Source organism: Conexibacter stalactiti (genome assembly GCF_033542075.1).
Taxonomy (GTDB): domain Bacteria; phylum Actinomycetota; class Thermoleophilia; order Solirubrobacterales; family Solirubrobacteraceae; genus Conexibacter; species Conexibacter stalactiti.
This window is the reverse complement of the sequence record NZ_JAWSTH010000024.1, coordinates 1-56,646: the sequence shown is the minus strand read 5'-3', so window position 1 is coordinate 56,646 and position 56,646 is coordinate 1. Positions and strand designations below refer to the sequence as shown.

The following is a 56,646-nucleotide window of genomic DNA, read 5'->3' as shown; positions in this document are numbered from 1 at the left end:
CCCGCGCGGGCGGCGTCGCCGAGACGGGCGATCCCCTCCGGCACCAGCTCGACGATCCGCTCCGCCGGCACGACGCAGAGGTGGTAGTCGGGCAGCAGCGTCAGCGCCCGGCGCCCCTGCGCGACGCCGCCGTCGAGCACGATCGTGCCGTTGAGCGCGATCGCGACCGCGCAGCCGGTCACGACGCCGTCGACGGCGCTCAGCTCGTCGTGTGACAGCGAACGGTCCTCGACCCACTCGACGCCGTCGACGCGCCACGCGGCCGGCAGGTCGGCGGGGATCGCGAGCCGTCTGTGGCCGCGCTCGGCGAGCCACGCCGCGATCGCGCCGGGCAGCTCCGCTTCACTGACCTGGCGCACGTTGGCGCGGTAGTCGGCGCAGTTCTCGGCGAACAGCTCGACGACCTCGGCGGCCGGCAGCTCGCCGACGCGGCGGTAGTCGCGCACGACCGCGACGTCGCCGGCCGTCTCGCCGGCCGGAACGTCGTTCAACGCGGCGCGCACGCGCGCGAGGATCTCGGACTTCGCGTCGCTCATCTGGAGGCCTCCCGCTCCATCCACCACTCGCGGAAGGTCTGGTCGGGGATCGGCATCAGGTCGCGCGCCTTCGTCCAGCCGCCCAGCTCGCCCGGCAGCCTCGTGATCTTGCCCCCGCGCGCCAGCGGCCACTGGCCGCGGCGGCCGAGCTTCTGCAGCCGCTCGTAGCGGCCGCGTGTCGCGAAGCCCTTCGCGACCGCCTTCAGCGCGAGCCGCTCGGGGTCGAGCTTGCCCCTCAGCGACGCCGCCGCTCTCTCCTTGTTGGAGCGGTTGCGCAGGTGGACGAGCACGGTCGGTATGTCGATCTTGACCGGGCAGACCTCGTAGCAGGCGCCGCAGAGGGAGGAGGCGAACGGCAGCGAGCCGGCCGCTCTCATGCCCGCCAGCTGCGGCGTCAGGATCGCGCCGATCGGCCCCGGGTAGACCGAGCCGTAGGCGTGGCCGCCGGTGCGCTCGTAGACGGGGCAGACGTTGAGGCAGGCGGAGCAGCGGATGCACGCCAGTGTCTGGCGGTCCAGCTCGTCGGAGAGCGACGTGGTGCGGCCGTTGTCGAGCAGCACGAGGTGGAACTCTCTTGGCCCGTCGTCGTCGCGCGCCCCAGTCCACAGCGTCGTGTACGGGTTCATCCGCTCGGCGGTCGAGGAGCGCGGCAGCAGCTGCAGGAAGACCTCCAGGTCCTCCCATCTCGGCACGAGCTTCTCGATCCCGCAGACGGTGATCAGCGTCTCCGGCAGCGTCGTGCACATGCGGCCGTTGCCCTCGGATTCGAGCACCGCGATCGTGCCGGTCTCGGCGACGGCGAAGTTGGCGCCGCTGATCCCGACCCGCGCGCGCAGGAATCTCTCGCGGAGGAAGCGGCGCGCCGCCTCGGCCAGCTCGGCCGGCTCGTCGGTCAGCGTCGCGGGGCCGATCGTGCGGCGGAAGAGGTCGCGGATCTCGGTGCGGTTGCGGTGGATCGCCGGCACGAGGATGTGCGACGGGCGGTCTCTGCCGAGCTGCACGATCAGCTCCGCGAGGTCGGTCTCCAGCGCCGTGATGCCGGCCGCCTCGAGCGCCTCGTTGAGCTCGATCTCGACGGTCGCCATCGACTTGACCTTGACGACGTGGTCGACGCCCTTCGCCTGCACCAGCCGGGTGACGATCGCGTTCGCCTCGTCGCCGTCGCGCGCCCAGTGGACCTGGCCGCCGGCCGCCTGCACCGACGCCTCCAGCTCCAGCAGGTGTCTGTCGAGGTGGCGCAGCGTGCGGTCCTTCAACGCCCGGCCGGCCTCGCGCAGCGGCTCCCAGTCGGGCATCTCCTCGACGACGCCGATCCGCTTCTCGCGGATCGTCGAGGTCGCCTTGCCGAGGTTGCGGCGCAGCTGGGTGTCGGCGAGCGCGGCCTTCGCGGCGAGCGGGAAGGCGGGGACGTCCGCCCAGGAGGCGCTCGTCGTCATGCGCGCACCACAGCGATCGAAGCCGACGCGCCGCCGCTCTGCGGAACACCGAACGGTCGATCTTCGGTCGAGGCGAGGATCTCCGCCAGGTGCAGGGCAGAGGCGTTCGCGCGCTGGCGCGAGAGGCCGCCGCCGATGTGCATCAGGCAGGAGTTGTCGGCGGCGGTGCAGATCTCGGCGCCGGTCTGCGCGACCGCTCTGAGCTTGTCGTCGAGCATCGCGATCGAGGTGTCGGCGTTCTTGATCGCGAAGGTGCCGCCGAAGCCGCAGCACTGCTCGGCCTGCGGCAGCTCGACGAGGTCGATCCCGCGCACCGCTCTCAGCAGCCGCAGCGGCTTGTCGTCGATGTGCAGCATCCGCAGCGCGTGGCAGCTGGGGTGGTAGGTGACGCGGTGCGGGTAGTAGGCGCCGACGTCCTCGACGCCGAGCTTGTCGACCAGCAGCTCGGTCAGCTCGAACGTGCGCTCGCCGAGCGTGCGAACAGCTTCGATCAACTCCGGATCACCCGACTCCCGCGCGACGTGCGGGTAGTGGTCGCGCACCATCGCGACGCACGAGCCGGAGGGGGAGACGATCAGCTGCTCGTCGGCGAAGACGCGGGCGAAGCGGCGCACCAGCGGCAGCGCTTCGTCGTGGTACCCCGAGTTGAAGTGCATCTGACCGCAACAGGTCTGCTCGAGTGGGAATACCACCTCGTGTCCGAGCCGTTCGAGCAACGTCACGACGGCCTGTCCGGTGCGAGGAAAGAGCGTGTCGTTGAAACAGGTGATGAAGAGCGCGATACGCACAGGAGAAGCTCCTCCGGAGAATTGGTCGGACCATATCGCCTCGCAGTGGGGCGTGTCCTGACCGCGTCGCGGCGCCATCTGTCGGGTCGCCAACTGTGACCAACCTTACTCGACTTGACGTGCGGATATGTTCTGTGCTCTGATTGCTTTTGTCCATTTGGACAGAGAGATGGCAGCAAACGAACAAACAAGCACAGCCGGCCGTCCGGTCATGGCGGCCTCGCGCCGCCGGTCGATCGTCGACCTCCTGCACCGCGACGGCGAGGTCACCGTCGCCGCGCTCGAGGAGCAGTTCGGCGTCTCGTCGATGACGGCGCGCCGCGACCTGGCCGAGCTCGAGCGCCAGGGCCTCGCCCGCCGCACGCACGGCGGCGCCGTGCTGCCGGGGGTCGCCGCGCACGAGGACTCCTTTCAGCACCGGCTCGGGATCGACACCGGCGCCAAGCGCCGTCTCGGCGAGGCCGCGGCCGCGATGGTCGCCCCGCACGAGACCGTCTACGTCGACTCCTCCTCGACCTGCTGGCACGCCGCGCAGGCGATCGTCGCCGCGCGCACCCCGGTCACGATCGTCACCAACTCCGTCCCGGTGATGGAGCTGGTCGGCGCCGCCGACCAGGCGAACGTCGAGCTGATCGGCGTCGGCGGCTCGATGCGCAGACTGACGCGCTCGTTCGTCGGCCCGCACGCCGTCCGCACGGTCCTGGAGCACTTCGCCGACAAGGTCTTCCTGTCCGTCAAGGGACTCTCCCGCGACGGCACCCTGACCGACGCCGACCCGCTGGAGGCGGAGGTCAAGCGCGCGATGATCAGCCACGCCGAGGAGCCCGTGCTGCTGATCGACGGAAGCAAGCTGCACACGCGCGGCCTGGCCGCGATCACGAGCGTCGACCAGCTCGCCTGCGTCCTGGTCGACGAGGCTTCGAACGAAGACGTCGCGTCGCTGCGCGCGACCGGCATCGACGTGCGCCGGGTCCCCACGGACCGCGCGCGCCATGGGAGCGAGGTATGAGCAACACATCGAACAGTGCGCCGCCGCGGCTCGCGCTGAGCGGCGCGAGCAAGAGCTTCGGCGCCGTCCACGCATTGCGCGACGCGACGCTCGAGCTGTACGGCGGCCACGTGCGCGCCCTGCTCGGCGAGAACGGCGCCGGCAAGTCGACGCTCGTGAAGACGCTCGCCGGCGTCTACCGGCCCGACCAGGGCACGGTGCTCGTCGACGGCGAGCCGGTCGACTTCCACGGACCGCTCGACGCGCGCGACAAGGGCATCGCGATCATCTACCAGGAGCCGACGCTCTTCCCCGACCTGACGGTCGCCGAGAACGTCTTCATGGGCCGCCAGCCGCTGTCGGCCGGCAAGCGGATCGACAAGGGCGAGCTGCACAGACGCACCGCGGAGCTGTTCACGCAGCTCGGCGTCGCGATCGCACCGGAGCGCCCCGTCCGCGGCCTCTCGATCGCCGACCAGCAGCTCGTCGAGATCGCCAAGGCGCTCTCCTTCGACGCGCGCGTCCTGATCATGGACGAGCCGACCGCCGCCCTCTCGGGCAACGAGGTCGAGCGCCTCTTCCGCGTCACGCGAACGCTCAGAGAGCAGGGCGCGGCGATCATGTTCATCTCGCATCGCCTCGAGGAGATCTTCGCGATCTGCGACCACGTCACCGTCATGCGTGACGGCGCGGTCACCTACAACGGCGACCTCGAGGGCAAGACGACCGACGACCTCGTGCGCTGGATGGTCGGCCGCGACATCGACCAGCTCTTCCCGAAGGTCGCGTCGGAGATCGGCAAGCCGGTCCTCACGGTCGAGCGGCTGACGCGCGAAGGCGTCTTCTTCGACGTCTCCTTCGAGGTCAAGGCCGGCGAGATCGTCGCCCTCTCGGGCCTCGTCGGCGCCGGCCGCTCGGAGGTCGCGCGCGCGATCTTCGGGATCGACAGAGCCGACGGCGGCCACGTCGAGGTGCTCGGCAGAAGGCTGCCGAACGCCAAGCCGACCGCCGCGATGCGCGCCGGGATCGGCTTCGTGCCGGAGGACCGCCGTCAGCAGGGCCTCGTGATGGACCTTTCGATCGCGCGCAACGCGACGATGACGCGGATGCGCTCGCTGGCGCCCGGCGGCATCATCCGCGCCGCCAGAGAGCGCGCGCTCGCGAGCGAGTGGGCGACCCGCCTGCAGCTGAAGTACCACCGCCTCGACGACACCGTCGGGACGCTCTCCGGCGGCAACCAGCAGAAGGTCGTGCTGGCGAAGTGGCTGGCGACCGAGCCGAAGGTGCTGATCATCGACGAGCCGACCCGCGGCATCGACGTCGGCACCAAGGCCGAGGTCCACCGCCTCATCTCCGAGCTGGCGTCGAGAGGTCTCGCGGTGCTGATGATCTCCTCGGAGCTGCCCGAGGTGCTGGGGATGGCCGACCGCGTGCTCGTGATGCACGAGGGCCGCCTGACCGGCGAGTTCAGCCGCGCGGAGGCAAACGAGGAGAACGTCATCCGGGCCGCGACGGGCCAGAAGGAGGAGGTCGCGGCATGAGCACCGCAGACGTCGCAGTAGACAGAAGGGAAGCGGGAGAGCGCGCACGCCGCCTCTCCGAGATGGTCTTCCGCATGCGCGAGCTGGGCATCGTCATCGCCCTGCTCGCGCTGATCGCCGTCACGGCGATCCTCGAGCCGCGCTTCATCGAGCTCGACTCGCTGAAGGACCTCGCCCGCAACGCCTCGATCATCGCGATCATCGCCGCGGGTCAGACGCTCGTCATCCTGACCAGAAACATCGACCTGTCGGTCGGCTCCGTGCTCGGCCTCGCCGCCTTCTTCTGCGGCGACATGCTGAGCAACCACGGCATGCCGATCATCGTCGCGATCCTGCTGTGCATCGGTCTCGGCGCCACCTGCGGAATCATCAACGGCGTCCTGACGACGTACGGCAGAGTGCCGGCGCTCGTCGTCACGCTCGGCACGATGTACGTCTTCCGCGGGATCGCGTTCGTCTACACCGACGGCCGCCAGATCAACGCCGAGACGCTGCCGGACTCGTTCCTCAACATCGGCACGGGCACCATCCTCGGCATCCCGACGATCGCGTTGATCGCCTTCGTCGTCGTCGTGATCGTCGGCCTCTACCTGAGCAACTACCGCAGCGGGCGCGAGCTGTACGCGATCGGCTCCAACGACGCCGCCGCGAAGCTCGCCGGCATCCGCGTCGACCGCCGCGTCGTCGGCGCCTTCGTCGCCTCCGGCGCGCTCGCCGGCCTCGGCGGCGCGCTCTACGCGGCCCGCTTCGGCACCGTCGACGCGACCGCCGGCACCGGCTACGAGCTGACCGTCATCTCGGCCGCCGTCGTCGGCGGCGTCGCGATCAACGGCGGCGTCGGCTCGGTCTACGGCGCCGCGATCGGCGCGATCCTGCTCGGCTGCATCACCTCGTCCCTGATCGTGCTCCGGATCGACTCGTTCTGGCAGCAGGCCGCCGTCGGCGCCCTGCTGATCGCCGCGATCGCCTTCGACCGCCTCGTCGGGCTCCGACTCGACGCGGCCCTGCGACAGCGGAGCGCACGCCGTGCCTGAGCTCGCCACCACCACCCCCAGCGCCGGCGGCACGCCGCCGGCCGCGCCGAGCAAGAGCGGCGTCAGATTCGACCCCAGCAACCTGGTGCGCTGGGAGACGCTGATCGTCGGCCTGATCATCGTCGTGCTGTTCGTCGGCTCGGGCCTGTCCGAGCAGTTCTTCACGGCGGCGTCGTTCACGACGGGCTCGTTCGACATGATCGAGGTCGCGCTGATCGCGCTGCCGATGACGCTGATCGTCATCACGGGCGAGATCGACCTCTCCGTCGCCTCGATCCTCGGCCTCTCCAGCGCCTTGATGGGCGAGCTGTGGAACGCCGGCCTGCCGCTCGAGCTGATCATGCCGATCTGCATCGCGATGGGCGCGGTCTGCGGCGTCGTCAACGGCTTCCTCGTGACGCAGCTCGGCCTGCCGTCGCTGGCCGTCACGATCGGCACGCTCGGCCTCTATCGCGGTCTCGCGCTCGTGATCCTCGGCGACGAGTCGATCACCTCGTTCCCGAGCGCGTGGACCGAGAGAGCGTTCGGCACGATCAACGACGGCTGGTTCCCGAACGTGATGGTCATATTCGTGATCCTCGCCGTGCTGTTCGCGATAGCGCTGCACGCGACCCCGTTCGGCCGCTCGATCTACGCGATCGGCGCCAACAAGGAGGCCGCGCGCTTCAGCGGCATCCGCACCAAGCGCATCACGATGAGCCTCTACGTGCTGGCCGGCGCCGTCGCCGCGCTCGCGGGCATCGTGATGACGCTGCGCAACTCGACCGCCGCCGCCAACGTCGGCGTCGGCCTCGAGCTGACGGTCGTCGCCGCGGTGCTGCTCGGCGGCGTCTCGATCTTCGGCGGTAAGGGATCGCTCTTCGGAGTCATCCTCGCCGTCTTCCTCTTGGGCGCGATCCAGAAGGCGCTGCTGCTTGCAGACGGCGTCTCGTCGTACTGGATCCAGATCGTCACCGGAACCCTGCTCGTGGTCTCGGTGCTCGGCCCCAACCTCGTCGTGCGGGCGCGGGAGGCCCGTACACGAGCAACACGCTCACGCGCCCCCGGGGCGGCGCCACCAGCGACCACCACGACCAAGCCCCGCAAGGAGGAGGATCGATGAGTCTTTTCCATCGGTCGCGCGCGCTGTGGGTCGCCGTTCTGGCGATCGTGCTCGCGATGGTCGTCGCCGCATGCGGCGACACCAAGGACGACACCGAGACGTCGGCGAGCAGCGCGCCTGCCACGACGGCTGACGGTGGTGCCGCGGCGAACGCCGACGGTGAGTACAGAAGAGGCCTCAAGGCCATCGTCATGCCGAAGCAGCTCGGGAACCCGTACGAGGAGCTCGAGGACAGCGGCACGGTCGAGGCATTCGAGGAGCTCGGCGGCGAGGCCAGCATCGAGGGCCCGACCGACGCCGGCGCGTCGTCGCAGGTGCCGATCCTGCAGTCGGCGATTCAGAAGCAGCCGGACGCCATCATCCTGGCGGCCAACGACCCGAACGCGGTCGCGCCAGTCCTGAAGCAGGCGATCGCCAGAGACATCAGAGTCGTCACGCAGGACTCGGATGCCGCTCCGGACGCCCGTCAGATCTTCATCAACCAGGCGACGACCGAGGGCATCGGCGAGTCGCTCGCGAGAATGGCCTCGCAGGTGACCGGTGGCAGAGGCGAGATAGCGGTCCTGTCCGCGACCGCCAACGCGACCAACCAGAACGCCTGGATCAGAGTCCTCAGAGAGAGACTGGAGACGCCTGAGTACTCCGGCCTGAGACTCGTCAAGGTCGCCTACGGTGACGACGACGACCAGAAGTCGTTCCAGGAGACGCAGGGCCTGCTGTCGGCCTACCCGAACCTGAGAGCGATCGTCGCGCCGACCACCGTCGGCATCGCGGCCGCCGCGCGCTACCTGTCGACCTCCCCGAAGAAGGGCAGAGTGCAGGTCACCGGTCTCGGCACGCCGGACCAGATGCGCAAGTTCGTCAAGGACGGGACCTCCGAGGTCTTCGCCCTGTGGAACCCGAAGGACGTCGGCTACCTCGGCGGCTACGCGGCCGCCGCTCTGGCCTCCGGCATCATCACCGGTGCCGAGGGCGAGAGATTCGAGGCCGGTCGCCTCGGCGAGAGAGAGATCCTCGCCAACGGCGAGATCGTCCTCGGCCCGCCGACGGAGTTCACCAGAGAGAACATCGACGACTTCAGATTCTGATGTCGTCCACGACCGTCCCCAGCAGCACCACGGTCGTGGCGAAGGCGACCCGACCCGCGCAGCGCGCGCGGGTCGGGGTCTTCGGCATCGGCCTCGAGGCATATTGGCCCCAGTTCGCGGGTCTGAAGGAGCGTTGCGAGGGCTACCAGGCGCGCGTTGAAGAGCGTGTGCGCGAGCTTGGCGCGGATGTTGTCAGCGCGGGCCTGGTCGACACCGCGCAGGGCGGCCGCGCCGCGGGCGACCTGTTCGCCCAGCAGCAGGTCGACCTGGTGCTCTGCCATGCCGTCACGTATGCGACCTCCAGCGTCGTGATCCCGGCGTTGCAGGAGGCGGGCGTGCCCGTCGTCCTGCTCGGCCTGCAGCCGACGAGAACGCTCGACTACGAGCAGACCGACACGGGCGAGTGGCTGGCCAACTGCGCCGCCTGCTGCGTCCCGGAGATCGCCGGCGCCTGCGTGCGCTCCGGCATCCAGTACGACACCGTCGCCGGCACGATCGACGACGACGAGCGCGCCTGGGACAAGATCGCCGCATGGGTGCGCGCCGCCGGCGCCGCGCGTGCGCTGCGCCGCTCGCGCATCGGCTTCATGGGCCACGCCTATGCCGGCATGCTCGACATGTACACCGACTTCACGATGGTGCACGGCCAGCTCGGCGCGCACGTCGAGGTGCTTGAGATCGACGACCTCGGCGCGCGTGTCGCGCAGGTCACCGACGCGGAGCGCACGGCGAAGGAGACGGAGATCCGCGAGATGTTCGCGTTCGCCGACGCGTCGACCGATCCGATCGCCGCGCCGATCGAGCAGGAGCAGCTCGACTGGTCCGCGCGCGTCGCCGTCGGCCTCGACAAGCTCGCCGAGGACTTCGAGCTGGACGCGCTGACGTACTTCTACCGCGGCGTCGACGGCAACGAGTCCGAGCGGCTCGGCGCCGGCGTGATCGTCGGCAACTCGCTGCTCACCGCGCGCGGGATCCCGACGGCCGGCGAGGCCGACATCAAGACGAACATCGCGCAGCTGCTGCTCGACCGCCTCGGCGCGGGCGGCTCCTACACCGAGTTCTACGGCCTCGACTTCGACGAGGACTTCATCCTGATGGGCCACGACGGCCCCGGGCACCTCGCGATCGCGCAGGAGCAGCCGACGCTGCGCAACCTGAAGGTCTTCCACGGCAAGCGCGGCGCCGGCCTGTCGGTCGAGCAGAAGGTGCGCTTCGGCCCGATCACGATCGTCGGCTGCACGCAGACCGCGGACGGCAGGCTGAAGCTGATCGTCGGCGAGGGCGAGTCGGTTCCCGGCGCGACCTTCAAGATCGGCAACACGAACTCGCGGCTCGTCTTTCCGAGCAAGCCGGCGGACTTCTTCGAGCGCTGGTGCGAGGAGGGCCCGACCCACCACGTCGCGCTCGGCGTCGGCCACGTCGCCGCCGAGGTCCGCAACGTCGCGAAGCTGCTCGGCCTGCAGTACGCAGAGGTTCGTTGAGCATGCAGCGGATCTGCTTCACGCTGACGGTGCCGGTCGAGCATCACGCCGCCTACAAGGAGGCGCATGCTGCCGTCTGGCCGGAGATGCGCGAAGCGCTGAGCGAGGCCGGCTGGCACAACTACTCGCTCTTCCTGCGGCCCGACGGGCTGTTGATCGGCTACCTCGAGACGGACGACTTCGAGGCGGCGCAGAAGAAGATGTCGGTCACCGAGGTGAACACCCGCTGGCAGACGGAGATGTCAAAGCTGTTCGGCAACCGTCCCGACGAGGCGATGGTTCCGATCGAGGAGGTGTTTCACCTTGAGTAGTGCGCAGGCACTTGCTCGCTACATCGCGGTCGACCTTGGTGCGGAGTCCGGTCGCGTCCAGCTCGGAACGGTCGCCGGCGGCCGCGTGAAGCTGGAGGAGATCCACCGCTTCGCCAACGGCCCGGTGCGGCTCCCGAACGGACTGCACTGGGACGTGCTCGGCATCCACCGCGAGATCCTCACCGGGATCAAGGCGGCGGCGCGTCGCGCCGACGGCCCGATCGACGGCATCGCCGTCGACGCCTGGGGCTGCGACTACGGGCTGCTCGACCGCGACGGCGACCTGCTCGGCAACCCCTTCCACTACCGCGACCATCGCACCGACGGCGTGATGGAGCAGGTGCTGGAGCAGATCCCCGCCGAGGAGATCTACGGCGCGACCGGCATCCAGTTCATGCCGTTCAACACGATCTTCCAGCTCGCCGCGCACAAGGGCAGCGCGCAGCTCGATGCCGCCAGAGCGCTCGCGACGATCCCCGACCTGCTCGCCTACTGGCTCTGCGGACGCCTCGCCGGCGAGCGCACGGCCGCCTCGACGACGCAGCTGCTCGACGTCCACACCGGCGACTGGGCGCGCGAGCTGGCCGTCCGCATCGGCATCCCGGCGCAGATCCTGCCGCCGCTGGTCGACGCCGGTACGGTGCTGGCGCCGCTGCGGCCCGAGATCGCCGCCGAGTCGGGGCTCGATCCCGTCCCCGACGTGATCGCGATCGGCGCCCACGACACCGCCTCGGCGGTCGTCTCGGTGCCGGCCAGAGGCAAGGACTTCGCCTACCTCTCCAGCGGCACCTGGTCGCTGCTGGGGATGGAGCTGGACGAGCCGGTCACGAGTGAGGAGGCGCGCGCCTACAACCTCACCAACGAGGGCGGCGTCGACGGCACGATCCGCCTGCTGCGCAACGTGATGGGCCTCTGGCTCGTGCAGGAGTGCCGCCGTCAGTGGGCGCGCGAGGGCGTCGACCACGACTACGACGCGCTCCACCGGATGGCGCAGGCGACCCCGCTCGGCGGTCCGCTGATCGACCCCGACGCACCCGAGCTGCTGCACCCCGGCGACATGCCGGCGCGGATCGCGGAGCTGTGCATCCGCTCCGGGCAGGAGCCGCCGAAGGACGCCGGCGCGACGATCCGCACGGCGCTGGAGTCGCTCGCCTGCAAGTACCGCCTCGTGCTGGAGCGGATCGAGCGCGTCGCCGGCCGCCGCGCCGAGGTCGTCCACGTCGTCGGCGGCGGCTCGCGCAACGCGACGCTCTGCCAGCTCGCCGCGGACATCCTCGACCGCCCGGTCCACGCCGGACCGATCGAGGCGACCGCGCTCGGCAACGTGATGACGCAGGCGCTGGCGCAGGGGAAGGTCGACTCGCTCGCGGAGATCCGCGAGATCGTCGGCGCCTCGTTCTCCTCCGACGTCTACGAGCCCTCGACCGACCGCGCCGCCTACGAAGAGCTGTACGCGCGCTTCCTCTCCGTGACTGGTCTTGCACCCGTCGCCGACTTCGCACCCACCCAAGGAACCAACCCCTGATGTCTGACACCAGCCGTACCGACTACGACCGTTTGGTCGAGCGCCTGTCGGCGCGCGGCCTGGACGTGGCGGCGATCGAGCAGCGCCTCGCCGACCATCGCATCGAGACCCCGTCGTGGGGCTATGCGAACGCCGGCACGCGCTTCGGCTCCTACCCGCCCGCGGGTCTGCCGAGCACCCCGTTCGAGAAGTTCGACGACGCCGCCGAGGTCCACCGCCTCACCGGCATCACGCCGTCGGTCGCGATCCACATCCCGTGGGACCAGCTCGAGAACTACGGCGAGCTGAAGGCGCACGCCGAGTCGCTCGGGCTCGAGGTCGGCACCGTCAACCCGAACCTGTTCGGCGACCAGCGCTACAAGCTCGGCTCGCTCGCCAACCCCGACGCCGCCGTGCGCCGGCTCGCGACCGATCACATGCTCGAGTGCATCGAGATCGCGCGCGAGGTCGGCTCGACCGGCCTCTCGCTGTGGCTGCCCGACGGCACCAACTACGCCGGCCAGGACTCGTTCGTCGCGCGCCGCCGCCGGCTGCACGAGTCGCTCTCCGAGGTCTACGCCGCGCTCGACGCCGACATGGAGCTGCTGGTCGAGTACAAGCTCTACGAGCCGGCCTTCTACGCCTCCGAGCTGGCCGACTGGGGCGCGTCGCTGCTGACCTGCCAGAAGCTCGGCCCGAAGGCGAAGGTGCTGGTCGACCTCGGTCACCACGCGCAGGGCGTCAACATCGAGCAGATCGTCGCCTTCCTGGACGACGAGGACCGCCTCGGCGGCTTCCACTTCAACAACCGCAAGTACGGCGACGACGACCTGATCGTCGGTTCGGTCAACCCGTTCGAGCTGTTCTTGATCTACACGGAGCTGGCGGCGATGCCGACGCTCCCGCGGCTCACGATCGACCAGGCGTTCATCGTCGAGCACAAGATCGAGGGGATGGTCCTCTCGGTCGTCAATCTGCAGGAGGCCTTCGCGAAGGCGCTGCTCGTCGACCGTGTCGCGCTCGCTGAGCGCCAGGCGGCCGGCGACGTCCTCGGGGCGCACGAGCTGCTGCTCGACGCGTTCCGCACGGACGTGCGGCCGCTGACCGCGAAGGTCCGTGAGGAGAAGGGCGCGGCGGCCGATCCCGTCGCCGCGTTCCGCGACGGCGACTGGTGGGAGCGTGTCGGCTCGCGCCGCACCGCCGCCGCGACTACGGGAGGACTTGGCGCATGAGCCAGACGACTGACACGACCTCGACGGCGGCGCCGGTGGCGCCGCGCGCCGACAGCCTCTACGACGCCGCGAAGGCGCCGAAGGGCGGGCTCGACGAGCTCGTCTACCGCAGCAACCTGCTCGGTGCCAACCGCGCCGTGTCGAACTACGGCGGCGGCAACACCTCGTCGAAGAGCAAGGAGACCGACCACACCGGCCGCGAGGTCGACGTGCTGTGGGTCAAGGGCTCGGGCTCGGACCTCGCGACGATGGGCGCGAAGAACTTCACCGGTCTGCGGCTCGACGAGATCCTGCCGCTGATCGAGCGCGACGAGATGGTCGACGAGGAGATGGTCGCCTACCTCTCCCGCTCGCAGGTCGCGCCCGAGATGCCGCGCTCCTCGATCGAGACGCTGCTGCACGCGTTCGTGCCGGCCCCCGAGGTCGACCACACGCACCCCGACGCGATCAACATGCTCGCGGGTGCCGAGAACGGCGAGCAGTTCGTGAAGGAGGTCTTCGGCGACGAGGCCGTCTGGGTCCCGTACATCCGCCCGGGCTTCACGCTCGCCAAGCAGGTCGGTCTCGCCGCGCGCGGCGAGGGCGTCCGCTTCGTGATCCTCGCCAAGCACGGCCTCGTCACCTGGGGTCAGACCGGCGAGGAGTCGTACGCGAACACGATCGAGGCGATCAACCGCGCCGCCGACTACGTCTCCGGCAAGGCGAAGGCCCGCTTCGGCGGCGCCGCGCGCGAGCCGCTCTCGGGCGAGCAGCGCGACGAGCTGCTGGCCGACCTGCTGCCCGCGATCCGCGGCGCGGTCTCCAGCGAGCGCGCGAAGATCCTCCAGGTCGACGCCTCGCCCTCGACGCTGGAGTTCGTCTCCTCCGTCGACGCGCCGACGCTGTCGCAGGTCGGCGCCGCCTGCCCCGACCACCTCGTCCACACGAAGCGGATCCCGCTTTGGATCTCGTACGACCCGGCGTCGGACGACGTCGAGACGCTGTCGGCGCGCGTGCGCGAGGCGGCCGCGACGTACCGCAAGGAGTACGTCGAGGACTACTTCACGCCGAACGCGCAGTCGGGCGAGACGCTCGGCGATCCCGATCCGCGTGTCGTCCTGATCCAGGGCGTCGGCATGGTCTCGGTCGGCACGACGCTGAAGAACGCGCGCCTGGCGCGTGACCTCTACCACCGCGCGATCGAGGTGATGGGCGGCGCCTCGGCGATCGACTCGTTCACCTCGCTGACGGCGCCGGAGTCGTTCGCGGTCGAGTACTGGCCGCTGGAGCTGTACAAGCTGGCGCAGGCCCCGCCGCCGCGCGAGCTGCAGGGCAAGATCGCTCTGGTCACGGGTGCCGCCGGCGGCATCGGCGGCTCGATCCTCGACGCGCTCGCGTCACAGGACGCGGTCGTGATCGCCGCTGACATCGACGCCGCGGGCGCCGAGCGCGTCGCCGGCGAGTACGGCGACGAGGGCCTCGGCGTGGCGATGGACGTGACCAGCGAGGAGGCCGTCCAGGCCGCCTACCGCCACGCCGTCCTGACCTACGGCGGCGTCGACGTGATCGTCTCCAACGCCGGCATCGCCTCCAGCGCGCCGATCGAGGAGACGAGCGTCGAGATGTGGGATCGCAACCACTCGATCCTGACGCGCGGCTACTTCCTCGTCGCGCGCGAGGCGTTCAAGATCCTGCGCCGCCAGGACAACGGCGGCAGCGTCGTCTTCGTCGCGTCGAAGAACGCGCTCGTGGCGGGCAAGAACGCGGCCGCGTACTCGTCGGCCAAGGCCGCGGAGCTGCATCTGGCCCGCTGCCTCGCCGAGGAGGGCGGCGCCGCCGGCATCCGCGTCAACACGGTCAACCCGGACGCGGTCCTGCAGGGCTCGAGAATCTGGGGCTCGTCGTGGCGCGAGGAGCGCGCCGCGGCGTACAACATCGACCCCGACCAGCTCGAGGAGCACTACCGCGCTCGCACGACGCTGAAGGTCAACATCCTGCCGGAGGACATCGCCCAGGCGGTGCTCCACTTCGCCTCGCCCGTCCGCTCGGGCAAGTCGACCGGCAACGTGCTGAACGTCGACGGAGGCGTCCCCGCCGCGTACTCGCGGTAGGTCGCCCTTCCCGACACCCTCCCCTTGGAGCCGCGCGCCCGGTCTGCAGCGCGGCTCCGACACCCCGGCGCCGCGCCCCCTCGGTCTCAAGCGCGGCGCCGGTTCCGAGGTCCGCGCGTCACCCCTCGATCCCGGCGCGCGGCCTCCCCACGGCGAGCTGCCCGCCCCGCGCCCCATCCGCGCGGGGCGGGGGTTCGCCGGTTTGCTTTGGGGGGAACGTGGATCTGCACCAGTCGTCACATTGCGCGCCCAGCGGCGGCACGCCGTGGCATGTTCGGTGTGCTGGAACGGACACGACGCTTGACGCTCCTTTTTTAGGTGCGTAAGGTTGGTGTGGCGTGCGGCACTTTGTCTGAGATCGAGTCAAGGGGGTGTCATGGATCCCGTGCGCGCTCGTGTATCGCCGTAAATAGGAGAGTGCATCCATGTCAAATAGATGGGTTCATGCCCTGATAGCCAGCATCATCGCGACAGTCGCGTTCAGCGCTGTGGTGGGTTCAGCAAGCGCTACGAGATTCTCAATCAATCCCCTAAGTGCGACGGCTACCGGTATCCTGACGTTGAGTGCTTCCGGGCTCACAACTACGTGCAATCTCACTCTTGCGCTCCTAACCCCGAACACGATAGCCAAGGTCGTCGGTCAGCCGATAGGAACGCTCCTACTAACCGGGGTCGGTAGAACTGTGGTTTCTGGCTGCAGCGCGGTTATCAGAACGGTAACTGTCCTAAACGGCATTGTTCTGAGCTATACGTCGTTCACGGGAACGCTACCGAATATATCGGCAATAACGACAGATGTGCGGAGCAATGGGCCCGGCTTCCTAATCCTATATACCATCGGCGCGCTATGTCTATATAACGCACTTGGAATTCGAGCTGTCTTCAACCGCAATCCCGTCACGGGTGAAATCACAAGTGTCACCGTCAGTACCCCGGGCGTGCTTGCCGTTACAGACCTAATTGGAGCGGGCTGCCCAACGGGAGCAAAGTTGGCAGGGAACCTCGTCGTGCGGCCGCCACGTCCAGTCGTAACGCTAATATAGTGGCCGGATAATCCAGTATTGCTTGAGCGTGGGCGGAGCCCTAAGGGGGTCCGCCCACGGCGAAGACGTCACACCGGGCCTCGATGCCGCGGCTCGGCGTGCGGCCGGGGCGCGTGCTCGCGAGTGCGACGCCGCTCAGTACGTCTGCTGGATGATCGTGGCGACCTTGCCGACGTCGTCGTTGGCGGCGAAGACGCCGTTGATGTCGTCGTAGATGCCGTTGGCGACGACGATCGAGAAGGCGAGGCGGCGGCCGCTCTTGGCGTCGATGTAGCCGCCGAGGGCCTTCGCCGGCAGGCGGTAGCGGTCGTTGAAGAAGTCGGGCGCGGCGAGCGATCCCGTCTTCGCGAAGACTCTGCCGGTCGCCGGTCCGTTCGGCTGCACGAGCGCGAGCGAGCCGTCGACGCCGAGGATCGGCAGCGTCGCGCGCCACTGCGCCGCGTCGGGGCGTCTCGCCATGATCGACTGCAGGTGGACCTCGTTGTCGGCGGTGATCAGGTTGCCGGTCAGGCCGGAGCCGTCGATGAGGGTCGCGTTCTTCGTGTCGAGGCCCGCTCTGCGCCAGATCTGCGCCGCCTTCGCCATGCCGGCGTCGCAGTCGGTGCTGCCGGCGGCGACCGCGAGCCGGCAGATCATCGTCTGCGCCCCGCGGTTGTAGCTGACCTTCAGCGTGTAGGTCGCCTCTTCGCGCAGCGACAGCGATCTCAGTTGCGCGACCGCCGGCAGCCGCGTCACGGCGGCTCTGCGGGGGAGGCGCTGCGCGGGGTTGGTCGCGATCGGGTTGGCGCTGACGCGGACGCCGGCCCGTCCGAGCGCCTCGATGAACGCGGTGCGCGCGAACGTCGCCGGGTCCTCGAACGCGTACGTGTTGACGACCGGGTCGCTGTCGACGGCGATCGTGCCCGTCAGCACCACGCGACCGTGCGATGGGGAGGAGACGGCGATCTGCGTCGGCTTGCCGGCGGCGACCGTCTTGACGCGGCTGGTCACCCTCCACGGCGCGACCTTCGGGCGCATCTGCGTCGCGGCGACCTGGCCGACTCTGCCGGCCCGCGTCGTGAAGTCGATCAGGTTGTTGTTGACGACGATCGGGGTGATCGGGCCGTTCTCGAGCTGGTAGGTCTCCCACAGGCGGTCGTCGGCGATCACGTTGCCTGCGACGCGTCTGATCCCCGCCGCCCGCACCTGTCTGGCGAGCACGTCGAGGCCTCTGAGCGGGTTCTGCGGCGTCAGCGTCGCGCCGGGCAGCACGTTGGCGTCGTTGTGGTCGAGATCGGTGAAGGCGACGCTGCCGTCGCGCTTGGTGCGGCCGTCGAGCGTCATGTCGCCCTTGCCGACGAGGATCAGATCGCCGCGCAGCACGCCTCCGCGGACCTGGCCTCTGCGCTTGACCGGCGTGACGACATGCGACTCAGGGCCGAACTCGATCCACCCGGCGCCCATGCTGTACGTCTTGACGACCGATCCCGGCTCGACGAGCGTGTCGGCGTTGTAGGAGATCAGCGGCTGGCCGCTGGCGAGATCCCGCACCGAGATGAACCACTGCCCCGACGCGTACGCCGGCTCGTTCATCACCGTCAGCGCCGACGGGTCGAGCCCCGGCACCGACTGGATCGGGGCCGCCTGGGCGCTCGACCCGGCCAGGGAGGTCAGCGCCACTGCTGCGGCACCGATCCACGCACGTCTCATCACGGCAACGTCCTTGCTTCGCTGATCGATTTCGCGCGCGCGACGCCGGTCAGCGCGCCGCCATCGCTGCCGCCGCAGTGTAGAGCGCGGTCAGATGGCCGACCAGCTCGGCGGCGCTCGCGGGAGCGCGGCCGGTGGCGGAGGCGATCAGCGCCTCAGCGATGCCGCCGGAGATCACCAGCGCGCTGAGCTCGAGGCTGCGGCGGTCGACCGTGCTCGGATCGGCGCTGAGGCCGACCATCAGGCGCGCGGCGAGCGCGCCGAACGCCTCGACCAGCCTGGCGCGGCGGGCGCGGAACTGCGGTGTCGCGAGCGACTCGACGAGCGTGACGCGGACGGTGCGGGGGTCGGCGGTGAAATGCTCGGCAAGGGCGGTCAGGACGCCCGCGGCGCGCTCCTGCGGCGAGCGACCGGGCGCGACCGCGGCGGCGCGGACGACCGCCTCGATCTGCTCAGCGGCGCGGTCGACGACGGCGAGGAAGAGCGCCTCGCGGCTGGCGAACTGCTCGTAGAAGTAGCGCTGGCTGAGCCTCGCCTCGCGGCAGACGTCGAGCACGGTGCTGGCCGCCCAGCCGCGCTCGCCGAAGACCTCCAGGCCGGCGGCGAGAAACTGCTCGCGCCGGCGCTGTTCGCGCTCGGTCGGGGTCATGCCGCCCCAGACGCGGCCGCTGTCGGTACTCATCTGAACGCGCTCCGTGGCACGGCCTGATCGTCGCACAGGAGTCACCGCCGCGCGCGCGAGTGGAACGGACGCTTACAACTTGAAACGCTTCGTTCCACATGAGTAGGATCGCGCCATGACGCTCGATCCCCACCTGCCCGTGCTCGTCGGTCTCGGCGAGGCCGTCCGCCGGCCCGGCGACGACGGGCCGACCGAGCCGGCGGCCCTGATGGCCGAGGCGGTGCGCGCCGCCGTCGCCGACGCCGGAGCCGGCGATGCGCTGCTGCGCCGCGTCGGCGCGCTCGGCGCCGTGCCCGCGGCGGCGTGGGGCGACGGCGACCCCGGCCGGCGCGTCGGCGAGCTGCTCGGCCTCGACGCCGCGCTGCCGACGCTGCGCTCCAGTATGCAGGGCGGCAACGGGCCGCAACTGCTCGTCAACACCTTGGGTGCACGGATCCAGTCCGGTCAGCTCGACGCCGCGATCGTCTGCGGCGCCGAGGCGCTCAGCACCGTCGCGCGCCTCGCCAAGGAGGGCCGCCAGCCCGACTGGCCGGCCGCCGACCCCGCGCGCCGCGCCGGCGAGGTGCTGGAGGAGGATCGCGCCGCCGCCACGGACGCCGAGACGGCCGTCGGCATGATCGCGCCGATCATGGCCTATCCGCTGATCGAGAACGCGATCCGCGCCGCTGCCGGTCGCAGCGCCGACGAGCAGCTCGACCTGATCGCGGGACTGTGGTCGTGCTTCAGCAGAGTCGCCGCCGACCAGCCGGCCGCGTGGGCGCCGCGGGCCTACGACGCCGCCGCGCTGCGCACGCCGACGCCGGACAACCGGCAGGTCACGCTGCCCTACACGAAGCTGCTCAACGCGAACATCCAGGTCGACCAGGGCGCCGCCCTGCTGCTGTGCGCGGCTGGCGTCGCCGACGCGCTCGGCATCCCGCGCGAGCGCTGGGTCTTCCTCCACGCCGGCGCGCGCGCGACCGACGAGTGGTTTCTCTCCGAGCGGCGCGAGCTGCACCGCTCACCCGCGATCCGCGCCTGCGGACAGGCGCTCTTCGAGCACGCCGCGATCACCTCCGAGCAGCTCGGTCCGATCGACCTCTACTCCTGCTTCCCGGCCGCGGTGCAGCTCGCCGCGACCGAGCTGGAGCTGCCGCTCGACGACCCCGGCCGGCCGCTGACCTGCACCGGCGGGCTGACCTTCTTCGGCGGCCCCGGCAACAGCTACGCGACGCACGGCGCGATCGCCGTCGCGCTGCAGCTGCGCGACGCACCGGCCGGGGCGGTCGGGCTCAGCACCGCGCTCGGCTGGTACGCGACCAAGCACGCCCTCGGCCTCTACGGCAACGAGCCGCCGGCACGCCCGTTCGCGGCGCTGGAGCCGGTGCCCGACGCGCCCCCGCCGCGCACCGTGATCGCGCCCGCCGAGGTCACCGCGACGGCCGAGACCTGCACGCTGATCTACGGCCGCGACGGCGCTCCCGCCTACGGGATCCTCTTCGCGCTCACCGACGCCGGCGAACGCGCGCTGGCGAAGTCCGACGACCCCGCCGTGATGGCGGCGATGGCCGGCGACGACTTCCTCGGCGCGCGCGTCGCGCTGCACGCAGACCGCAGCTTCGACCTCGTCTAATCACAGGGAGCAGAGCGATGTCCGACAGCCCCTCCGTCCGCGTCGAGCGCCGCGGCGCCGTCCAGCTCGTCACGTTCGACCGGCCCGCGGTCCGCAACGCCTTCGACCTGGAGATGTCCAAGCTGGTCGCCGCCGCGATGGACGAGCTGGACGGTGACGACACGCTCTCGGTCGGCGTCGTGACCGGCGCCGACGGCTACTTCAGCGCCGGGATGGACCTGAAGGCGTTCGCGCGCGGTGAGTTCCCCGGCGTGCCCGTGCGCGGCTTCGCCGGCATCACGCAGAAGGCCTCCGACAAGCCGCTGATCGCCGCCGTCGAAGGGCCGGCGCTGGCCGGGGGCTTCGAGATCGCCGTCGCCTGCGACCTGATCGTCGCGGGGGAGAGCGCGATCTTCGGCGTGCCGGAGGTGCGGCGCGGCCTCGTCGCGCTCGCCGGCGGGCTGCGCCAGCTCGCGCGCCGCGTTCCGCGCGGGATCGCGAAGGAGCTGGCGCTGACCGGGCAGCCGATCGGCGCCGCGCGCGCCGCCGAGCTGGGGCTCGTCAACCGCGTCGTCGCCGACGGCGAGGCGCTCGACGCCGCGTTGGAGCTGGCCGCGACGATCGCCGCCAACGCGCCGCTGGCGCTGCGCGCGACGAAGCGGATCCTCGACGAGCAGGACGCCTGGGACGGCGACGACTTCTGGGCGCGCCAGGGCGAGATCGCCGGGCCCGTGATCATCAGCGCCGACGCGCGCGAGGGCGCGGTCGCCTTCGCCGAGAAGCGCGACCCCGTCTGGCAGGCGAGATGAACGTCGGCGACATCGGCCGCGGTGCGAAGGCGCTCGCCGACGCCGGGATCCTGACGCCCCGCCTCGGCGAGCTGGCGCAGCGCGTCAAGGCGCTGCGCGCCTACGGGCCGGGCCCCGCCGCCGGCTTCGCCGCCGCCGCGCGCATGCGGCCGCGGCAGCCCTACATCCACGACGAGCAGGGGACGCTCACCTTCGGCGAGGTCGACCGCCGCACCGACGCGATCGCGCAGGCGCTGCGCGCCGCCGGGATCGGACCGGGCGACGGCGTCGGGCTGCTCTGCCGCAACGGCCGCGCCTTCGTCGAGGGGCTGCTCGCCTGCGCCAAGCTCGGCGCGACGATCCTCTTCCTCAACACGGACTTCGCCGGCCCGCAGCTGCTCGACACGCTCGAACGCGAGCAGGGCGTCGCGCTGATCTCCGACGAGGAGTTCGACCGCCTGCTGCCCGACGGCGCGCTGCCGGGGCGGCGCTTCGTCGGCTACGGCGAGGGCGCTCCCGGGCGGCCGACGCTGGAGCAGCTGGCGGCCGGCGCCGCGACGCCGCTGCCGGCGCCGCCGCAGACGGCGAAGCTGGTGATCCTGACCTCCGGCACGACCGGCACGCCGAAGGGCGCCGCGCGCACCGGCGCGCCGCTCACGGCCGTCGCCGGGATCCTCGACCGGCTGCCGTTCCGCGCCGGCCAGGTCCACCACATCGCCGCGCCGCTGTTCCATGGCTGGGGGCTGCTGCACTTCACGCTCGGGCTGGCGCTGCCGACGACGATCGTGCTGCGGCGCCGCTTCGATCCGGAGGAGCTGCTGCGCGTGATCGAGGCGCACGACGTCGACGCCGTCGCGATGGTGCCGACGATGATGCAGCGCGTGCTCGCGCTGGAGCCGGACGTGCGCGCCCGCTACTCGCACGCATCGCTGAGCGCGCTCCCGCTGTCGGGCTCGGCGATTCCCGGCGACCTCGCGACGCGCGCGATGGACGCCTTCGGCGACGTCGTCTACAACTTCTACGGCTCGACCGAGACCGGTTGGGCGACGATCGCGACGCCGGCCGACCTGCGTGCCGCGCCCGGCACCGCCGGCACGCCGCCGATGGGCACCGAGCTGCGGCTGCTCGGCGACGACGACCGCCCGGTGCCGGCGGGGCAGACGGGGCGGATCTTCGTCTCCTCGCAGCTGCGGATGGACGGCTACACCGACCCCGGCCTGCGCAAGGCGATCGTCGACGGGCTGATGTCGACCGGTGACGTCGGCCACCTCGACGGCGGCGGCCGCCTGTTCGTCGACGGGCGCGACGACGACATGATCGTCTCCGGCGGCGAGAACGTCTTCCCGCGCGAGGTCGAGGACCTGCTCTCCGCCCATCCCGAGGTGCACGAGGCGGCCGTGATCGGCGTCGCCGACGACGAGTTCGGCCAGCGGCTGATGGCCTTCGTCGTGCTCGCCCCGGCGGCCGCGATCGACGGCGACGGGCTGCGCGAGCATGTCCGCGCCCATCTCGCGCGCTACAAGGTGCCGCGCGAGGTCGTGCTGCTGGAGGAGCTGCCGCGCAACCCGACCGGCAAGGTGCTCAAGCGCGAGCTGGCGGCGCGGGCACGCGGGGAGGAGACGGCGGGGTAGGCGGCGCGCGGGCCGCTCACCGCTCGCACGCCGCCGCGCGGTCGTGCAGCAGCACCCGCTCGCGCTCGTTGTCGCACTGCTCGGCGGCGCGCAGGAACTCCGCCCGCGCATCGGCCGCGCGGCCCAGTCTCGCGAGCAGGTCACCGCGCACGCTCGGCAGCAGGTGGTAGCCGCGCAGCGCCGGCTCCTCGGCGAGCGCGTCGACCAGCTCCAGCCCGGCCGCGGGCCCGAACGCCATCGCCACCGCGACAGCGCGGTTCAGCTCCACCACCGGGGAGCCGGTGAGCGCAGCGAGGCCGTCGTAGAGCGCGACGATCCGCGGCCAGTCGGTCTCCTCCATCGTGCGCGCGCGGGCGTGGCAGGCGGCGATCGCGGCCTGCAGCGTGTAGGGGCCGAGGCCGCCGCTGCTGAGCTGCTCCGCCCGCCGCAGCTCCGCCAGGCCGCGCTGCACGAGCAGGCCGTCCCAGCGGGCACGGTCCTGGTCGGCGAGCAGCACCGGCGCGCCGTCCGGCCCGACCCGCGCGCGCAGCCGCGACGCCTGCAGCTCGATCAGCGCCAGCAGCCCGTGCGCCTCCGCCTCGCGCGGCAGCAGCGCGGCGAGGATCCGGCCCAGCCGCAGCGCGTCCTGGCACAGCGCCGGCCGCGTCCAGTGCTCGCCGGCGGTCGCCGCGTAGCCCTCGTTGAAGATCAGGTAGATCACCTCGAGCACCGCCGAGAGGCGGTCGGCCAGCTCGTCGCGGCCGGGCACCTCGAACGGCACCTGCGCCTCCGACAGCGTGCGCTTGGCGCGCACGATCCGCTGCGCGACGGTGCTCTCGGCGGCGAGGAAGGCGCGCGCGATCTCCGGCGTCGAGAGGCCGCCGACCAGCCGCAGCGTCAACGCGACGCGCGCCTCTCGCGAGAGCACCGGATGGCAGGTCATGAAGACGAGCCGCAGGACGTCGTCCTCGACGTCGTCGATCTGCGCGACGAGGTCCGGCTGGTCGAGCTGCTGCAGCAGCTGCAGCTCGCGCCCGATCAGCTCCTGCTTGCGTTCGAGCGTCGTGCGGCGGCGCAGCGCGTCGATCCCGCGGTGCTTGGCGGTCGTCATCAGCCAGGCGCCCGGGTTGTCCGGGATGCCGGATTGCGGCCACTGCTCCAGCGCCGCCACGAGCGCGTCCTGCGCGAGGTCCTCGGCGATCGACACGTCGCGCACGACGCGCGTCAGCCCGGCGATCAGCCGGGCCGACTCGATCCGCCAGACGGCGTCGATCGCGCGATTGGTCGCCGACGCCGTCATCGCGGTCACTCCTGCGATGAGAGCTGCTGGTCGAGGCGCTCGTTGGCTTCGCGCAGCTCCGGCGTCACCGCGTCGCCGAAGTCGTCCATCTCGAAGACCTGGCGCAGCTCGATCTCGGTGCCGCCGTCGAACGGCGCGCGCTTCAGCCACTCGATCGCCTCCTCCTTCGAGGCGCACTGCCAGATCCAGTAGCCGGCGATCAGCTCCTTCGCCTCGGTGAAGGGGCCGTCGAGCACGGTCTGTCTGCCGCCGTCGAAGCGGACTCTGGCGCCGGCGGAGGTCGGGTGAAGGCCGTCGCCGCTCAGCATCACGCCGGCCTTGACGAGCTCCTCGTTGTACTTCGTCATCTCCTCCAGCTCCTTCGTGCTCGGCATCACGCCGGCCTCGGTGTCGGAGCTGCCGGGGACGATCACCATGAAACGCATTGCTGCCTCCTCGTTGTGGTCTGGGGTGCCTCTACTCACACGTCGAACGAGGCCGGGGCAAATCGACACGCCCGCGAGAAGATTCTTCCGCAGGCCGCGGAGGCGTACCCTGCGGCCGATGCGCTCACGTCTCCCGATCGCCGTCGCCATCGCGTTCCTGGTGCTGTCCGGAGCCTCCGCGGCGTCGGCCGGCGGGCAGGAGATCACCTTCTACCTCGGTCTCAGACGGCCCGAGGCGGCGGCTCGCGCCGCTGTCGCGGCGGTCGCCGACCCGGCCGCGGCGAGCTACCGCGGCTTCTCCACGGCGCGCGCGGTCGCCGCGCGCTACGGCGCCAGCGCGGCGACGGTCGCCGGCCTGCGGCGGTCCGCCCGCCGCCACGGGCTCGTCGTGCGCGTCGACCGCTCGCGTCTGTTCGCGCGGCTCAGCGGCGACGTGCGGCGGCTGGAGCGCGTCTTCGGCGTGAAGATCGTGCACTCCTACGACAACGACACGCTCTCCTACGGCTGGAGCGTCGCCGGCGGCAGGGCACTGCGGCTGCCGCGCGACATGCGCCCGCACGTGCGCGAGGTCGTCGCCTCGTACACGCGCTCGCAGCGCGGCGCGCCGGGGGCTGAGGCGAACGGGGCGGACGCGGCCGAGCCTGCTGGGGCGCGCGCGCCGCGCGGGACGACGGCCGCCGCGACCACCCTCGCGCCCGCCAACGCCGGCACCTGGAGCGGTGGCTGCGAGGCCGCGCGCAGAACCGGCGCGTACGCCTTCGCGCAGGTCCGCACCGCCTACGGCCTCGACGCGCTCGGCGCCGCGCCGGGCGGCGGCGGCGCCGTCGCGATCGTCAACGTCGGCGAGGGCGTCGCGGCAGAGGACGTCGCCGTCGGCGGCCGCTGCTTCGGCCTGCCGGAGCTGGCGACACGGACGTTGCGCAGCGACGGTCAGGCGAGACCGTTCGGGCGCGGATCGTTCGAGCCGCAGGAGGATCTCGCGCTCGTGCGCGGGATGGCGCCCGGCCTGCGCGCGGTCACCTTCGCGCAGGCATGGCTGGCGCCCGAGCTGTGGTTCCTGGCGCCGGCCGCGGTGCTCGCCGCGCCGTCGCTGCCGGACACGCTGTCGATCTCCTATGGGCAGTGCGAGCGGCAGATCCGCGCGCGCAGCGCGCCGCTCGCGGCACGCGCGGGGGCGGAGCTGCTCGACAGCGTGCTGGTGCGGCTGGGACTCGCGGGCGTCGGCGCCTTCGCCTCGGCCGGCGACTTCGGCTCGAGCTGCAACGGGCAGCCGTACGCGGGCGTCACCTGGCCGGCCTCTTCGCCGTTCCTGACCGCAGTCGGCGGCACGCGGCTGGTGCTCGACGCAGGCAACGCGCGCGTCGACGAGGTCGTCTGGAACGACCTCGCCTGGCTCGCCTCCGTCGACGGCGGCGGCGCCGGCGGCGGAGGGTTCTCGGCCGTCTCGGAGCGCCCGCCGTACCAGCGCGCGCTGACGGTGGCCGGCGCGCGCCGCGCCGTGCCCGACGTCGCCGCTCACGCCTCGATGCTGCCCGGCTGGCCGGTGAACATCTCGACCAACTGGGTGCAGGACGCCGGCACGAGCGCCTCGGCGCCGCTGCTGGCCGGCGCCTTCGCCGCGCTCAGCGCCCGCGAGCGGGCGGCCGGGCGGCCGCCGCTGGGCCCGGTCAACGGCCTCCTCTACGCGCTCGCGGCCCAGAGGCCCGCCACGCTCTTCGACGTCGTCTCCGGCGACAACCGCTACCTCGCGAAGGTGCCGGGCCGCCGCGCCGCACCCGGCTACGACCTCGCCAGCGGCCTCGGTGTCCCGCGCTTCGACGCGCTCGCTACCGCGCTGCCGGCGCCGGGACAGGGATAGGGTCGGCGCGTGCACGTCTTCCTCCACACCTTCTCCTTTCCCCGCCGCACGGCCGCGCTGGCGCGCCAGGCCGAGGCGTGGGGCTTCAGCGGGCTGCTGGTCGCCGACAGCCAGAACCTCAACGCCGACGTCTGGGTCGAGCTGGCGCTCGCGGCCGCCGCGACCGAGCGGATCCTGCTCGGCCCCGGCGTCACCAACCCCGCGACCCGCCACCCGGCCGTGACCGCCTCGGCCGCCGCGACGCTGCAGGAGGAGAGCGGCGGCCGCGCGCTGCTCGGCTTCGGCCGCGGCGACTCGGCGCTGACGCAGCTCGGCCGCGGACCGGTCCCCGCCGCCGCCTTCGAGCGCGCGCTGATCGAGCTGCAGGGGCTGCTGCGCGGCGAGCAGGTCGAGCTGGACGATGGCGCGCGCAGCCAGATCGGCTGGATCGCCGCATCCGAGCAGCCCAAGGTGCCGGTCGCCGTCGCCGCGACCGGGCCGCACGTGATCGCCAGCGGCGCCCGTCATGCCGAGGCGGTCGACTTCACCGTCGGCGCCGAGCCGGACCACCTGCGCTGGGCGATCGAGACGGCCCGCGCCGCGGCCGACGGCCGGCCGCTCTCGCTCGGCGCCTACGTCAACGTCGCCGTCCATTCCGATCCCGCGGCGGCGCGCGACCTCGTCCGCGGCAGCACCGCGATCCTCGCCCGCTTCGCCGCCGAGGGCGCGCCGACCGATGGCCTCTCCGACGTCACCAGACGCGGCATCGCGCAGCTCGCCGCCGACTACGACGAGGCGCGCCACGGCCAGGGCGCGGCGCCGGCGGCGCGGCAGATGGAAGACGCCTTCGTCGACCGCTTCGCCGTCTGCGGCACGGCGGAGCAGGTGCGCGAGCGGCTGCTGGAACTGCGCGCGCTGGGGCTCGACCGGGTCGTCGTCGTACCGGGCTCGCTCGACGCCGACCCGGCCGCCGTCACCGCCTCCAACGAGCGCTTCGCCGCCGACGTGCTGCCGGCGCTGCTGGAGGCGTAGGGAGGGGCAAGCGCCCGACGGACGCGCAATGCCCGATCGCGGCCCGCTGTCTTTCGCCGCTTGGACGAGCCTTTTCGCGCACGAATAGCCGCGCGGACATGAGCGTATATGTGCCAACGCGGTTACCGTCTCCTCAGACTCGCGACGGGACCAGGGTTCGCGAGTGACCACTGCTTGGGGGCTAGATGAGACGGTGCGCTTGGGCGACGGCAGCAGCTGTCGCCGCGAGTTTGACGTGGGCGTCGGCGCCTGCGGTCGCGGCAGGAATCGCCAGACCGCCGACGGCCGTTCGCGAGGTGACGGCGCAGCGAACTGCCACGTCGACCACGTGGCAGACGCGCGACGGCGGGCGCGTGACCCGGGTTTCGGCCGGGCCTGTGCGGTGGAAGGACGGTCGCGGCAGGTGGCGCGACTTCGACTTCGACCTGCGCAGCGGTGACGACGGCGTCGGGTACGCCGCCCAGGCAGGGCCTGCCGAGGTGACACTGCCGTCTGCGCTGGGAACCGGCGAGAGCGCCACGATCACCACCTCCCACGGCTCGGTGCAGACCTGGTTGGAAGGTGCGGACGCGCCTGCGTCGGCGCGAGACACGACGGCGACGTACCAAGACGCGCTGCCCGACGTGACCGTGAAGATGCGCGCGGTTGCCGAAGGACTGAAGGAAGACCTGGTGCTCGAGAGCGTCGCCGCCCCGACCGACTTTGCGTACAGAGTGCGGCTGTCGTCCGGGCTTGCTGCACGTGTGAACAGAGCCGGGACGGTCGAGATCGTCAAAGCCGGGCGTCCGGTGTTCACCATCCCGAGGCCTGTCGTCACCGATGCCGGCGGCTATGCGGCAGCGCCGCCCCGGTATCGGCTCGAGCGGCTCGCAGGTGACAGCTACCGCCTCTCCTACCGCGTCGACGAGCGATGGCTGCGTGAGCGCACGCGCGCGTGGCCTGTGACGGTCGATCCGACAGTCGTTCCCGTGATCGACGTCGATCCTGTCAGAACATGTCTGGTCACCTCGGTCGCCACGCTCGTCGGCGACCTCGCGCAGGAGTACGACAGACTCGCGCCGGACTGTGACAATCCCAATCGCCCGCGCCATGACATCGGCGGTGAGATCGGTACGGGATGGGACTACTCCGAGACCGGTGTGACAATTGAGTTCCCGTGGGTCTACACCGGCTTGCTGCAGATGAACGAGCTTGTCGACTCGGCTCACCTCGTGCTGTGGAAGGAGGCCGGAGGAGCTGGACAGACGAGCGGCTTGCGTGCGATCGCGGGTGAGGACTACGACGACCCAGCTAGAACGGTCATCGCGTCCGAGCAGGCTGCGAGAACCAGCGTCAGGTTCGACGTCACCGACATCGTGTGGCAGTGGCGCAGCTTCATGCTGGGCACCGGCGGCGGCTTCGCGCAAGAGCCGTTCTACGTCACCGAGAACGCCTACGCCAGCCTGCTGCTCGAGAGCAGCAGAATGACCTGGGAGGTCAGCTACAGCTGCATGTACGAACCGATCGACTGCGCTCACGGCTGGACGGGGATCGCGTCGTCAACTCACCCCGACCTCGCGAAGCGTCCGTACCTCGAGCTGACGATGCCGCCGCAGCATCCGCTGCTGGAGGTCGAGCCGTGGACGTCGTGGCAGCATGGCCGCGTCTCGATCGTCAACACGGGCGAGGCGCCGTTCGACGTCGACCGCGTCGAGATCCTCGAGGGCGATCTCACCTGGAGCGAAGTGAGCGATCCCGACGCGTGCAGCGGTACGGAGCTGGCGCCGAGAGACAACGCCTGCACGCTTGCGCTCGACGGGAGCAGAGGCGTGGTGCGCCTTTGGGAGGGTGGCGAGGCGCGTGACGTCGACGTCGACCTCGGCTCCTATCCGCCGACGCCGCTCGAGCTTCCCGACCCCGCCAGGGGCCCGTTCCTGCACGCGGAGCGAACGTCCGTCAACGAGCCCGTCATGATCATCGACTCCGGAGCGGAGCCGGCTGCGATCACCAACGTCGAGCTGGTCTACGGCAACCTGCAGTGGGCCGGCAGCGAGTCCGACTCGTGCACCGGTGCGACGGTCGCGGTCGGCGCCGGGTGCGAGCTCAGACTGGACGGCGGCATGGGGGTCGTGCGCTTTACGCTCGCTGGCGGGCACAGCCAGGACATGACGATCGATCTCGACGGTCTCGTGCCCGAAGCGCCGGCGCCCGACGCGGTCAACCAGTGGCCCGACGTCTGGATGTACCACCCGGACGGGGTCGACGGAGAGATCGACGTGGCACCGAGACCGACGGTCGCGACGGGCATCTTCACGCTCGTCGTCGCGGCGGAGGATCCCGAGGAGGTCCACTCGGTCAGTGCGACGATCGACGGAAATCCGTTGGGCACGTACACCGGGACGACCTGGAGAGGATGCAACAGACCGGACCGCTGCCTGCCCGACTGCGAGAGCCTCCTGTACGCCGATCCGACCAGAACGTGCATCGGCTGGTACTGGGACACGCCACACGGGTGGGCACGCTTCAGATTCGACTCGTCGAGATTGGCTGACGGCGTCCACACGATTCGTGCCGAGGTCACTGACCGTCAATTCGGCACGCTGTTGCCGGAACATACGGTGAGACAGGAATGGAAGGTCGTCGTCGACAACCACCCGCCGTTCGTGAACGTCTCGAACGGGCTCTACGACAGCCGCGGTCAGGATCGGCTCAAGTCCGGCACCGTGACGGTCTCCGCTGACGACGCCGGCAGCGGCGTCGCGTCGATCAAGCTGCTCGAGACGACAGGCGGTGGCACCACGCTGCTCGCTCAGAGCGATCGCGGTTGCGGTCCCGTCTGCGTGCCGACCGCGATGAGCGCCGACCTCACGGTCGATCCGATCGCGCGCGGCTGGGCGGACGGGCCGCACAGCATGCGCGTGGAAGTACGGGACGGCGGTGGATTCATGACGAGAACCGACTGGAGCGTCGAGTTCTACAGAGCCGCATGGCTCTATGGAGGACTTGACGATCAGGTCGACTTCGACGCGCTCAAACACGATCTGCGCACCCGTGCCGACTACGAGGCGTTGTGGGCGATGCTGAGGACGCCCGACAAGGCGCGCATCTTCGCCGAGAGCGACGAGGGCCTGTTCCGCGAGAGAAGCGACGCGGCCGTCTACGTCGTCCGCTCGAGCGTTCGCCATTGGGTGACCTCGCCGGCGGTCGCCGACGAGTTCGACCTCGACCTCAGCACGGTGCAGGTCGTTCCCGACGGGCTGCTGAGCATGCTTCCGCGCGGGGCCGACCTCGTCTCGGCTGGCGTTCCCGGGGCGTTCGACCCGGCGCCGTCGAGCGACTTCATCATGTCGGAGCAGGCGACGAAGACAGCGTACTTCTGGATGAGAGGTGGGAGACGCGTTCCCTTCGCGAGAGCCGACTATCTCGCTCTCGGCCTCACTCCACCGAGTGCGTCGTTCGCGGCTGTCGCTCCTGCTGCCGCACCGCCGGTCTTCGAGCCTCCGACGTCACGAGCGACGTACACCCCCAACAACCGTGTGTTCTTCGAGACGGATCCGCTCGGCGGTCCCTGGCTCAGAGGGACGGCGACGTACTCTTCGATCAGAGGCCAGAGCAGTCTCTACTGGCAGAGCCAATTCCCGGACACGATGCCGCTGCTCAGATATACCGTCGGTGCAACGCCTCTGCGGATGGACGCGTACCTCTTCTCCGTCCGTACGGGTCGACAGCTGACCTACTATCGCGCCCACAGAATCGTTCCTGCCTGGTGGGAGCTTCATTCGAAGATTCCGAGACTCCGCACGGGCGTCGGCTACCAGCTCCAGATCGATCGGAGGCTTAGCATGCGCGTCGGAGGCGCTTCCGTGACAGCCGTGATCCAGACCAACCATCGTTTCGTGTTGGCGCTCGTATGAACCCCGACCGTCAGCGCCCGCTGGAGGAGGACCCGAACCCCGCCTACCGGCTGGGGGAGGACGGCCGTGTGCCGACCGCGCTGCCGGCGGCGCTCGCGGGGCCAGCAGCGGCGGCGTTCGCCGATCTGGCCGAGTCAGGGCCTTCGCCGCGCCGCTTCGAGCTTGCCTTCCTGCCCGTGCTCGACGACGCCCGCTACGGCGTCGTCTACGTCCGCGGCAGCGGCGGGACGCTCTACTTCGGCTTCGGGATCGACCTGGAGCTGCGCGGCGCGGCGCTGACGGTGGAGCTGGCGTGGCGGCTGCAGGAGGGCTACGACGAGCTGCCAGGAGTGCCGGGGCCGCTGCACCCCATGTGCTCCCCAGGGCACGGTCACCCGGCTGAGGCGACGCTGACCGGCGACGAGGCATGGTGGGTGTGCCCCGAGACGGGCACGCCGCTCGCGCGGATCGGCGAGTACCGCGCTCCGGCGGGTGACTGAAGGCGACGGGCCGCGTGAACGCACGGCGCCCGCGCTGCCCGAAAGGGGCGGCGCGGGCGCGGGTGCGGTGGTGCTGTTGCCGCGATCAGGCGGCCGAGACGACCCCCTCGTCTCTCCACTCCGTGCCGTCCCAGCGGAAGGCATGGCCGTTGTCGTTGGTCACGACGCAGAGCTGCGACGAGTAGCAGGCGACGGCGCCGCCGTTGGGGACCGAGAACGTCGTCGTCGTGGCGCCCCACGCGTAGGCTCTGCCGGCGGGGTCGCCGTGGCCGTAGGCGCAGAAGTCGTCGCCGTTGCGGGCGCAGGCGGCGTACATGAACCAGCCCGAGGTGCCGAGTCTGGCGGTTCTTCCCCACGTGCCTCTCTCGAGGAAGGTGAAGTCGCCGAAGGTGCCGTTGGCGACGCATCTTCTGCCCGTGGTGCAGGCGATCCGCTGGGTCCAGCTGATGCCCGGGTTCTCCGGCGTCGACCAGATCGCGCCGTTCCACCACATCACCGTCTGGTTGCTGCCGATGGCGGCGACGCAGTCAGTCGGGGAGAGACACTCGACCGACGTCATCTGCGTGCCGCTGAACTCTCTCGGCGCGCTCCAGACGGTCCCGTCCCAGGTGTAGATCGACGCTCTGCCGTTCGTTCTCGACTGCGCAGCGAGCTGGCAGAACGTCGTCGTCGGGCAGGAGAGCGCCTTCACGTAGCTGGGGTTGACCCCGCCCGTGACGTCGGGGCCGGCGGTCCAGCTGCCGGCTCTCAGCAGGTAGGTCTTGCCGGCCGTGTCGACGGCGAGGCACTCGCCCGCCTCGCCGCACGAGATGAACAGCTCATCTCTGCCGGCCGAGACCAGCTCGCGGTCACCCCACGCGCTGCCGTCCCAGGTCACGACGCCGCCGTTCAGGTCGGCGGCGGCGCAGAACGCGCTGGTCGGGCAGGTGACCGAGCGCATCGCCTGCGGGCTGTTGCCGGCGATCGCGATCGAGACCGTGCCGCTGGCGACGACGCCGTCGGCATCTCTCACCTGCACCGTGAAGCTGCGCGAGCCGGAGGCCGACGGTGTGCCCGAGAGCGTGCCGTCGGTCGCCAGCGTCAGCCCGCTCGGGAGCGAGCCGCTGGTGCGCGTCCACGTGTACGGCGCTCTGCCGCCGCGGACCTCGAGCGCCTCGGAGTAGGCGACCGACACTCTGCCTCTCGGCAGCGTCTCCGTCAGCACCTCCAGGGCGTTGGGGACGACCGTCAGCGTCAGCTGCTTCGACGCTCTCTGGCCGAACTTGTCGGTCGCGGTGACCGTGACGACGCTGTCGCCCTCGGTCGTCGCGGTGCCGCTGATGCTGCCGTCGGCGGGGAGCGTCAGCCCGTCCGGCAGCGTGCCGGCGGTGATCGCCCAGGTGATCGGGGCGCCGCCGCCGGTCGCTCTCAGCTGGCCGCTGTACGGCTGGCCGGCCATTGGTCTCAGCAGCGACTGGTCGCCGACCGAGAGCGCCGGGTAGACGCTGCTCAGCGTCAGCTCGCGGCTGACCTTGGCGCCGGTCGCGTCCGTCACCGTGACGGTGAAGGTCGCCGCCTCCGGCGCCGTCGCGGTGCCGCTCAGCTTGCCGTCGGCGGCGAGCGTAAGCCCGGCCGGCAGCGCGCCCGCGGTGACCGCCCACGTGAGCGGCGCGATGCCGCCATCGGCTCTCAGCGTCGCCGTGTACGGCGCCTCGACGACCGCGTCGGCGAGCGTCTGCGCCGGCAGCGCCAGCGCCGCGCCGTCGACCTTCAGGCTCAGCGCGCGCGTCGCCCGCTGGCCGTCGCGGCCCTGCACGGCGACGGTGAACGCGGACGTCTGGAGCGCCGTCGGGACACCCGAGATCGTGCCGCTGGGGCCGTCGAGCGTGATGCCCGCCGGCAGTGTGCCGGCGGTGACCGACCACGTGTACGGCGCTGTCGAGCCGGCGCCTTGGAGCGTGGCGACGTAGGGGACGCCAAGTCTGGCGTCCGGCAGCGTCGCGGTCGTGACCGATGCCGGCGGCGCGGCGACGACGATCCGCAGCTCACGCGAGCTGGTCTTCTTCTTCGCGTCGGTGACGGTGATCGTGAAGGTCGCGCTGCCCGGGACCGTCGGCGTGCCGGAGATCCGGCCCGTGCTCGGGTTGAGCGTCAGCCCGGCCGGAAGCGCGCCCTTCGTGACCGTCCAGGTGAACGGCTTCGTGCCGCCGGTGACGGCGAGGTCGGCGCCGTACGGCGCGCCGGCGGTCGCGTTCGCGACGCTGCTGGTGCTCAGCTGCGGCGGCGCGCTGCCGCTCGCCTGCGCGATCGTCCAGTCCTTGCTGAAGAGGTCCGGCACGTTGCGGTCGAAGCTGAATCTCCACACCTTGAAGGCGATGCCGGCGCCGGCCTGGAAGCCGCCCGACAGGCGCCACCACGGCGTTCTCGTGCTGTCGACGTCGAATCTGATGAGGCCCTCGGCGGTCAGGTACGGACCGCCGGCCTCGTAGACGTCGAACATCAGCTTCGGGCCGATGCCGGCCATGATGCCGGCGTTGAACTCAGGCTCCGGGGGAGTGAACGAGAAGCTGTTGTTGAGCGTCTTGACCGGGATCAGCTTGTCGCCGTCCCACTCGAGGCCGACACGCGCGTCGAGCGCCTGACGGACGGTCGTCTCGACGGCGCCCTCGACCGAGCCCTCGGCGATCACGTGGAAGTTGAGCTTCGGCGTGATCACGACCGGGACGGGGCCGACGGCGAACGTGATCGGGCTGTAGCGGATCGGGGTCTTGAGCAGGTCGACGTCGAGCTCGCACTTCGCCTTGCCGGAGACGCGCAGCGCCAGTCTGGAGCTCTGCTGCAGCCGCGCGACGGCGATCGCCTTGATCGTCAGCGGGTGCCAGAAGCCGCCCCACGAGATGCCGATCTCGGAGCCGGCGCTGAGGCCGAGCGTGCCCTTGACGGTGGCGGAGACGCCGCCCTCGCACTTGTACGGCTTCTCGACGTCGCCCTCGGGCTGCGCTGAGGCACGCGCGCCGAGCGCGCCGGGGCCGACCTCGATCTGCGGGCGCACGGTGATGCGCGCCTGCGGGCCGATCGCCGACAGCGGCGCCTGCGGGCCGGTGACGGTCGCGGTCTCGCCGTCGCGCTTGACGGTGGCGACGGTGATCAGCAGGCCCTGCGGGGTCGCCTTCGTCGGGCCGGAGGCGAGCGTGTCGCCGACGCCGACCTTGCGGCTGGGATCGGAGAGCGTGACGGTGTAGCCGCCGTTGGCTCTGGCCGCTCTCGTGATCGCCGACTCCTGCGCGACGCGCGTTCTGTTGGAGACGACCTGGACCCAGCGGACGGCGACGGTGCCGCGGCCGCCTCTGCGGATCTGCACGTTGGTCGTGCGGAACTTCGGGAAGGTGACGGTGCTGCCGCGCACGATCCGCTGACCGGTGACGGTCCAGCGGCCGAAGACGCGGGGGAAGAAGGAGCGGTCTCTGGAGATCCGCCAGCGTCTGCCGTGCGGGCCGGTGACGATCGCGACCGGGCGGCTGCCTCTGGGGCCGCCGTGCAGCGAGACGTGCATGACCGAGGGGCGCAGCGGTCTGCCGTCGCGGCGCTGCGCCTCGGCGGCGCTCGGGCCGAAGGTGAGCGACTGCGGCGCGCCGGTGGCGGGGCAGTCGGCGGGGGCGCAGATCGGCGCGGCGGCGGGTGCTGCCGTCGCAGTCGCCGCGCGCTGCATGCTCCATGCGAGCAGCGTGGCCAGGAGCAGGCCGGCGGCCAGCGCTCCTCGGCGCAGCGAAGTGAGACGTCCTTGTCCAGTCATGACCAGCGTGATCGTCGTGACGTAAAGCGGATTTGAACACCGGCGCTGTTTCCGTACATGCGTCGACTACGCCATAGGCGAGACGGGCGATCCGTGCTACGCGCGGGCACGATCGGCGGCGCCTGTGTGAAGCGGGGATGCGCGGCGAGTGTGCGTTCCTGGCGCACAGGCGTGCGCGGGAAACGCTCGGTTGCGGGCGGCACGTGCCGCCCGCAGCTCTCAGATGCCGAGGCGGCGGTACTCGATCGCCGGGCAGCGGTCCATCACGACCGTCAGCCCCGCGGCGCGGCCGCGCGCGGCGGCCGCCTCGTCGATCACGTCGAGCTGGAGCCAGGCGGCGCTCGCCCCGATCGCGACCGCCTCGTCGACGTGCGCGCCGGCCTGCTCCGAGCGGCGGAAGACGTCGACGACGTCGATCTCGACCTGCTCGCGGGCGTCGGCGAGCGTCGGGTAGGCGCGCTCGCCGAGGATCTCCAGCGCGGCCGGGTTGATCGGCACGATCCGGTTGCCGCGCGACTGCAGCAGCGCCGCGATCCGATGGCTGTCGCGGTTGGCGCGCGGCGAGCAGCCGACCACGGCCCACGTGAGCGGCCGCGACAGCAGCGCGCGGATCTGCTCGTCAGGCGGGTTCATCTCTGCGCCGGCTCGTCGGATCTGCCGCCGGGCGCCAGCTCGCGCAGCCGCCGGCCGCCATCGACGGCGTGCTGCGCGCCGTCGCGGGCGTGCTCGCCGACGCTTCTGGCGCCGTCGCGGGCGTGCTCGCTGACGCTTCTGGCTCCGCCGCGCACCTTGTGGACGGCCTCGCCGATCCACCTGCGCGCTCTGCGCGATGGCAGGTCGTCCGGCCGCGTCAGGTCTCTGCGCGCGTGCGTTCTCAGCTTCGTCGCGAGATCGCCCTCGACCGGCGGATAGGAGGAGACCGGCTCGCCGTCCTTCCAGACGATCACGTGCCGCTCGCCGTCGACGATCGCGGCGCTGAACATGCCGTCGATCTGCTGTGCCTCGCCGATCGCGACCTGGCGATGTCTGACGCGCTCGATCCACAGCAGGAACAGCGCCAGCGCTCTCGGGCCGGCAGTCGCCAGCAGCCAGGCACGGAAGCGCTTGTTGCGCAGCAGCTTCCACAACCACAGAACCCAGGGACCCATGCCCTGGAAGCTACCCGGCTCGGCCGCCCGGCACCGTCACCGCCGTACGATCGCTCCAATCCGCTCGATCTTGATCCTGGACGATCGCGCGCTGACACGATTCTCCGGAAACGATCGAGTTCGCTGGACGAATGTCGAATACGACGGGTATGTCCCATCGCTTCCTCCCCGCCGCGGCCGCCGTGCTGGCGGTCGCCGCGCCGCTCGCGCTCGCCGACGGCGCCGCCGCCGCGAGCAGACGAGCGGCCGCGAGAACGGCCGCCCCGACCGAGCTGCTGCTGACCTTCCGCGAGCGTCCCGGCCTGCACGAGTTCGTCAAGGCCGTCTCCGACCCCGCCTCCAGACGCTACCGCCAGTACTCGACCGTCGAGGCGCTCGCGCGCAGATACGGCCCGACCCCGAGAGCGCGCAGAGCGGTCGCCGCCTGGGCCGCCGCCAACGACCTGACGGTCTCCGTCGCGCAGACCGGCACCTTCGCGATCGCCAGCGGCAGCGCCACCGCGCTCTCCGCCGCCGTCGGCGGCAGCGGCCTCGCGCAGGCGAGCGGCCGCGACAGCCGCCTGCCGGTCCCGGCCGCGCTGCGCGGCAGCGTCGGCTCCGCCGCGGTGCTGTCGCAGCAGGAGCTGCCGCTTGCCACCGGCCCGTCGGCGCCGGTCGCGAAGACCTCCGCGCGCGCCCGCGCTGCGCAGAGCGGCGCGCTCCCGACCCCGAACGCGATCCTCGCCGAGCTGTTCGGCTCCGCCTCCGAGCGCAGCGGCACGCCGAAGGGCTGCGCGCCGGGCACCAACTCCGGCGAGACGCTGGAGTACATCGGCGCCGGCACGCCGATCGGGCTGCCGCTCTACGGCTACACGCCCAACCAGTACCTGACCGCCTACGGCCACGCGCAGCTGCACAGACGCGGCTTCCGCGGCGAGGGCATGCGCGTCGCCGTGCTGGAGATCGACGACTTCATCCGCTCCGACGTCGAGACCTTCGCGAGCTGCTTCGGCTCCGAGCTGCCGAAGATCACGCGCGAGGCGATCGGCAGAAGATTCCCGGCCCCGGGCGGCGAGACGACGCTCGACCTCGAGGTGCTGATCGGCTCGCTGCCGAAGCTGGAGGCGATCCACGTCGTCGGCACCGCGCAGCCGAGCCCGGCGAGCCTGCTGAAGGGCGCGATCGCGACGCTCGGCACGCCCAAGACCCGTCCCGACGTCGTCTCGATCTCGCTCGGCATCTGCGAGCCGGCCCTCGCCGGCCAGGTGACGACGATGCGCGCCTTCAGCGACGTCTACGCCGTCGCCGCGGGCGCCGGCATCTCGACGCTCGTCTCGACCGGCGACTCCGGCGTGACCGGCTGCGCGCGCGAGGCCGGCCCGTCGATGATCTCGGCCGTCGCCGGCCCGTCGACGAGCCCGTTCGTGACCGCCGTCGGCGGCACCAACATCACGCTCGACAGCGCCAACAGACTGCGCTCCCAGCAGGTCTGGAACAACGCCCCGGCCGGCCTCTCCGGCGGTGGCGGCGGCATCTCGGTGCTGTTCGAGTCGCCGTGGTGGCAGGGCGGTCAGCAGGGCGGCATGGGCGGCCGCGTCGTGCCCGACATCGCCGCGCTCGGCGACCCCTACCCGGGCTACGCGATCTACTGCACCGCCGACGACCAGGACTGCCGCGGCACGCGCGATCCCAGAGGCGGCTGGCAGACGATCGGCGGCACCAGCGCCGCGACGCCGCTGATGGCGGCCGGCATCGTGCTCGCCAACCAGGAGGCGAAGAGCAAGGGCCAGCCGCCGCTGGGCCTGCTCAACCCGCTGATCTACGCGATCGGCGGCGGCAAGCCGGCGACGTACAAGGGCGCGATCAGCGACGTCACGATCGGCTCCAACGACGTCGGCAAGGCCGTCCCGAGAGATGCCGGCGGCGGCACGCCGATCGGCCAGTTCTCGGCCGAGAAGGGCTACGACGCCGCGACCGGCTGGGGCTCGCTGAAGATCGCCGGCTTCTCCGCCGAGGCGGTCAAGGTCGCCAAGCGCCAGGCCGCGAAGGCTGACGGCGACGACCGCCGCGTCGCTCCCGACGGAGACGACCGCAGAGCGGCGCGCAAGACGACGCGCTAGACGAACCAGATCCGCAGCGCCACGACGACCGCGATCACGATCACGATCACGAGCTGCCGCCAGAACAGGCGGCGCTCGGCGCGGTCCTGCGCGCGGGCCTCCAGCTCGGAGTCGTCGTAACGGTCGGGGAGTTGGCTCACGTCAATTCCCCGACCGCGCCGGTCTTCTCCGTCTTGTCCCATCTCATCTCGGCGCCGCGCGCCTCCTTCACGTAGGCGGCGGCGGTGATCGCGCACAGCAGCGGGCCGTAGCCGACGACGTAGAGCAGCGGCGCGCAGAGGCCGCGCAGCCGCTTCGGCAGCGCCGAGTCGAGCAGCTTCACCAGCCACGCCGCCAGCATCGAGGCCGACAGCCAGACGTAGGCGAACAGCAGGAATCCGGTCGCGAGGCCGTCGTCGGGCTCGATCCCGGCGTCGCGCAGCCAGCCGGCGATCGTGTCCTCGAACAGCGGCGGGTAGAGCGCGTAGAGGATGATCCCGAGCGAGATCGCGCCGGGGAACAGCAGCCCTTCGCGCCAGGTCCGCTTCGCCGTCTCGGGGTCGATCGAGAAGCTCGACAGCGTCACGAACAGGTAGGTCACGACGTTCAGGAACCAGAGCGTGCGGAAGACCTCCAGCGACTCGCCGTCGTCGATGAACCACAGCGCCACCAGCGACGCCGAGCTGGTGAGCATGAAGACCGGCATCAGGAAGACCGAGAACCAGATCAGCGCGAAGCCGATCCCGCCGAGCGAGCCGGCGCGGCCGCGCCGCAGCCAGATGTGGCGGAAGCGGCGCGTCACCTGCACGTTGCCGCGGCCCCAGCGCAGCCGCTGCTTCCACAGCCCGGTGATCTCGCGCGGCTCCTCGGCCCACACGATCGCGTGCGGCTCGAAGACGACCTTCTTGCCGGCGAGCTGCACGCCGAGCGTCGTGACGGTGTCCTCGGCCAGCGTCGACGTGTCGATCTCGCCGCCGACCGCCTCCAGGCTCTCGCGCCGCAGCAGCTGCGCGCCGCCGGCCAGGCAGGCCTGCGCGCCGAGCACGTTCTGCGCCCGTCGCGCCGCCGCCTGCGCGGTCACGTACTCGAACGAGACGAAGCGGTTCATCCAGTTGCCGGGCCGGCTGCCCTCCTTGATGTAACCGGTCACGGCGCCGACGCGCTCGTCGCTGAGGTGGCGCGTCATCCGCCGCAGCGACGGCGGCGTGAAGATCACGTCGGCGTCGATCACCAGGATCGCCTCGTACCAGCCCTCGGCGCGGATGATCCGCAGCCCGTGGTTGATCGTGTGGGCCTTGCCCTCGCCGCCTCTCTCGCGCCGCAGGTGGAAGATCCGCCCGGGGTGCTCGGCGGCCTTCGCCAGCACCTTCCGCGGCGTCTCGTCGGTCGAGGCGTCGTCGACGACGTAGATGCGCACGCAGTCGGCGGGGTACTCGAGCGCGAGCAGGCGGTCGAGCGTGCGCTCGACGACGGCGGCCTCGTTCCAGGCCGGGATCACGATCGCCACGCGCGGATAGAACGGCTCGCGCGGCGTGCGCATCCGCAGCGCGTACAGACCGGCGAGCAGGAACTGGTAGCAGCCGGCGACGAGCGGGATCGCGCCGACGAGCACCAGTGCGACGAGGATCGGGCGGGCGACGTCCTCCACGTGGCGATCAGCCTCCCACGCGCCTCAGCGCGCGGGCGACTCGGACAGCGCCCGCACGACCGCGAGGCAGTGGTCGTAGCGCCCGATCGTGTCGGCTCTGTGGCTGTCGGTGCTCATCAGCAGCGGCACGCCGCGCGCCACGAACGGACGCAGCGTCGCCGCCGACGGGGTGCGGTAGCGCTCGTTGACCTCGATCCGGTTGCCCGTCGCGTAGGTCTTCTGCGCCAGCGACTCGATCAGCTCGACCGGCACGTCCTCCTCGCGCACGCCGATCTTCGGCAGGATGCTGAAGATGTGCGCGATCACGATCCTGCCAGGGTGCCGCGGCAGGCAGTTCTCGGTCGCGGCCAGCAGCCCCGCGACGACCTCCTCGGCGCGGTAGCGGCCGCTCTCGATCCCCTCGCGCACCTCGTCGGGGTGGTGGACGCCGTCGCTCATCGGGACCTGGTGGTCGGCGGCGTAGATCCAGTCGACGCCGTGCAGCTCGCCCTCCGGCAGGTCGAGCGTGCCGCGCGTGTCGAGCAGCTTCGCCTCGATCCCGCAGTGCAGCGCCAGCCGCGTCTGCGCGCCGAGCGCGGCGACCGCCGCGGTGTACTCCGGCACCCAGTCGGTGTCGCGGCGGACGTGGTCGACGCAGGTCAGCTCGACGAGGCCGAACGCCTCCGCCTCGGCGACGTTCTCCTCGATCGTGTTCCTGCCGTCGGAGAAGGTCGAATGGACCTGCATGTCCTGCGTGGCGGCGATCGCGGGGTCGTGGCTCATGCGCGGCTCGCGACGCGTCTGGCGGCGTCCCGCAGCGCCTCGATCTCGGCGAAGGGGAAGAAGCGCTCGGTGAAGGAGCGCACCATCGCGATCTCCTCGAACGGCAGCGGGCCCGTGGGGACCGGGCCGCCGAGCGCCTCGGCGACCGCCAGCGACGGCATGTCGATCCCGGCCGCGATCGTCAGCGGCATCGTGCCGGGGAAGCGCGGGTTGACCTCCAGCAGCGCCGGCGCGCCGTCGGCGGCGCCCTTCACCTGCACGTTGGCGACGGTCGTCAGCCCGATCAGCCGCGCGACCTCGGCGCCGAACCGCTCCAGCTCGTCGTCGCGCTTGGTGCGGCCGGTGATCGCGATCCCGGAGTCGACCTTCAGCCGCTCGCGCGGGACGACCGCGAGCACCTCGCCGCTCGCGCTCGCGAGCACGTCGAGCGAGAACTCCGGCCCGGGCAGGTGCTCCTGGATCAGCAGCGTGCCGTCGCGCTCCAGCGCCGCCAGCTCGTCGTGGCTGCCGAGCAGCGCGATCCCGCGCGAGCCGCTGCCGCTGCGCGGCTTGACGATCACCGGCAGCTCCGGTTCGGAGGGGTCGAAGCTCGCGTCGACCAGCCAGCAGCGCGGCGTGCGCACGTGTGTGCGGCAGCGCGCGTCGAGCGCCCACTTGTCGAGGCAGACGGCGAGCGTCTGCTCGTCGGCGAGCACGAGCGTCACGCCGGCTGCGGCGTAGCGCTCGCGGTCGCGCGCCAGCGGCAGCAGCTCCTGGTCGACGGTCGGCACGACGACGTCGACCGACTCGCGCTCGCACAGCTCCAGCAGCTGGTCGCAGAAGGTCGGGTCGTCGCCGCGCGGCAGGATGAACCGCTGCCCCTCGGGCACCAGGTAGAGGCCGGCGGCGTAGGGGTCGATGTCGCCCGCCAGCACGGTCAGCCGCGGGCCCTCGATCGACTGCATCACGGCGATCCCCGAGGGACCGCCCGCGCCGGTCACGAGCACGCGTCCTGGCAGCTCAACGGGCATCTGCAACCTCTCGTTCGGTGGCGCCTTCGTGCATGTCGGCTTCGCGCACGACCTCGAGCGGCTCGACGTACTTCGCCTGCGTGAAGCGGCTCCAGTAGCGCGCGGTCGAGCGCATCAGGTCCTCGTCGAGGTAGCTGCGCACCGCCGTCTGCGAGGCGAAGGCGCGGATCACCTCCAGCTTTCTCTCGACGTACGGGTCGACCGCGACGAACTTCGTCGGCTTGAAGTCGACCGTCGTCGAAGGCGCCTGGTAGCAGTAGACGCGCGGGATCCCGCGCGCCGCCACGAGCGTCGCGTGGTGGACGTTGCGGTGGTCCTGGTGGACGTCCTTCGACGTGTGCGTGTAGACGGTCGTCGGCAGGATCTCGTCGATCACGCGCTTGATCACGCCGATCGTCGTGCCGCCGTCGCTGACGCTCGTGTCGGACAGGTCGGTGTGGAAGAGACGGGCGCCCATCAGCTCGGCGGCCAGCCGCGACTCGGCCGCGCGCGCGGTCGCCTCGCCGCCCTGCTCGCCGCCGGTCAGCGTCAGCACCGCGACCTCGTGGCCGGCGGCGGCGTGGCGCAGCAGGATCCCGCCGACGCCGATCTCGACGTCGTCGGGGTGGGCGCCGACGGCGAGCACCCGCTCGCGGCCCTTCGCGCGCCGCTCGCGCGTCAGCGCGACCAGCTCGCGCGCCTTCTCGACCAGCTTCGGCGGCTCGACCGGCTTCGTCAGGTAGTCGTCGGCGCCGGCGCGGATCGCCTCGACCGCGTGGTCGAAGCTGGCGTGGCCGGACAGCATCAGGACCGCGACGTCGGGCTGCGCCGACTTGCCGTGACGGACCATCTCGTGGCCGTTCATCCCCGGCAGGTCGATGTCGGACAGCAGCAGGTCCCACGGCCGCAGCGTCAGCTGCTCGACCGCCTGCTCGGCGCTCGGCGCCCAGACGACCTCGCCGAGCGGGCTCAGCAGCTCGATCACGACAGCGGCCAGCACCTCGTCGTCCTCGACGAAGAGGATCAGCGCGTCGTCTGTCATCGGTTCCCTGCCCATCGTCCCGTTCACTGTTCCCTGCAGCGCCCGGAACCTAGCCTCGCATTTCCGGCTTCACGGTAGAGATGCGCAGATGCGTGGGATGATGCGCGCAAATGCACACCGAACCGCTCGATTCCGAGGTCGTCGGCGCGCTCTCCTCAGAGCTCGGCGAGCCGGCCGTCTTCGCCCGCCTGGTGCGGCTCTACCTCGATCGCCTCGGCGAGCGGCTCGAAGCCGTCGTCAACGCCGAGGACGCGACGGCGCTGGCCGCCGCCGCGCACTCGCTGAAGTCCGCCAGCGGCACCTTCGGCGCGCAGATCGTCGCCGACATCGCGACCGAGCTGGAGGCGATCGGCGAGCGCGGCGAGGACGCCCCGGCGCCGCTGCTCGACGGGCTGCTCGACGCCGCCGAGGACGCGCGCAGAGCGCTGGAGCAGGTCGTCGCGGAGGTCGAGGAGGGCGTCGAGATCAATCCGCCCGACGAGGGTTAGTCCGCGTCAGCCAGCTCGAGCAGCTTCGCGACCGTTCTCCAGTTGCGCGAGGTCGCTCTCACTCTCAGCGGGCGCTCGGTCAGCACTCTCGCCAGCTTCGACTGCGACAGGCCGGCCGGCGTCGACAGGTACAGCTCGCGGCCGATCAGCGCGTAGGCCTCGGGCGCCGGATCGTCGGGCACGAGGCGCGCGACCGCGTCGGGGTCAGGGGCGTCCGAGAGGAAGACGACGTGGAAGAGGTTGCCCGCGGCGACGGTCGCGCCGAGCGGGTTGGCCTCCACGACGGCCGCCAGCTCGTCGCGCGTGCGGATCGTGATCAGCACCTCGAAGCCGAACTGCTCCACGATCCCGGCCTCGATCTCTCTGGCGACCGTCCGCGCCGCTCTTCTGGGGCCGCTGAAGACGACGTTGCCGCTCTGCACGTAGGTCGCCACGTCGCTGAAGCCGAGCCGCTCCATCAGCGCGCGCAGCTCCGCCATCGGCACCTTCTTGCTGCCGCCGACGTTGATCCCTCTCAGCAGCGCGATCGTCCTCATCGCGCTGACCCTACCGGACGACCTCGCGTCACCGGAGCGGCGCCGACGGCGCCGCTCCGAGCACGGCCTATATTAGGGTGAGTCTCGGGAAACCGAGGACGGTCATGAGGCCTCTGATCTGGCCGTTGGGCGGGCAGTTCGCTCCGCCCGTGACTCCCATCGGTGAGGTGGTGCTGAATATCTTGCTCAACAAGTAACCGGTCACGGTGTTTCGAGTGACCTTTGTCGTCAGCAATCCGCCTGAATATAGACAGCTTCCAATCGAAGCCGCCGCGAAATCAACTAGGAATCTGTACGAACTGCCGGAATAGTCTATGTCTGTTATGTTCGGTAGCGTTCCCGAGAATCCGGTGTATCTCACTATTCCGCCGTTTAGGAATGTCACGCTTCTCACGAGCGCGGGAGGGCAATTGGCGATTGTCGTTCCCGCGCCCGATAGTAGGATCGTTCCGATCGTAGTGCCGACGGTCTTCGCGAACGTGCTTGGGAAGCTCACTCCGAGTGTGACGTCGCAGAGTATCGTGGCACCCGACGATATGAACGAGAGTCTTCCGCTGCTCTGAACTAGGATGTTGTTGATGCTGAATCTCGTGGCGAGTGCGCTGCTGGTGAGCGATCCCAGTGTAACGATCGCAAGGGCGAGGGCATAGAGCGACAGGAGTCGCCGCTTGGCGTGCATGGGGTATCCCTCCTCGTAGGGGTGGCATTGTCTGTCGGTGACTGCCGTGGGGCCCCACCATCATTATACAGGAATATGGATTGATAGCCGGGATCGCGCGGGTGGATCGGGGTCAGCGCCTCGATGCCAGCGCGATCGTCCTCATGCCGGCGGTCCTCTCGCGATCCGTTCGCGCATCTCATCCAGCGGGCCGCGGAACCAGCCCAGCTTCTCGATCCACCACGTCAGCCCGGCCTGCTCGTAGGGCGCCAGCAGCGCCGTGTCAGGACCGTTGGAGGCGCCTTCGATGACGACGTCGAATGGGCCGCCGCGCTCGCCGCGCTGCTCGCGCACGTAGGCGACGACCTCCTGCAGCGCGCTGACCGGCGCGTTCGCGTCGTTCAGCTCGTCGGCGAAGATCGGGAAGACGCCGTCCCAGCGGGCGGCGCGTCTGAATGGCCGCGTCCCCGGCCAGCGCCCGGCGATCCAGACCGGCGGCCGCGGCCGCTGCTCGGGCCGCGGCAGGAAGCCGGTCGTTCTCACCTGCTCGTGCCGTCCGGCGAACTCGTATGGCTCGCCGCGCCACAGCGCGTCGACGATCTCCAGCCCCTCGTCGAGCTTCTGCGCCCGCACGCGCGGGTCCGCGTCCTCGCCGAACGCGGTGAACTGCTCCTCGGCTGAGGAGCCGAGCCCGGCGCCGACGACGAGGCGGCCGCCGGAGAGCAGGTCGAGCGTCGCCAGCTCGCGCGCGAGCTTCGTCGGCCGCCGCCGCGCGACCGCCGAGACGAGCACGCCGAGCCGGATCCGTGCCGTCTGCGCGGCGATCGCGGCGACCGTCATGTAGGGGTCGGCGACCGCCCAGCCGGGTTCGTAGGCGACGTGATCCCACACGAAGGCGCCGGCCCAGCCCGCCGCCTCGGCCTCGCGCGCGAGCTGGACGAGCAGCAGCGGGTCGCCGTACTCGCCGACGTTGGGCAGGCCGACTGCGCAGGAGACAGGCATGATCCGACCTTAGCTCGCGCTCCGGGCGGCTGACCACTCGCCCGCTTGGCGCCGGCGCTGCTCAGCGGCGGTGCGGGCGGATCGCGCGCGAGGCGCGCAGTGGTCTGCCGTCCGGGCCGATCGCGCGGACGGCGACGAACTTCGCGCCGGTTCTCACTCTCAGCGCCGTCTCGAAGCCGCTGCGGCGGATCGGTCTGCCGATCGGCCGCAAGTCACCTCGCCGCGGACCTGCGAGCACGCGCCAGCGGCGCACGAGCGTCGCGCCGTTCCAGCTCGCCCACACCGTCGTGCGACGGCCGCCGGAGGGGCGGCGCGCGGCGACGGCCGGTCTGTTCAGCGGCCGGCCGCGCCAGGGGAAGCGGAACGCCTGGTAGGTGTCGGCGCCGGCCGGCAGCGCGAGGTCGAGCAGCAGCCTGCCGTCGCGCGAGAACTCCGACACCCGCTCCTCAGGCCCCCAGCTGACGAAGGCGTTGCCGCCGGGCAGCGTCTGGAGGTTGCCCTCCGCGCCGGCCAGCAGCCGCTCCGGGTGTCTCCACTGGCGCACCAGCCTGGCCGTTCCGGCGCGGCGGTTCAAGCGCAGCTCAAGCGCGCGCGACATCTCCGCCTTCGCCGGCGTCGCCTGGTTGTCGAACAGCGTCAGCGTGCCGTCGGGCCGGCGGCGGGCGTCGTGCTGAAACGCGAATCTCGTGCCGCGGCCCATGCGGAAGTCGCTCTTGCGGCCGCCGAGCCGCCAGACGATCCTGCCGCTGGGCCGGTCGATCTTGTAGATCGCGTGCGTGTTGCGGGCGCTCACGATCAGGTCGCCGTCGCGGTCGACCTCGATCGAGTTGACGTGGAAGTAGTCGTGCGGCTTGTGCTCCTTCGGGCCGGTCATCCCCTCGGTGACGGGAACGTGGTCGGCGCTGCGCCACTGCCACACCAGCCTCCCGCTCGCGACGTCGACCTCCTGGATGCGCGACTCGACGATCGTGCCGACGGCGTCGCCGCCGACCTTCGAGAGGTCGGCCGGGCGCTCGATGTAGAGCGTCATCAGCGCCGTGCCGCGATCGGTCAGCTGGAACTCGTGGTGGTCGGGCAGCTCCCTGGCGACCGATCTGACGCGCGCGATCTCGCGGTAGCTGGTGTCCATCACGACGTACTCGCCATGGCCGTGGCCGAGATGGGTGTTGCCCTCCCACCACGTCAGCACCGGTCTGCCTCTGTACTGCTGGACCTGGAAGGCGGTCGCGGTCTTGTCGCCGCCGACGGCGTGGAACCAGACTGGCCGTCCGCGGTTGTCGACGATCATCGGCCCGTCCTGGCCGGGGCCGCGCTTGACCGCCAGGAATATGAAGCCGGGCGCGAGACCCGCGGCGGCCGGCGTGGCGACCGTCAGCGCGTCGGGGTCGAGCCGCGGGCGCGAGTGGAAGCTCTTCGGGGCGATCGGCTCCGGCTCGGGCTCCGGCGGGGAGGAGAAGAGCAGCTCCCACGCGGCCCCGCCGCCCGCGACCAGCCCGACCGCGGCGAGCGCGACGACGACGCGCCCGCGACCACCGCTGCGACGCGCGCGCCGCGGCGGCTCCTGCAGCGGCGTCGGCGTCTGGGTCGCGGCCATCAGAGGCGATTCTCCCCGCTCCGCTTAAGCGCAGCGTGAGAGCTCGTGAGCACCGCCCACCGCGACGCGGCGTCGGCGGACGGCCGAGCGCGGGCGCGCTATAGTCATCAAGCGATGTCTTCACGTGATGACATACACCAGGGACGGATGATCGCGGCGCTCGTCTTCGCCGGCCTGACCGTCTCGGTGATGTCGACGCTCGGGACGCCGCTGATCCCGACGATCGCGGAGGCCCAGCACGTCTCGCTGGAAACCGCCCAGTGGATGCTGACCGCGACGCTGCTCGTCGGCGCGATAGCGACGCCGGTGCTCGGCCGCCTCGGCGACGGGCCGCAGCGCCGCCGCGTGCTGCTGTTCACGCTCGGCGCGACGCTCGTCGGCTGCGTCGTCGCCGCGACCTCGCGCAGCTTTCCGCAGCTGCTCGCCGGCCGCGCGCTGCAGGGCGTCGGCTACGGCACCGTCCCGCTCGCGATCGCGCTCGTGCGCGAGCACGCCGACGGCGAGCGCCAGCGCTCCGGGATCGCGACGCTGTCGATCACGGTCGCCGTCGGCGCCGGCCTCGGCTTCCCGATCACCGGCCTGATCGCGCAGCTGCTCGACTTCCACGCCGCCTTCTGGTTCGGCGCGATCTTCGCCGCCGGCTCGACGCTCTGCGTCTACCTCTGCGTCCCGCGCGCGCCCGGCCGCGCGAGAGCGATCGCGCTCGACGTGCCCGGCGCGCTGCTGCTCGCCGGCGGCCTCGCCGCGCTGCTGCTCGGGATCAGCCAGGGCGAGACGCTCGGCTGGGGCTCGGTGACCGTCGTCGGCCTGTTCGCCGCGGCTGTCGTGCTGCTCGGCACGTGGGTGCGGATCGAGCTGCGCCACGACGCGCCGCTCGTCGACCTGCGGCTCGTCTCCCAGCGCGCGATCGTCGGCGCGAACCTCGCGGCACTGCTGCTCGCGATGGGCATGTACACGGCGCTGTCGCTCGTCAACCGCCTCGCCCAGACGCCCGAGTCGACCGGCTACGGCTTCGGCGCGACGCTCTTCGCGACCGGTCTCGTGCTGCTGCCGATGTCGCTCGGAAGCCTCGTCTCGCAGCCGATCACGCGCCGCGTGATCGCGCGCTGGGGGATCCGCGTCGTGCTGCCGGCCGGCGCGCTGATCACCGCCGCGACGCTGCTGTACCTCGCGCTCGCGCACAACGGCCTCTTCGACATCGCCGTCGCGACGCTGCTGCTGGGCGTCGGGATCGGCTGCTCGTTCGCCGCGATGCCGGCGCTGATCGTCGCGAGCGTGCCGAGCGAGCGGACCGGCTCCGCGACCAGCCTCAACCAGGTCTTGCGCAGCATCGGCGGCGCGCTCGGCAGCGCCGCCGCGGCCGCGCTGCTCTCCGCGCACCACCCGGCCGGGCTGCCGTTCCCGGAGGAGAGCGGCTACACGATCGCCTTCCTCACCGGCGCCGTGCTCTGCGTCGCGACCGCCGGGCTTGCGATCCTGCTGGCGCCGCCGCGCAGGGTGGCGGCGCGGGCGGCCGCGGAGGCCGAGGACCGGGAGGAGCAGCTGCTGATGGAAGAGGCCGCCGTCGGCGCCGGGATCGGCCCGAGCGTCTTCGACGGAGAAGGGGACGCGCCGCGGATCGCGAGCGCGGGCGAGAGGGTGTCGCGATGAGCGCGACGTCGTCGAGACCGGCGCGCAAGCGCGATGCGGAGGCGACCCGGCGGGCGCTGCTGGACGCCGGCGGGGCGCTCTTCGACGAGCGCGGCTACGAGCGCGCCACGATCCGCGAGATCGGCGAGCGCGCCGGTGTCGATCCCGCCCTGATCGCGCGCTACTTCGGCTCCAAGGAGGCGCTCTACCTCGCCGTCCTCGCCGACGAGGAGCGGGCCGCGCGGCGCGGGCCGTTCGTCGCGGACCTGCACGCGATCGCCGAGCGCGTGCTGACGCGCTGGGACAGAAGCGACAGCTCGCCGGTGCGGCGCGTGATCGCCGACCCGACGCCGGCCGGCGCGGAATGGCGCGAGATCGTCCGCAGGGTGATGGAGCCGGGCGTGCTCGGCCCGGCGCGCGAGGCGGTCGGCGACGGGGCGGACGCCGAGCTGCGCGCGGAGCTGCTGCTGGCGCTGCTGGTCGGCATCTCGGTCACGCGCGCCAACGGCACGATGCCGGCGCTGCACGACGTCTCGCGCGAGGAGCTGCTGCGTCAGGTCGCGCCGCTGCTCGACGCGCTCAGAGCCGGGCCGGGCGCGGAGTAGGCGCGGCGCGGTCGACGCGACGCGCTCAGCGCGGCCGCAGGCCGTCGAGCACGATCGCGATGTAGCGTCGCCAGTCGGGCACGCCGGCCTGCACGATGCTCGCGAGCGCGGCGTAGAGCGGCGGCATGTCGCTGGCGGCGAGGTCGTCGCGCACGACGCCGGCCGCGTGGGCTCTCGCGATCAGCCGCTCGGTCAGGTCGAGCATCTCCTCGATCTGGTCGACGGCGGGGCCGTGCGGGCCGCCGCCGGCGATCGGCGATCCGCCGGCGATCGTGCCGACGGCGTCGGCATAGCCGCGGTCGGCGAGCTGCGTGGAGGCGCAGAACTCGAACGAGCGCTCGAGCGCGTTCCACGGATCGGGATCGGGCAGCAGCTCGTCGCGGATGAAGGCGAGGATCATCGCGAAGCGCTGCTGCACGATCGCGACGGCCAGCGACTGCTTCGTCGGGAAGTGGCGGTAGACGGTCCCGACGCCGACGCCGGCGCGCGTGGCGATGTCATCCATCTGCGCGTCGCGGCCGTGCTCGGCGAAGGCGGCGCGGGCGGCGTCGAGGATCTTCGCGCGGTTGCGCGCCGCGTCCGCGCGCAGCGGCTTCGCGTCCGGTTCAGGTGCGGATCGCGTCGCGTCGTCGCGAATCGCTCTCGCCTCCGGTTCAGGTCCGGACGATGGGGTAGGGGGTGGGGTTGACAAGCGGAACCGTGCCTCCGTATCGTGTCAATCGGAACCGGAACTCCGCTTCCGCCTTTGCATCATACCTTGGAGAGAAAGACCCGCGATGTCAGCCCCCACCTCGCAGTCAGGCCCCGATCCGCTCCGTTGGAAAGCGCTCGTGGTGCTCGCGGTCGCGCAGTTCATGGTCGTGCTCGACGCATCGATCGTGAACGTCGCGCTGCCGTCGATCCAGAGAGACCTCGACTTCTCCGACGAGAGCCTGCAATGGGTCGTCAACGCGTACACGCTCGCGTTCGGCGGCTTCCTCCTGCTCGGCGGTCGCGCGGCCGACCTGTTCGGGCGCCGGCGCGTCTTCATCGCCGGCCTCGGGCTGTTCTCCGTCGCGTCGCTCGTCGGCGGCTTCGCGACGACCTCTGAGTGGCTGATCATCGCCCGCGGCGTGCAGGGGCTCGGCGCCGCCGTCGTCGCGCCGGCCGCGCTGTCGATCGTCACGACGACCTTCACCGAGGGCGCGGAGCGCAACAAGGCGCTCGGCATCTGGGGCGCGCTCGCCGGCGCCGGCGGCGCCGTCGGCGTACTGCTCGGCGGCATGCTGACCGAGTGGGCCGGCTGGGAGTGGGTCCTGTTCGTCAACGTGCCGATCGGCCTCGCCGCGATGGTCGCCGCGCCGCGCTTCGTGCGCGAGAGCAAGGGCACCGAGGAGACGAGCCTCGACATCGCCGGCGCCACGCTCGTGACCGGCGGCCTGATCGTGCTCGTCTACGCGCTCGTCGACGCCGAGAGCGCCGGCTGGGGCTCGGGCCAGACGCTCGGGCTGATAGCGCTCGCGCTGGCGCTGCTGGCGGCCTTCATCGTCGTCGAGCTGAGGCTCGTCAAGCACCCGGTGATGCCGCTGCAGATCTTCCGCAACCGCAACGTCGCGAGCGCCGACGGCGTCGCGCTGCTGGTCGGCGCCTCGCTCTTCTCGATGTTCTTCTTCATCTCGCTCTACCTGCAGCAGGTGCTCGGCTTCTCGGCGTTGGAGGCCGGGCTCGCGTACCTGCCGTTGGCGCTGACGATCATCGTCTCGGCCGGCACCGCCTCGCAGCTGGTGACGAGAGTCGGCCCGAAGCCGATCCTCGTCTTCGGGCTCGTGCTGACGACGATAGGCCTGCTGCTGTTCACGCAGATCTCGGCCGACGGCTCGTTCCTCGGCGACGTCCTCATACCGTCGCTGGTCGTCGCCGCCGGCCTCGGCTTCTCGTTCGTGCCGCTGACGATCACCGCCGTCGCGGGCGTCACGCACAACGAGGCCGGGCTGGCCTCGGGCCTGATCAACACCGCCCAGCAGGTCGGCGGCGCGCTCGGCCTCGCCGTCCTCTCCTCGATCGCCAACTCGCGCGTGAGCGATGTGCTCGGCCCCGGCAGACCGAACCCGGCCGATGTGCCGAACGCGTTGACCGAGGGCTTCCAGATCGCCTTCGCCGTCGGCGCGGGCTTCGCCCTGATCGGCGTCGTGATCGCGCTCTTCGCCGTGCCGAGAGTGGCGCGCGAGGAGCTGCCGCAGGAGGTCGCGGTCGGGGCGTGAGAAATCCAGCGGATCCCACATATCCGCTGTAGAGCCGGTGGGCAGCCCGCGCTAAGCTCGCCGGGATAGCAGTGCTCAGGGCGCCGGGCCCGCGACGCGCGGGTCCGCGCCGCTCGGAGCCTGCTGTCAGGTGCCCCGGGCCGGCTCGGAGCCGACTCCGACCCGGGGCTTTGTTGGGTGCTGGCTATGCGCTACCTGCTGCTCATCCGGTCAATGACCAGGATGGCATGCAGGAGCGCGATAGCCAGGATGAAAGCAACGACTTCCATCCCACCTCCTCTCGTGTCAGGGAGCCGCCGTTCGGCTCCGTACCAGCGGCCCAGAGAGGAGGGCGACCCAACGCCGCCGATGATCCACGAAAAGGTGTTGTGTGTCTGTCGCGGACTGTGACAATTCTGCGCGGTAGGCTCGGGGGCGTGGGGCAGCCTCCTCTTCGAGCCAGCGACGCCGACCGCGAGCAGGTGATCGCGCTGCTGCGGCAGGCGTCGGTCGACGGGCGGCTGACCGTCGAGGAGCTGGCCGATCGCGCCGAGCTGGCGCAGGACGCGAGAACCTACGACGAGCTGAGAGCGATCGCCGCCGACCTGCTGCCGGGGGGCCGGCTGCCGACGGCCGCCGCGCCGCTCGACGCGGCCGCGCTCGGCACGGCGGTCGAGCGCCATCGCGCGGTCCTCTCCAGCCTCGACCGGCGCGGCCGCTGGGTGCTCGCTCCCCGCAGCCGCTTCGGCGCGACGCTCGGCTCGGTCAGCCTCGACCTGCGCCAGGCCGTGATGCCGGGCCCTGAGATCGAGATCGAGCTGAAGGCCGTCCTCGGCAGCTGCGAGCTGATCGTCCCCGACGGCACCGACGTTCGCGTCAGCGGCGGCAACGTGCTCGGCTCATGCGAGCTGCACCTCGGCGCCGAGGCGCCGCCGCCCGGCGCGCCGATCGTGCGCGTGGTCGTGCGCGGCGCGCTCGGCTCGGTCGAGGTGCGCAGCGAGGGCGCGCGGCTGGGCGACCGCTTCAAGCAGGAGGTGCGCAAGCTCGCCGATCGCCTGATGGTGCCGCCGCCCCCGAAGCGCCCGAGAACCCCGCGCTGACGCTCCTCCGCTACTCGCGGCTCGGCGCGCCGCCGATCAGGTCGAGCAGCTGGTTGCGGCGGACGGCGAACTGGCGGTCCGGCGAGAAGCGGCGGCGCGAGCGCGCGAGCTTCTCGCCGCGGTAGCGCCAGCGCGCCCACGGAGAGTCGGGCGTCGCCAACCGCGCCGCCGCGTAGAGCGCGACGAACGGCAGGTGCAGCGCGACGATCCCGAGGATGAAGCGGCCCTTCATGAACGCGACCCCGGACGCCAGCACCAGCAGCACGACCGCGCCGATCGAGGCGAGCGTGCCACCGGCGTCGCCGAGGCCGACCGGGCGCACGCCCATCGCGATGATCGTCGCGAAGACGGTCGCGAGCACGACCGCGTCAAGCGAGGTGCGACCCTCCTTCGCCCAGTAGACGTCCTCGAGGTGGAGCCACAGCGCGAACTCGTCGAGCGTGAGCCCAGCGCCGATCCCGAAGCCGATCGCCGTGATCTGCATCCACGGATGTCTGAACTCGGTCGCGTAGCCGACGAAGCCGGAGATCAGCAGCAGCGAGATCCCCCACACGAGATGGTGGATGTGGACGCCGCTGCCGGTTCTGACGCTGCCCGGCCACCACGTCACGCGCGAGCTGCGCGTCAGCCGCGCGCTCGTGCGGATGAAGCCGAACGAGATCAGGAACGACAGCAGCACCAGCAGCGCCGGCCCGCGCGGCGAGTCGGGCGAGAGGTCGAGGTCGAAGTTCAGGGCGGCGAAGAGCGGTGTCATCCCGCGCCGAAGGGTAGGGCCTCCGGCGCGACCGGCTCAGCCCGGGAGCGTGGCGACGGCGCCGCCGTCCGCTGCGTCAGGAGGCGAACTCGCTGACCGCGTAGACCGGCCGGTTGACACGGTCGCGCACCGCGTTCTCCTCGTCGCCGGGGGTACCGCAGTGGACGACGTACGGCAGCCCGCGCCCGAGGTCGAGGATCGCCAGCACGATCTCGCCGTTGTCGGGATCCTCTCTGCCGACCTCGATCACGGTGTCACGCCCGCCGCGCCGGCACCAGAGCCGGTGGATGCGGCAGTCGCGCGGCGGCGCGCCGGCGTCGGCGGTCGTACAGCGGACGATCGCGGCGTAGGCGGTCTCGTCGTCGGGCTGGGTCGGATCGACCCGCGGCACGAAGAAGGTGACGGGCTGCTCTGCGACGGTCATCTGACGGCTCCTCGCCGGGTGCGTTCGCTGCGGATACGGGCGAGCGCGGTGGCGCGGCGCTGTCGCGCGCTCGGCGCGACCGGTTGGTCGCTCTCCTCGCGCTGCTCCTCGGACGACCGCGCTCGGTCGGTCGCGAGGACTCGCTTGATCAGACCTGACCTTCGGGGCACAATGGCCTCCGCTCCTCTGTTGAAACGCGCGGAAGGACGAGGCGGCCAAGCGTGCGTGGAACATTCAGCTTATCGCGGACTCCAACTTCCGTTGGCGCTCCAGCTCGGCGTCGACCTCGACACCGAACAGCAGCGCGAGGTTGGCGATCCACAGCCAGATCAGGAAGACGATCACGCCGCCGAGCGCGCCGTACGTCGCGTTGTAGGAGCCGAAGTTGCCGACGTAGAACGCGAAGCCGACCGAGGCGAGGATCAGGATCCCCAGGCCCAGCGCCGCGCCCGGCGTGATCCAGCGCAGCTTCGGCTGCTTCACGTTCGGTCCGACCCACGTCAGCAGCGCGATCATCACGACCGCGACGAGCAGCATCACCGGCCACTTCGCGACGTTCCAGACCGTCACGGCGGTGTCGCCGAGGCCGATCGTGTCGCCGAGCGCTCTCGCGACAGAACCGCTGACCACGAAGCCGATCGCCAGCAGCGCTATCAGCACGACCATCACCGCGGTGATCGCGAGCTGCAGCGGGCGCAGCTTCCAGAACGGACGCGTCTCCTCGACGTCGTAGACGCCGTTGGCGGCGCGCATGAACGCGCCGATGTAGCCGGAGGCCGTCCACAGCGCCGTCACCAGGCCGATGCCGAGCAGCGCGCCCGCGCCGCCCTTGTCTCTGACGACGCCGCTGATCGACGTCTCGACCGTGTCGGCGGTCGAGCCGGGCGCGACCTCGCGCACGATGTCGAGCATCGCGTTGACGGTGCGCGGGTACTCGCCGAACAGGCCGACGAGCGCCACCAGCACGATCAGCAGCGGGAACAGCGACAGGACCGAGTAGTAGGTCAGCGCTGCCGCCCAGTCCTGCAGGCCGTCCTCCTTGAAGCCCTTGCCGGCGCGCTTGAGCGTTGCCAGCCAGCCGCGCGGCTCGATGTCGGTGGGGGAGTCGGGCGCGTCCGGGTCGCGGTCCGCGGTCTCGGCAGCCTGCGCGGGAGTCGGGACCTGCTCCGCGTCGGTGGGAGTGGGAGCGTCGGCGGCCGCGCGCGCCTCAGCGGCCGCGGCGGCGTCTTGCGCCTCGGCGCGCTCCGGCGAGGGCTCGCCAAGCGGGTTGGTCTCAGCCGGCGGGGCGGCGTCGACGGCCTCGCCGCCGCGATGGCCGCGGAGGCGGCCGATCAGGCCGCCGCTGCGTCGACGAGTCTGCGCCATCGGCTCACCGCTTCGCGATCCGCAGCGCGATCAGTCCGACGAGCGCGGCGCCTGCGGCGATCAACGGCGTGCGGTGCTCGTTCGCCTGGCGCTTGGCGACGTCGAGCCGCTCCAGCGCCTGCGCCTTCGTGTGGTCGAGGCGCTCGCGCGCCTGCGCCTTCACGTCGGCCTTGATCGCCAGCGCGGCGACCGTGTCGCCGAGCTCGTTGCGGGTCTGCTCGATCTGCGCCCGCAGCGCGACCGGGTCGCCTTCGGCGAGCGTCAGTGCTGACGTGCCGTTCGTGCGCGCGACTTCGCCCATTGCACGTCCTCCTTCACGGTTTCGACGGTCTGCTCCGGCATCGGCGGCGTCGCCTGCTCCACCTGCTTCTTGCCGGCCAGGGCGGCGATCCCGGCGATCGCGAACAGCACGACCGCGACGATCAGCGCCGCCAGCCACGTGGCGACGGCGAGGCTCAGCGCGACGATCGCCGCCGTCACGAGCGCGCCGACGCCGTAGAGGCCGCAGACGGCAGCCCCTCCGAACATCCCCGCGCCGCGCCCGGCGCGCTTGCCCTTCTCGGCCAGTTCGGCCTTCGCGAGCGCGACCTCCTCGCGCACCAGCAGCGAAGCCTGGTCCGACAGCCGCCGCAGCAGCTGAGCCATCGGCAGCTCGGCGAGCTGCTCGTCATGACTGGGGTCGTGCGGCGTTGTCCCGTTCGTGCGGATGCCGCTCATCTGACGCCACCTCCTGGCGTTGCCGACGCTCTTCCCTTACCCGCTGGCGCGGCGGGCACACGCACAGCTCGGCGCGGCGGCGGCCCGGGGACGCTACGGCGTGACGGAGAAGAGGTCGTCTGACAGCGGCGCGATGCCGTCGGCGGCGGCGTACCCCAGCGGGTCGACGCCGTAGATCTCTTGGAGTGTGCGCAGGAGGGTGAAGGCGTTGGCCGGGGTGGTGTCGACTCTGCCGGAGGGTGTGTAGGAGGAGATGAGGAGTGCGCCGACGGGTGTGCCGGCGCCGGCCGCGGCGGCGTCGCCGACGTTGGGGTATCTCGCCGGGCCGAGCGCTCTGGGGTCGGCGTCTGCGGCTGCTCGCGCGCGCGGTGGATCGGTCGGGTTCGTCGGCGTGGTGGTCGTCGGCGGCTCGACGGGTGTGGTCGGCGTCGTCGTGGTCGGCGGCTCGGCCGGCGTGGTCGGCGTCGTCACGGGCGGCTCCGCTGCCGGCGGCGTGGGCGTGGTGGCGGCCGGTGGCGGCGGGGCGGGTGTCGTCGGTGTGGTGGTGGTCGGTGGCGTGGGTGTCTCGGGCGCGGCTGGTGGTTGGTCGCCGATGATCACGATGAGGCCGCCGTTG

The 56,646-nt window shown here is 71.4% G+C and carries 49 protein-coding genes (1 of these 49 only partly in view); 23 read left to right on the top strand and 26 right to left on the bottom strand.

Translation table 11 applies throughout. The annotated features are described in order from the left end of the window. The 3 genes in view from R7226_RS11330 to R7226_RS11320 are tightly spaced (each overlapping or abutting the next) and all read right to left on the bottom strand, a layout consistent with a single transcriptional unit that may run on beyond the window. Nucleotides 1–536 carry the 5' portion of a LutC/YkgG family protein gene (locus tag R7226_RS11330; protein WP_318597266.1) on the bottom strand. The gene continues 112 nt to the left of window position 1, outside the view, so 536 of the gene's 648 nt are visible here — the first part of the coding sequence; it begins with the start codon at nt 534–536; its stop codon lies off the left edge, out of view. Further along, nucleotides 533–1,972 (bottom strand): LutB/LldF family L-lactate oxidation iron-sulfur protein, encoded by a 1,440-nt coding sequence (locus R7226_RS11325; RefSeq protein ID WP_318597265.1) that lies wholly within the window; start codon nt 1,970–1,972, stop codon nt 533–535. The genes R7226_RS11330 and R7226_RS11325 overlap by 4 nt, the downstream gene beginning before the upstream one ends. Then, nucleotides 1,969–2,760 carry a (Fe-S)-binding protein gene (locus R7226_RS11320; protein ID WP_318597264.1) on the bottom strand — a complete coding sequence of 264 codons (792 nt, stop codon included), beginning with the start codon at nt 2,758–2,760 and terminating at the stop codon, nt 1,969–1,971. Before R7226_RS11320 ends, R7226_RS11325 begins: the two co-directional genes overlap by 4 nt. Before the next feature lie 211 nt (nt 2,761–2,971). On the opposite strand from R7226_RS11320, the gene R7226_RS11315 reads away from it, so the two are divergent. The 10 genes from R7226_RS11315 to R7226_RS11270 are packed head-to-tail and all read left to right on the top strand — an operon-like array spanning nt 2,972 to nt 15,131. Next, nucleotides 2,972–3,769 carry a DeoR/GlpR family DNA-binding transcription regulator gene (locus R7226_RS11315; protein WP_318597263.1) on the top strand — a complete coding sequence of 266 codons (798 nt, stop codon included), beginning with the start codon at nt 2,972–2,974 and terminating at the stop codon, nt 3,767–3,769. Then, on the top strand, nt 3,766–5,289 hold the full coding sequence (locus R7226_RS11310; RefSeq protein ID WP_318597261.1) for a sugar ABC transporter ATP-binding protein: 1,524 nt from the start codon (nt 3,766–3,768) through the stop codon (nt 5,287–5,289). The genes R7226_RS11315 and R7226_RS11310 overlap by 4 nt, the downstream gene beginning before the upstream one ends. Then, nucleotides 5,286–6,323: an ABC transporter permease gene (locus tag R7226_RS11305; RefSeq protein WP_318597260.1), complete on the top strand. Its 1,038-nt coding sequence runs from the start codon at nt 5,286–5,288 to the stop codon at nt 6,321–6,323. The genes R7226_RS11310 and R7226_RS11305 overlap by 4 nt, the downstream gene beginning before the upstream one ends. Further along, nucleotides 6,316–7,425: an ABC transporter permease gene (locus tag R7226_RS11300; protein ID WP_318597259.1), complete on the top strand. Its 1,110-nt coding sequence runs from the start codon at nt 6,316–6,318 to the stop codon at nt 7,423–7,425. The genes R7226_RS11305 and R7226_RS11300 overlap by 8 nt, the downstream gene beginning before the upstream one ends. Then, nucleotides 7,422–8,513 carry a rhamnose ABC transporter substrate-binding protein gene (gene rhaS / locus R7226_RS11295; RefSeq protein ID WP_318597258.1) on the top strand — a complete coding sequence of 364 codons (1,092 nt, stop codon included), beginning with the start codon at nt 7,422–7,424 and terminating at the stop codon, nt 8,511–8,513. Before R7226_RS11300 ends, rhaS begins: the two co-directional genes overlap by 4 nt. Next, nucleotides 8,513–9,994 carry an L-fucose/L-arabinose isomerase family protein gene (locus tag R7226_RS11290; protein WP_318597257.1) on the top strand — a complete coding sequence of 494 codons (1,482 nt, stop codon included), beginning with the start codon at nt 8,513–8,515 and terminating at the stop codon, nt 9,992–9,994. The genes rhaS and R7226_RS11290 overlap by 1 nt, the downstream gene beginning before the upstream one ends. Nucleotides 9,995–9,996: 2 nt before the next feature. After that, nucleotides 9,997–10,305, top strand: coding sequence for an L-rhamnose mutarotase (locus R7226_RS11285; RefSeq protein WP_318597256.1), 309 nt, complete (start codon nt 9,997–9,999; stop codon nt 10,303–10,305). Next, nucleotides 10,298–11,830, top strand: coding sequence for a rhamnulokinase (locus R7226_RS11280; protein ID WP_318597255.1), 1,533 nt, complete (start codon nt 10,298–10,300; stop codon nt 11,828–11,830). Before R7226_RS11285 ends, R7226_RS11280 begins: the two co-directional genes overlap by 8 nt. Further along, entirely contained in the window at nt 11,830–13,041 is a 1,212-nt protein-coding gene (locus tag R7226_RS11275) for an L-rhamnose isomerase (RefSeq protein WP_318597254.1), read from the top strand. The genes R7226_RS11280 and R7226_RS11275 overlap by 1 nt, the downstream gene beginning before the upstream one ends. After that, a complete protein-coding gene (locus tag R7226_RS11270; protein ID WP_318597253.1) occupies nt 13,038–15,131 on the top strand; it encodes a bifunctional aldolase/short-chain dehydrogenase in 2,094 nt (697 codons plus the stop codon). Before R7226_RS11275 ends, R7226_RS11270 begins: the two co-directional genes overlap by 4 nt. A 1,178-nt stretch (nt 15,132–16,309) precedes the next feature. Here R7226_RS11270 and dacB read toward each other — a convergent pair. Together dacB and R7226_RS11260 are read right to left on the bottom strand one after the other, a co-directional pair. After that, nucleotides 16,310–17,863, bottom strand: coding sequence for a D-alanyl-D-alanine carboxypeptidase/D-alanyl-D-alanine endopeptidase (gene dacB, locus R7226_RS11265; protein ID WP_318597252.1), 1,554 nt, complete (start codon nt 17,861–17,863; stop codon nt 16,310–16,312). A gap of 49 nt (nt 17,864–17,912) precedes the next feature. Continuing rightward, the gene (locus tag R7226_RS11260) at nt 17,913–18,545 is read right to left on the bottom strand and encodes a TetR/AcrR family transcriptional regulator (RefSeq protein WP_318597251.1); all 633 of its coding nucleotides are present in this window, start codon (nt 18,543–18,545) and stop codon (nt 17,913–17,915) included. 115 nt (nt 18,546–18,660) lie between these two features. Here R7226_RS11260 and R7226_RS11255 point away from each other — a divergent pair, with 115 nt between their 5' ends. From R7226_RS11255 to R7226_RS11245, 3 genes are read left to right on the top strand one after another with little or no spacing between them, the layout of a single operon-like run. Next, the gene (locus R7226_RS11255; protein WP_318597250.1) at nt 18,661–20,157 is read left to right on the top strand and encodes a hypothetical protein; all 1,497 of its coding nucleotides are present in this window, start codon (nt 18,661–18,663) and stop codon (nt 20,155–20,157) included. Nucleotides 20,158–20,174: 17 nt separating this feature from the next. Continuing rightward, entirely contained in the window at nt 20,175–20,945 is a 771-nt protein-coding gene (locus tag R7226_RS11250; protein WP_318597249.1) for a crotonase/enoyl-CoA hydratase family protein, read from the top strand. Next, entirely contained in the window at nt 20,942–22,555 is a 1,614-nt protein-coding gene (locus R7226_RS11245; RefSeq protein WP_318597248.1) for an AMP-binding protein, read from the top strand. The genes R7226_RS11250 and R7226_RS11245 overlap by 4 nt, the downstream gene beginning before the upstream one ends. A gap of 16 nt (nt 22,556–22,571) precedes the next feature. Here R7226_RS11245 and R7226_RS11240 read toward each other — a convergent pair whose 3' ends face one another. Together R7226_RS11240 and R7226_RS11235 are read right to left on the bottom strand one after the other, a co-directional pair. After that, nucleotides 22,572–23,834 (bottom strand): RNA polymerase sigma factor, encoded by a 1,263-nt coding sequence (locus tag R7226_RS11240; RefSeq protein ID WP_318597276.1) that lies wholly within the window; start codon nt 23,832–23,834, stop codon nt 22,572–22,574. Nucleotides 23,835–23,839: 5 nt separating this feature from the next. Then, nucleotides 23,840–24,259: a YciI family protein gene (locus tag R7226_RS11235; RefSeq protein WP_318597247.1), complete on the bottom strand. Its 420-nt coding sequence runs from the start codon at nt 24,257–24,259 to the stop codon at nt 23,840–23,842. Between the two features lie 118 nt (nt 24,260–24,377). Between R7226_RS11235 and R7226_RS11230 the strand changes: the two genes are divergently transcribed. From R7226_RS11230 to R7226_RS11215, 4 genes are all read left to right on the top strand, one after another. Beyond that, complete coding sequence (locus R7226_RS11230; protein WP_318597246.1) at nt 24,378–26,117, top strand: S53 family peptidase; 1,740 nt, start codon at nt 24,378–24,380, stop codon at nt 26,115–26,117. 9 nt (nt 26,118–26,126) lie between these two features. After that, nucleotides 26,127–27,128, top strand: a complete 1,002-nt coding sequence (locus R7226_RS11225; RefSeq protein ID WP_318597245.1) for an LLM class flavin-dependent oxidoreductase — start codon at nt 26,127–26,129, stop codon at nt 27,126–27,128. A gap of 353 nt (nt 27,129–27,481) precedes the next feature. After that, nucleotides 27,482–31,021 (top strand): hypothetical protein, encoded by a 3,540-nt coding sequence (locus tag R7226_RS11220; RefSeq protein WP_318597244.1) that lies wholly within the window; start codon nt 27,482–27,484, stop codon nt 31,019–31,021. Then, complete coding sequence (locus R7226_RS11215; protein ID WP_318597243.1) at nt 31,018–31,500, top strand: hypothetical protein; 483 nt, start codon at nt 31,018–31,020, stop codon at nt 31,498–31,500. The genes R7226_RS11220 and R7226_RS11215 overlap by 4 nt, the downstream gene beginning before the upstream one ends. A gap of 85 nt (nt 31,501–31,585) precedes the next feature. Here R7226_RS11215 and R7226_RS11210 read toward each other — a convergent pair whose 3' ends face one another. From R7226_RS11210 to R7226_RS11200, 3 genes are all read right to left on the bottom strand, one after another. Next, nucleotides 31,586–35,272 carry an Ig domain-containing protein gene (locus tag R7226_RS11210; RefSeq protein WP_318597242.1) on the bottom strand — a complete coding sequence of 1,229 codons (3,687 nt, stop codon included), beginning with the start codon at nt 35,270–35,272 and terminating at the stop codon, nt 31,586–31,588. Nucleotides 35,273–35,491: 219 nt separating this feature from the next. Continuing rightward, on the bottom strand, nt 35,492–35,905 hold the full coding sequence (locus tag R7226_RS11205) for a CoA-binding protein (RefSeq protein WP_318597241.1): 414 nt from the start codon (nt 35,903–35,905) through the stop codon (nt 35,492–35,494). Next, nucleotides 35,902–36,420, bottom strand: coding sequence for a hypothetical protein (locus R7226_RS11200; protein WP_318597240.1), 519 nt, complete (start codon nt 36,418–36,420; stop codon nt 35,902–35,904). The genes R7226_RS11205 and R7226_RS11200 overlap by 4 nt, the downstream gene beginning before the upstream one ends. A 149-nt stretch (nt 36,421–36,569) precedes the next feature. Between R7226_RS11200 and R7226_RS11195 the strand changes: the two genes are divergently transcribed. Continuing rightward, nucleotides 36,570–38,519: a S53 family peptidase gene (locus tag R7226_RS11195; protein WP_318597239.1), complete on the top strand. Its 1,950-nt coding sequence runs from the start codon at nt 36,570–36,572 to the stop codon at nt 38,517–38,519. On the opposite strand, the gene R7226_RS11190 is transcribed toward R7226_RS11195, so the two are convergent. The 5 genes from R7226_RS11190 to R7226_RS11170 are packed head-to-tail and all read right to left on the bottom strand — an operon-like array spanning nt 38,516 to nt 42,939. Further along, complete coding sequence (locus R7226_RS11190) at nt 38,516–38,659, bottom strand: hypothetical protein (protein ID WP_318597238.1); 144 nt, start codon at nt 38,657–38,659, stop codon at nt 38,516–38,518. The genes R7226_RS11195 and R7226_RS11190 overlap by 4 nt on opposite strands. Continuing rightward, nucleotides 38,656–40,146, bottom strand: a complete 1,491-nt coding sequence (locus R7226_RS11185; protein ID WP_318597237.1) for a glycosyltransferase — start codon at nt 40,144–40,146, stop codon at nt 38,656–38,658. The genes R7226_RS11190 and R7226_RS11185 overlap by 4 nt, the downstream gene beginning before the upstream one ends. 24 nt (nt 40,147–40,170) lie before the next feature. After that, on the bottom strand, nt 40,171–40,908 hold the full coding sequence (locus R7226_RS11180; RefSeq protein ID WP_318597236.1) for a PHP domain-containing protein: 738 nt from the start codon (nt 40,906–40,908) through the stop codon (nt 40,171–40,173). Continuing rightward, the gene (locus tag R7226_RS11175; RefSeq protein WP_318597235.1) at nt 40,905–41,918 is read right to left on the bottom strand and encodes an ATP-grasp domain-containing protein; all 1,014 of its coding nucleotides are present in this window, start codon (nt 41,916–41,918) and stop codon (nt 40,905–40,907) included. Before R7226_RS11175 ends, R7226_RS11180 begins: the two co-directional genes overlap by 4 nt. Further along, complete coding sequence (locus R7226_RS11170; RefSeq protein ID WP_318597234.1) at nt 41,908–42,939, bottom strand: PIG-L family deacetylase; 1,032 nt, start codon at nt 42,937–42,939, stop codon at nt 41,908–41,910. The genes R7226_RS11175 and R7226_RS11170 overlap by 11 nt, the downstream gene beginning before the upstream one ends. 110 nt (nt 42,940–43,049) lie before the next feature. Here R7226_RS11170 and R7226_RS11165 point away from each other — a divergent pair, with 110 nt between their 5' ends. Continuing rightward, entirely contained in the window at nt 43,050–43,427 is a 378-nt protein-coding gene (locus tag R7226_RS11165) for an Hpt domain-containing protein (protein ID WP_318597233.1), read from the top strand. On the opposite strand, the gene R7226_RS11160 is transcribed toward R7226_RS11165, so the two are convergent. The 4 genes from R7226_RS11160 to R7226_RS11145 form a co-directional block, all read right to left on the bottom strand. Next, a complete protein-coding gene (locus R7226_RS11160; protein WP_318597232.1) occupies nt 43,424–43,963 on the bottom strand; it encodes a DUF1697 domain-containing protein in 540 nt (179 codons plus the stop codon). The genes R7226_RS11165 and R7226_RS11160 overlap by 4 nt on opposite strands. Nucleotides 43,964–44,030: 67 nt before the next feature. Then, entirely contained in the window at nt 44,031–44,642 is a 612-nt protein-coding gene (locus R7226_RS11155) for a hypothetical protein (RefSeq protein ID WP_318597231.1), read from the bottom strand. 141 nt (nt 44,643–44,783) lie between these two features. Continuing rightward, nucleotides 44,784–45,623 carry an LLM class flavin-dependent oxidoreductase gene (locus R7226_RS11150; protein ID WP_318597230.1) on the bottom strand — a complete coding sequence of 280 codons (840 nt, stop codon included), beginning with the start codon at nt 45,621–45,623 and terminating at the stop codon, nt 44,784–44,786. A gap of 61 nt (nt 45,624–45,684) precedes the next feature. Further along, nucleotides 45,685–47,217: an arylsulfotransferase family protein gene (locus R7226_RS11145; protein ID WP_318597229.1), complete on the bottom strand. Its 1,533-nt coding sequence runs from the start codon at nt 47,215–47,217 to the stop codon at nt 45,685–45,687. Nucleotides 47,218–47,364: 147 nt separating this feature from the next. Here R7226_RS11145 and R7226_RS11140 point away from each other — a divergent pair, with 147 nt between their 5' ends. After that, nucleotides 47,365–48,867 carry an MFS transporter gene (locus tag R7226_RS11140; RefSeq protein WP_318597228.1) on the top strand — a complete coding sequence of 501 codons (1,503 nt, stop codon included), beginning with the start codon at nt 47,365–47,367 and terminating at the stop codon, nt 48,865–48,867. Further along, nucleotides 48,864–49,451: a TetR/AcrR family transcriptional regulator gene (locus R7226_RS11135; protein ID WP_318597227.1), complete on the top strand. Its 588-nt coding sequence runs from the start codon at nt 48,864–48,866 to the stop codon at nt 49,449–49,451. The genes R7226_RS11140 and R7226_RS11135 overlap by 4 nt, the downstream gene beginning before the upstream one ends. 25 nt (nt 49,452–49,476) lie before the next feature. Here R7226_RS11135 and R7226_RS11130 read toward each other — a convergent pair whose 3' ends face one another. Beyond that, entirely contained in the window at nt 49,477–50,142 is a 666-nt protein-coding gene (locus tag R7226_RS11130) for a TetR/AcrR family transcriptional regulator (protein WP_318597226.1), read from the bottom strand. A gap of 85 nt (nt 50,143–50,227) precedes the next feature. Here R7226_RS11130 and R7226_RS11125 point away from each other — a divergent pair, with 85 nt between their 5' ends. Both R7226_RS11125 and R7226_RS11120 read left to right on the top strand, forming a co-directional pair. Continuing rightward, nucleotides 50,228–51,691, top strand: coding sequence for an MFS transporter (locus R7226_RS11125; RefSeq protein ID WP_318597225.1), 1,464 nt, complete (start codon nt 50,228–50,230; stop codon nt 51,689–51,691). 416 nt (nt 51,692–52,107) lie between these two features. After that, complete coding sequence (locus R7226_RS11120; RefSeq protein ID WP_318597224.1) at nt 52,108–52,770, top strand: DUF1707 SHOCT-like domain-containing protein; 663 nt, start codon at nt 52,108–52,110, stop codon at nt 52,768–52,770. Between the two features lie 10 nt (nt 52,771–52,780). On the opposite strand, the gene R7226_RS11115 is transcribed toward R7226_RS11120, so the two are convergent. The 6 genes from R7226_RS11115 to R7226_RS11090 form a co-directional block, all read right to left on the bottom strand. Further along, nucleotides 52,781–53,524: a hypothetical protein gene (locus R7226_RS11115; RefSeq protein WP_318597223.1), complete on the bottom strand. Its 744-nt coding sequence runs from the start codon at nt 53,522–53,524 to the stop codon at nt 52,781–52,783. A 76-nt stretch (nt 53,525–53,600) separates the two neighbouring features. Beyond that, complete coding sequence (locus R7226_RS11110; RefSeq protein WP_318597222.1) at nt 53,601–53,948, bottom strand: hypothetical protein; 348 nt, start codon at nt 53,946–53,948, stop codon at nt 53,601–53,603. Nucleotides 53,949–54,182: 234 nt separating this feature from the next. After that, nucleotides 54,183–55,313, bottom strand: coding sequence for a YihY/virulence factor BrkB family protein (locus R7226_RS11105; RefSeq protein WP_318597221.1), 1,131 nt, complete (start codon nt 55,311–55,313; stop codon nt 54,183–54,185). 4 nt (nt 55,314–55,317) lie between these two features. Beyond that, the gene (locus R7226_RS11100; protein ID WP_318597220.1) at nt 55,318–55,614 is read right to left on the bottom strand and encodes a DUF3618 domain-containing protein; all 297 of its coding nucleotides are present in this window, start codon (nt 55,612–55,614) and stop codon (nt 55,318–55,320) included. Then, on the bottom strand, nt 55,575–56,030 hold the full coding sequence (locus tag R7226_RS11095) for a phage holin family protein (RefSeq protein WP_318597219.1): 456 nt from the start codon (nt 56,028–56,030) through the stop codon (nt 55,575–55,577). Before R7226_RS11095 ends, R7226_RS11100 begins: the two co-directional genes overlap by 40 nt. Nucleotides 56,031–56,123: 93 nt before the next feature. Beyond that, the gene (locus R7226_RS11090) at nt 56,124–56,501 is read right to left on the bottom strand and encodes a hypothetical protein (RefSeq protein WP_318597218.1); all 378 of its coding nucleotides are present in this window, start codon (nt 56,499–56,501) and stop codon (nt 56,124–56,126) included. Between the last annotated feature and the right edge of the window lie 145 nt (nt 56,502–56,646).

Bases quoted from the DNA above. Each gene is read 5' to 3' on its own strand.
- R7226_RS11285 (WP_318597256.1), top strand. From the start codon at position 9,997: ATGCAGCGGATCTGCTTCACGCTGACGGTGCCGGTCGAGCATCACGCC.
- R7226_RS11315 (WP_318597263.1), top strand. From the start codon at position 2,972: ATGGCGGCCTCGCGCCGCCGGTCGATCGTCGACCTCCTGCACCGCGAC.
- rhaS (WP_318597258.1), top strand. From the start codon at position 7,422: ATGAGTCTTTTCCATCGGTCGCGCGCGCTGTGGGTCGCCGTTCTGGCG.
- R7226_RS11110 (WP_318597222.1), bottom strand. From the start codon at position 53,948: ATGACCGTCGCAGAGCAGCCCGTCACCTTCTTCGTGCCGCGGGTCGAT.
- R7226_RS11100 (WP_318597220.1), bottom strand. From the start codon at position 55,614: ATGGGCGAAGTCGCGCGCACGAACGGCACGTCAGCACTGACGCTCGCC.
- R7226_RS11165 (WP_318597233.1), top strand. From the start codon at position 43,050: ATGCACACCGAACCGCTCGATTCCGAGGTCGTCGGCGCGCTCTCCTCA.
- R7226_RS11250 (WP_318597249.1), top strand. From the start codon at position 20,175: ATGTCCGACAGCCCCTCCGTCCGCGTCGAGCGCCGCGGCGCCGTCCAG.
- R7226_RS11125 (WP_318597225.1), top strand. From the start codon at position 50,228: ATGTCAGCCCCCACCTCGCAGTCAGGCCCCGATCCGCTCCGTTGGAAA.
- R7226_RS11215 (WP_318597243.1), top strand. From the start codon at position 31,018: ATGAACCCCGACCGTCAGCGCCCGCTGGAGGAGGACCCGAACCCCGCC.
- R7226_RS11255 (WP_318597250.1), top strand. From the start codon at position 18,661: ATGACGCTCGATCCCCACCTGCCCGTGCTCGTCGGTCTCGGCGAGGCC.
- R7226_RS11170 (WP_318597234.1), bottom strand. From the start codon at position 42,939: ATGACAGACGACGCGCTGATCCTCTTCGTCGAGGACGACGAGGTGCTG.
- R7226_RS11155 (WP_318597231.1), bottom strand. From the start codon at position 44,642: ATGCACGCCAAGCGGCGACTCCTGTCGCTCTATGCCCTCGCCCTTGCG.
- R7226_RS11290 (WP_318597257.1), top strand. From the start codon at position 8,513: ATGTCGTCCACGACCGTCCCCAGCAGCACCACGGTCGTGGCGAAGGCG.
- R7226_RS11195 (WP_318597239.1), top strand. From the start codon at position 36,570: ATGTCCCATCGCTTCCTCCCCGCCGCGGCCGCCGTGCTGGCGGTCGCC.
- dacB (WP_318597252.1), bottom strand. From the start codon at position 17,863: ATGAGACGTGCGTGGATCGGTGCCGCAGCAGTGGCGCTGACCTCCCTG.
- R7226_RS11200 (WP_318597240.1), bottom strand. From the start codon at position 36,420: ATGGGTCCCTGGGTTCTGTGGTTGTGGAAGCTGCTGCGCAACAAGCGC.
- R7226_RS11095 (WP_318597219.1), bottom strand. From the start codon at position 56,030: ATGAGCGGCATCCGCACGAACGGGACAACGCCGCACGACCCCAGTCAT.
- R7226_RS11145 (WP_318597229.1), bottom strand. From the start codon at position 47,217: ATGGCCGCGACCCAGACGCCGACGCCGCTGCAGGAGCCGCCGCGGCGC.
- R7226_RS11270 (WP_318597253.1), top strand. From the start codon at position 13,038: ATGAGCCAGACGACTGACACGACCTCGACGGCGGCGCCGGTGGCGCCG.
- R7226_RS11180 (WP_318597236.1), bottom strand. From the start codon at position 40,908: ATGAGCCACGACCCCGCGATCGCCGCCACGCAGGACATGCAGGTCCAT.
- R7226_RS11240 (WP_318597276.1), bottom strand. From the start codon at position 23,834: ATGACGGCGTCGGCGACCAATCGCGCGATCGACGCCGTCTGGCGGATC.
- R7226_RS11175 (WP_318597235.1), bottom strand. From the start codon at position 41,918: ATGCCCGTTGAGCTGCCAGGACGCGTGCTCGTGACCGGCGCGGGCGGT.
- R7226_RS11135 (WP_318597227.1), top strand. From the start codon at position 48,864: ATGAGCGCGACGTCGTCGAGACCGGCGCGCAAGCGCGATGCGGAGGCG.
- R7226_RS11150 (WP_318597230.1), bottom strand. From the start codon at position 45,623: ATGCCTGTCTCCTGCGCAGTCGGCCTGCCCAACGTCGGCGAGTACGGC.
- R7226_RS11275 (WP_318597254.1), top strand. From the start codon at position 11,830: ATGTCTGACACCAGCCGTACCGACTACGACCGTTTGGTCGAGCGCCTG.
- R7226_RS11245 (WP_318597248.1), top strand. From the start codon at position 20,942: ATGAACGTCGGCGACATCGGCCGCGGTGCGAAGGCGCTCGCCGACGCC.
- R7226_RS11210 (WP_318597242.1), bottom strand. From the start codon at position 35,272: ATGACTGGACAAGGACGTCTCACTTCGCTGCGCCGAGGAGCGCTGGCC.
- R7226_RS11310 (WP_318597261.1), top strand. From the start codon at position 3,766: ATGAGCAACACATCGAACAGTGCGCCGCCGCGGCTCGCGCTGAGCGGC.
- R7226_RS11160 (WP_318597232.1), bottom strand. From the start codon at position 43,963: ATGAGGACGATCGCGCTGCTGAGAGGGATCAACGTCGGCGGCAGCAAG.
- R7226_RS11140 (WP_318597228.1), top strand. From the start codon at position 47,365: ATGATCGCGGCGCTCGTCTTCGCCGGCCTGACCGTCTCGGTGATGTCG.
- R7226_RS11325 (WP_318597265.1), bottom strand. From the start codon at position 1,972: ATGACGACGAGCGCCTCCTGGGCGGACGTCCCCGCCTTCCCGCTCGCC.
- R7226_RS11105 (WP_318597221.1), bottom strand. From the start codon at position 55,313: ATGGCGCAGACTCGTCGACGCAGCGGCGGCCTGATCGGCCGCCTCCGC.
- R7226_RS11305 (WP_318597260.1), top strand. From the start codon at position 5,286: ATGAGCACCGCAGACGTCGCAGTAGACAGAAGGGAAGCGGGAGAGCGC.
- R7226_RS11260 (WP_318597251.1), bottom strand. From the start codon at position 18,545: ATGAGTACCGACAGCGGCCGCGTCTGGGGCGGCATGACCCCGACCGAG.
- R7226_RS11205 (WP_318597241.1), bottom strand. From the start codon at position 35,905: ATGAACCCGCCTGACGAGCAGATCCGCGCGCTGCTGTCGCGGCCGCTC.
- R7226_RS11115 (WP_318597223.1), bottom strand. From the start codon at position 53,524: ATGACACCGCTCTTCGCCGCCCTGAACTTCGACCTCGACCTCTCGCCC.
- R7226_RS11230 (WP_318597246.1), top strand. From the start codon at position 24,378: ATGCGCTCACGTCTCCCGATCGCCGTCGCCATCGCGTTCCTGGTGCTG.
- R7226_RS11235 (WP_318597247.1), bottom strand. From the start codon at position 24,259: ATGCGTTTCATGGTGATCGTCCCCGGCAGCTCCGACACCGAGGCCGGC.